Origin of the sequence: Brevundimonas sp. 'scallop' (genome assembly GCF_011045535.1) — a bacterium.
GTDB lineage: Bacteria > Pseudomonadota > Alphaproteobacteria > Caulobacterales > Caulobacteraceae > Brevundimonas > Brevundimonas vesicularis.
Genome location: NZ_CP039382.1, coordinates 2,971,577 through 3,025,716, shown reverse-complemented (window position 1 = coordinate 3,025,716; position 54,140 = coordinate 2,971,577). Strand labels below are relative to the sequence as shown.

Annotated in this window: 61 protein-coding genes, 1 tRNA gene and 1 riboswitch (2 of these 63 running past the window's edge); of the genes, 32 read left to right on the top strand and 30 right to left on the bottom strand. The window is 67.6% G+C overall.

Features of this window, described 5'->3' with window-relative positions; all coding sequences use genetic code 11:
- On the bottom strand, positions 1–724 hold the start of the coding sequence (locus tag E4341_RS15280; RefSeq protein ID WP_165118415.1) for a M1 family metallopeptidase. It extends 1,001 nt beyond the left edge of the window; the window shows 724 of its 1,725 coding nt (coding positions 1–724); the start codon lies at positions 722–724; the stop codon falls past the left edge of the window.
- Positions 725–833: 109 nt separating this feature from the next.
- Positions 834–1,130, bottom strand: coding sequence for a 50S ribosomal protein L28 (gene rpmB / locus E4341_RS15275; protein WP_026108540.1), 297 nt, complete (start codon positions 1,128–1,130; stop codon positions 834–836).
- A gap of 236 nt (positions 1,131–1,366) precedes the next feature.
- Here rpmB and E4341_RS15270 point away from each other — a divergent pair, with 236 nt between their 5' ends.
- Positions 1,367–1,846, top strand: coding sequence for a DUF3617 family protein (locus E4341_RS15270; protein WP_038294089.1), 480 nt, complete (start codon positions 1,367–1,369; stop codon positions 1,844–1,846).
- Positions 1,847–1,919: 73 nt separating this feature from the next.
- Here E4341_RS15270 and E4341_RS15265 read toward each other — a convergent pair whose 3' ends face one another.
- Together E4341_RS15265 and fdxA are read right to left on the bottom strand one after the other, a co-directional pair.
- Positions 1,920–2,450 carry a CarD family transcriptional regulator gene (locus E4341_RS15265; RefSeq protein WP_055753908.1) on the bottom strand — a complete coding sequence of 177 codons (531 nt, stop codon included), beginning with the start codon at positions 2,448–2,450 and terminating at the stop codon, positions 1,920–1,922.
- A 300-nt stretch (positions 2,451–2,750) separates the two neighbouring features.
- On the bottom strand, positions 2,751–3,092 hold the full coding sequence (gene fdxA / locus E4341_RS15260) for a ferredoxin FdxA (RefSeq protein ID WP_017505910.1): 342 nt from the start codon (positions 3,090–3,092) through the stop codon (positions 2,751–2,753).
- A gap of 170 nt (positions 3,093–3,262) precedes the next feature.
- On the opposite strand from fdxA, the gene E4341_RS15255 reads away from it, so the two are divergent.
- On the top strand, positions 3,263–3,889 hold the full coding sequence (locus tag E4341_RS15255; RefSeq protein WP_205751326.1) for a YceI family protein: 627 nt from the start codon (positions 3,263–3,265) through the stop codon (positions 3,887–3,889).
- A 32-nt stretch (positions 3,890–3,921) separates the two neighbouring features.
- Here E4341_RS15255 and E4341_RS15250 read toward each other — a convergent pair whose 3' ends face one another.
- The 4 genes from E4341_RS15250 to E4341_RS15235 are packed head-to-tail and all read right to left on the bottom strand — an operon-like array spanning position 3,922 to position 8,759.
- Positions 3,922–4,197, bottom strand: coding sequence for an RNA-binding S4 domain-containing protein (locus tag E4341_RS15250; protein WP_165118413.1), 276 nt, complete (start codon positions 4,195–4,197; stop codon positions 3,922–3,924).
- Positions 4,194–6,683, bottom strand: coding sequence for a helicase-related protein (locus tag E4341_RS15245; protein WP_165118411.1), 2,490 nt, complete (start codon positions 6,681–6,683; stop codon positions 4,194–4,196). Before E4341_RS15245 ends, E4341_RS15250 begins: the two co-directional genes overlap by 4 nt.
- Positions 6,684–6,717: 34 nt before the next feature.
- Complete coding sequence (locus tag E4341_RS15240; RefSeq protein ID WP_091750122.1) at positions 6,718–7,329, bottom strand: response regulator transcription factor; 612 nt, start codon at positions 7,327–7,329, stop codon at positions 6,718–6,720.
- Positions 7,329–8,759, bottom strand: coding sequence for a nitrogen regulation protein NR(II) (locus E4341_RS15235; RefSeq protein WP_205751325.1), 1,431 nt, complete (start codon positions 8,757–8,759; stop codon positions 7,329–7,331). The genes E4341_RS15240 and E4341_RS15235 overlap by 1 nt, the downstream gene beginning before the upstream one ends.
- A gap of 314 nt (positions 8,760–9,073) precedes the next feature.
- Here E4341_RS15235 and E4341_RS15230 point away from each other — a divergent pair, with 314 nt between their 5' ends.
- From E4341_RS15230 to E4341_RS15165, 14 genes are all read left to right on the top strand, one after another.
- Positions 9,074–9,751 (top strand): TorF family putative porin, encoded by a 678-nt coding sequence (locus E4341_RS15230; protein ID WP_165118409.1) that lies wholly within the window; start codon positions 9,074–9,076, stop codon positions 9,749–9,751.
- A gap of 45 nt (positions 9,752–9,796) precedes the next feature.
- Positions 9,797–11,728: a methyl-accepting chemotaxis protein gene (locus E4341_RS15225; protein ID WP_165118825.1), complete on the top strand. Its 1,932-nt coding sequence runs from the start codon at positions 9,797–9,799 to the stop codon at positions 11,726–11,728.
- Positions 11,728–12,003 carry an STAS domain-containing protein gene (locus E4341_RS15220; RefSeq protein WP_165118407.1) on the top strand — a complete coding sequence of 92 codons (276 nt, stop codon included), beginning with the start codon at positions 11,728–11,730 and terminating at the stop codon, positions 12,001–12,003. The genes E4341_RS15225 and E4341_RS15220 overlap by 1 nt, the downstream gene beginning before the upstream one ends.
- Entirely contained in the window at positions 12,000–12,365 is a 366-nt protein-coding gene (locus E4341_RS15215; protein WP_039246220.1) for a response regulator, read from the top strand. The genes E4341_RS15220 and E4341_RS15215 overlap by 4 nt, the downstream gene beginning before the upstream one ends.
- A 29-nt stretch (positions 12,366–12,394) precedes the next feature.
- The gene (locus E4341_RS15210; RefSeq protein WP_165118405.1) at positions 12,395–14,644 is read left to right on the top strand and encodes a chemotaxis protein CheA; all 2,250 of its coding nucleotides are present in this window, start codon (positions 12,395–12,397) and stop codon (positions 14,642–14,644) included.
- A 3-nt stretch (positions 14,645–14,647) separates the two neighbouring features.
- Positions 14,648–15,103 (top strand): chemotaxis protein CheW, encoded by a 456-nt coding sequence (locus tag E4341_RS15205; protein WP_039246217.1) that lies wholly within the window; start codon positions 14,648–14,650, stop codon positions 15,101–15,103.
- Complete coding sequence (locus E4341_RS15200) at positions 15,100–15,960, top strand: protein-glutamate O-methyltransferase CheR (protein WP_045811562.1); 861 nt, start codon at positions 15,100–15,102, stop codon at positions 15,958–15,960. Before E4341_RS15205 ends, E4341_RS15200 begins: the two co-directional genes overlap by 4 nt.
- On the top strand, positions 15,957–16,994 hold the full coding sequence (locus E4341_RS15195) for a chemotaxis response regulator protein-glutamate methylesterase (RefSeq protein ID WP_153923350.1): 1,038 nt from the start codon (positions 15,957–15,959) through the stop codon (positions 16,992–16,994). Before E4341_RS15200 ends, E4341_RS15195 begins: the two co-directional genes overlap by 4 nt.
- Before the next feature lie 15 nt (positions 16,995–17,009).
- Positions 17,010–17,399, top strand: a complete 390-nt coding sequence (locus E4341_RS15190; RefSeq protein WP_039246211.1) for a response regulator — start codon at positions 17,010–17,012, stop codon at positions 17,397–17,399.
- Positions 17,396–17,938: a chemotaxis protein CheD gene (locus tag E4341_RS15185; protein ID WP_055753918.1), complete on the top strand. Its 543-nt coding sequence runs from the start codon at positions 17,396–17,398 to the stop codon at positions 17,936–17,938. Before E4341_RS15190 ends, E4341_RS15185 begins: the two co-directional genes overlap by 4 nt.
- A gap of 2 nt (positions 17,939–17,940) precedes the next feature.
- The gene (locus tag E4341_RS15180; protein ID WP_045811565.1) at positions 17,941–18,285 is read left to right on the top strand and encodes a hypothetical protein; all 345 of its coding nucleotides are present in this window, start codon (positions 17,941–17,943) and stop codon (positions 18,283–18,285) included.
- A 4-nt stretch (positions 18,286–18,289) separates the two neighbouring features.
- The gene (locus tag E4341_RS15175) at positions 18,290–18,880 is read left to right on the top strand and encodes a response regulator (protein WP_055753919.1); all 591 of its coding nucleotides are present in this window, start codon (positions 18,290–18,292) and stop codon (positions 18,878–18,880) included.
- Positions 18,877–19,356, top strand: coding sequence for a hypothetical protein (locus E4341_RS15170; RefSeq protein WP_066554321.1), 480 nt, complete (start codon positions 18,877–18,879; stop codon positions 19,354–19,356). The genes E4341_RS15175 and E4341_RS15170 overlap by 4 nt, the downstream gene beginning before the upstream one ends.
- A 208-nt stretch (positions 19,357–19,564) precedes the next feature.
- Positions 19,565–19,641 (top strand) — tRNA-Arg (locus tag E4341_RS15165).
- A gap of 16 nt (positions 19,642–19,657) precedes the next feature.
- Here the strand turns inward: E4341_RS15165 and E4341_RS15160 are convergent.
- The 11 genes from E4341_RS15160 to E4341_RS15110 all read right to left on the bottom strand — a co-directional run bounded on the left by E4341_RS15160 (position 19,658) and on the right by E4341_RS15110 (position 30,651).
- The gene (locus E4341_RS15160; RefSeq protein WP_165118823.1) at positions 19,658–20,188 is read right to left on the bottom strand and encodes a 2'-5' RNA ligase family protein; all 531 of its coding nucleotides are present in this window, start codon (positions 20,186–20,188) and stop codon (positions 19,658–19,660) included.
- Between the two features lie 8 nt (positions 20,189–20,196).
- Positions 20,197–21,132, bottom strand: coding sequence for a histone deacetylase (locus tag E4341_RS15155; RefSeq protein WP_165118403.1), 936 nt, complete (start codon positions 21,130–21,132; stop codon positions 20,197–20,199).
- A gap of 74 nt (positions 21,133–21,206) precedes the next feature.
- The gene (locus E4341_RS15150) at positions 21,207–21,896 is read right to left on the bottom strand and encodes a response regulator (protein ID WP_165118401.1); all 690 of its coding nucleotides are present in this window, start codon (positions 21,894–21,896) and stop codon (positions 21,207–21,209) included.
- Positions 21,896–24,580 carry a sensor histidine kinase KdpD gene (locus tag E4341_RS15145; RefSeq protein WP_165118399.1) on the bottom strand — a complete coding sequence of 895 codons (2,685 nt, stop codon included), beginning with the start codon at positions 24,578–24,580 and terminating at the stop codon, positions 21,896–21,898. The genes E4341_RS15150 and E4341_RS15145 overlap by 1 nt, the downstream gene beginning before the upstream one ends.
- Complete coding sequence (gene kdpC / locus E4341_RS15140) at positions 24,581–25,159, bottom strand: K(+)-transporting ATPase subunit C (protein WP_165118397.1); 579 nt, start codon at positions 25,157–25,159, stop codon at positions 24,581–24,583.
- 10 nt (positions 25,160–25,169) lie between these two features.
- Positions 25,170–25,886: a TorF family putative porin gene (locus E4341_RS15135; RefSeq protein WP_165118395.1), complete on the bottom strand. Its 717-nt coding sequence runs from the start codon at positions 25,884–25,886 to the stop codon at positions 25,170–25,172.
- Complete coding sequence (locus tag E4341_RS15130) at positions 25,879–26,034, bottom strand: hypothetical protein (RefSeq protein ID WP_165118393.1); 156 nt, start codon at positions 26,032–26,034, stop codon at positions 25,879–25,881. Before E4341_RS15130 ends, E4341_RS15135 begins: the two co-directional genes overlap by 8 nt.
- Entirely contained in the window at positions 26,034–28,100 is a 2,067-nt protein-coding gene (gene kdpB / locus E4341_RS15125) for a potassium-transporting ATPase subunit KdpB (protein WP_165118391.1), read from the bottom strand. Before kdpB ends, E4341_RS15130 begins: the two co-directional genes overlap by 1 nt.
- A gap of 18 nt (positions 28,101–28,118) precedes the next feature.
- Complete coding sequence (kdpA, locus tag E4341_RS15120; RefSeq protein WP_165118389.1) at positions 28,119–29,828, bottom strand: potassium-transporting ATPase subunit KdpA; 1,710 nt, start codon at positions 29,826–29,828, stop codon at positions 28,119–28,121.
- Between the two features lie 18 nt (positions 29,829–29,846).
- The gene (locus E4341_RS15115; protein WP_082503478.1) at positions 29,847–29,930 is read right to left on the bottom strand and encodes a potassium-transporting ATPase subunit F; all 84 of its coding nucleotides are present in this window, start codon (positions 29,928–29,930) and stop codon (positions 29,847–29,849) included.
- Between the two features lie 355 nt (positions 29,931–30,285).
- Positions 30,286–30,651 carry a hypothetical protein gene (locus tag E4341_RS15110; RefSeq protein WP_165118387.1) on the bottom strand — a complete coding sequence of 122 codons (366 nt, stop codon included), beginning with the start codon at positions 30,649–30,651 and terminating at the stop codon, positions 30,286–30,288.
- Between the two features lie 228 nt (positions 30,652–30,879).
- On the opposite strand from E4341_RS15110, the gene E4341_RS15105 reads away from it, so the two are divergent.
- Genes E4341_RS15105 through E4341_RS15095 form a run of 3 tightly spaced genes read left to right on the top strand, consistent with a single transcriptional unit; the run spans position 30,880 to position 33,349 of the window.
- The gene (locus E4341_RS15105; RefSeq protein ID WP_165118385.1) at positions 30,880–31,215 is read left to right on the top strand and encodes a hypothetical protein; all 336 of its coding nucleotides are present in this window, start codon (positions 30,880–30,882) and stop codon (positions 31,213–31,215) included.
- Entirely contained in the window at positions 31,215–31,895 is a 681-nt protein-coding gene (locus tag E4341_RS15100; protein ID WP_017505887.1) for a response regulator transcription factor, read from the top strand. The genes E4341_RS15105 and E4341_RS15100 overlap by 1 nt, the downstream gene beginning before the upstream one ends.
- Positions 31,892–33,349 (top strand): sensor histidine kinase, encoded by a 1,458-nt coding sequence (locus tag E4341_RS15095; RefSeq protein WP_165118383.1) that lies wholly within the window; start codon positions 31,892–31,894, stop codon positions 33,347–33,349. Before E4341_RS15100 ends, E4341_RS15095 begins: the two co-directional genes overlap by 4 nt.
- On the opposite strand, the gene E4341_RS15090 is transcribed toward E4341_RS15095, so the two are convergent.
- Together E4341_RS15090 and E4341_RS15085 are read right to left on the bottom strand one after the other, a co-directional pair.
- A complete protein-coding gene (locus E4341_RS15090; RefSeq protein WP_165118381.1) occupies positions 33,346–34,032 on the bottom strand; it encodes a Crp/Fnr family transcriptional regulator in 687 nt (228 codons plus the stop codon). The two genes, E4341_RS15095 and E4341_RS15090, sit on opposite strands and share 4 nt — an antisense overlap.
- A gap of 137 nt (positions 34,033–34,169) precedes the next feature.
- Complete coding sequence (locus tag E4341_RS15085; RefSeq protein WP_165118379.1) at positions 34,170–34,352, bottom strand: hypothetical protein; 183 nt, start codon at positions 34,350–34,352, stop codon at positions 34,170–34,172.
- A gap of 128 nt (positions 34,353–34,480) precedes the next feature.
- On the opposite strand from E4341_RS15085, the gene E4341_RS15080 reads away from it, so the two are divergent.
- Together E4341_RS15080 and E4341_RS15075 are read left to right on the top strand one after the other, a co-directional pair.
- Entirely contained in the window at positions 34,481–35,338 is an 858-nt protein-coding gene (locus E4341_RS15080) for a DUF1206 domain-containing protein (RefSeq protein ID WP_066628767.1), read from the top strand.
- A gap of 66 nt (positions 35,339–35,404) precedes the next feature.
- Complete coding sequence (locus E4341_RS15075; RefSeq protein ID WP_161638275.1) at positions 35,405–36,070, top strand: DsbA family oxidoreductase; 666 nt, start codon at positions 35,405–35,407, stop codon at positions 36,068–36,070.
- A gap of 163 nt (positions 36,071–36,233) precedes the next feature.
- Here E4341_RS15075 and E4341_RS15070 read toward each other — a convergent pair whose 3' ends face one another.
- Positions 36,234–37,097: a hypothetical protein gene (locus E4341_RS15070; protein ID WP_165118377.1), complete on the bottom strand. Its 864-nt coding sequence runs from the start codon at positions 37,095–37,097 to the stop codon at positions 36,234–36,236.
- 434 nt (positions 37,098–37,531) lie between these two features.
- On the opposite strand from E4341_RS15070, the gene E4341_RS15065 reads away from it, so the two are divergent.
- Positions 37,532–37,948 (top strand): hypothetical protein, encoded by a 417-nt coding sequence (locus tag E4341_RS15065; protein ID WP_165118375.1) that lies wholly within the window; start codon positions 37,532–37,534, stop codon positions 37,946–37,948.
- Here the strand turns inward: E4341_RS15065 and E4341_RS15060 are convergent.
- Both E4341_RS15060 and E4341_RS15055 read right to left on the bottom strand, forming a co-directional pair.
- Entirely contained in the window at positions 37,931–38,122 is a 192-nt protein-coding gene (locus E4341_RS15060; RefSeq protein ID WP_165118373.1) for a hypothetical protein, read from the bottom strand. The two genes, E4341_RS15065 and E4341_RS15060, sit on opposite strands and share 18 nt — an antisense overlap.
- Entirely contained in the window at positions 38,119–38,628 is a 510-nt protein-coding gene (locus tag E4341_RS15055; protein ID WP_205751323.1) for an AAA family ATPase, read from the bottom strand. Before E4341_RS15055 ends, E4341_RS15060 begins: the two co-directional genes overlap by 4 nt.
- A gap of 83 nt (positions 38,629–38,711) precedes the next feature.
- On the opposite strand from E4341_RS15055, the gene E4341_RS15050 reads away from it, so the two are divergent.
- A complete protein-coding gene (locus E4341_RS15050; protein WP_165118369.1) occupies positions 38,712–39,662 on the top strand; it encodes a hypothetical protein in 951 nt (316 codons plus the stop codon).
- 9 nt (positions 39,663–39,671) lie between these two features.
- Here E4341_RS15050 and thiC read toward each other — a convergent pair whose 3' ends face one another.
- Positions 39,672–41,501, bottom strand: a complete 1,830-nt coding sequence (thiC, locus tag E4341_RS15045) for a phosphomethylpyrimidine synthase ThiC (protein ID WP_370458487.1) — start codon at positions 41,499–41,501, stop codon at positions 39,672–39,674.
- A gap of 141 nt (positions 41,502–41,642) precedes the next feature.
- Positions 41,643–41,752: riboswitch (TPP riboswitch) on the bottom strand.
- 133 nt (positions 41,753–41,885) lie between these two features.
- Between thiC and E4341_RS15695 the strand changes: the two genes are divergently transcribed.
- Positions 41,886–42,293, top strand: coding sequence for a BLUF domain-containing protein (locus tag E4341_RS15695; protein ID WP_066554378.1), 408 nt, complete (start codon positions 41,886–41,888; stop codon positions 42,291–42,293).
- 7 nt (positions 42,294–42,300) lie between these two features.
- Here E4341_RS15695 and E4341_RS15035 read toward each other — a convergent pair whose 3' ends face one another.
- Together E4341_RS15035 and E4341_RS15030 are read right to left on the bottom strand one after the other, a co-directional pair.
- Positions 42,301–42,678, bottom strand: coding sequence for a hypothetical protein (locus tag E4341_RS15035; RefSeq protein ID WP_165118365.1), 378 nt, complete (start codon positions 42,676–42,678; stop codon positions 42,301–42,303).
- Between the two features lie 3 nt (positions 42,679–42,681).
- Complete coding sequence (locus E4341_RS15030; RefSeq protein ID WP_165118363.1) at positions 42,682–43,512, bottom strand: TIGR02587 family membrane protein; 831 nt, start codon at positions 43,510–43,512, stop codon at positions 42,682–42,684.
- A 108-nt stretch (positions 43,513–43,620) separates the two neighbouring features.
- Between E4341_RS15030 and E4341_RS15025 the strand changes: the two genes are divergently transcribed.
- The 7 genes from E4341_RS15025 to E4341_RS14995 all read left to right on the top strand — a co-directional run bounded on the left by E4341_RS15025 (position 43,621) and on the right by E4341_RS14995 (position 49,252).
- A complete protein-coding gene (locus E4341_RS15025) occupies positions 43,621–44,154 on the top strand; it encodes a hypothetical protein (protein WP_240893583.1) in 534 nt (177 codons plus the stop codon).
- 91 nt (positions 44,155–44,245) lie between these two features.
- Entirely contained in the window at positions 44,246–45,244 is a 999-nt protein-coding gene (locus E4341_RS15020) for a D-cysteine desulfhydrase (protein WP_165118359.1), read from the top strand.
- A 14-nt stretch (positions 45,245–45,258) separates the two neighbouring features.
- Positions 45,259–45,519: a DUF3253 domain-containing protein gene (locus tag E4341_RS15015; protein WP_165118357.1), complete on the top strand. Its 261-nt coding sequence runs from the start codon at positions 45,259–45,261 to the stop codon at positions 45,517–45,519.
- A gap of 2 nt (positions 45,520–45,521) precedes the next feature.
- Positions 45,522–46,721, top strand: a complete 1,200-nt coding sequence (gene chrA / locus E4341_RS15010; RefSeq protein WP_165118355.1) for a chromate efflux transporter — start codon at positions 45,522–45,524, stop codon at positions 46,719–46,721.
- Positions 46,718–47,407, top strand: coding sequence for an aspartate/glutamate racemase family protein (locus E4341_RS15005; RefSeq protein ID WP_165118353.1), 690 nt, complete (start codon positions 46,718–46,720; stop codon positions 47,405–47,407). Before chrA ends, E4341_RS15005 begins: the two co-directional genes overlap by 4 nt.
- A gap of 49 nt (positions 47,408–47,456) precedes the next feature.
- Positions 47,457–48,410 carry a nucleoside hydrolase gene (locus E4341_RS15000; RefSeq protein WP_165118351.1) on the top strand — a complete coding sequence of 318 codons (954 nt, stop codon included), beginning with the start codon at positions 47,457–47,459 and terminating at the stop codon, positions 48,408–48,410.
- A complete protein-coding gene (locus E4341_RS14995) occupies positions 48,407–49,252 on the top strand; it encodes a ribokinase (protein ID WP_153923366.1) in 846 nt (281 codons plus the stop codon). Before E4341_RS15000 ends, E4341_RS14995 begins: the two co-directional genes overlap by 4 nt.
- 28 nt (positions 49,253–49,280) lie before the next feature.
- On the opposite strand, the gene E4341_RS14990 is transcribed toward E4341_RS14995, so the two are convergent.
- Positions 49,281–50,051, bottom strand: coding sequence for a hypothetical protein (locus tag E4341_RS14990; RefSeq protein ID WP_205751322.1), 771 nt, complete (start codon positions 50,049–50,051; stop codon positions 49,281–49,283).
- A 202-nt stretch (positions 50,052–50,253) separates the two neighbouring features.
- On the opposite strand from E4341_RS14990, the gene E4341_RS14985 reads away from it, so the two are divergent.
- Positions 50,254–52,719 carry a prolyl oligopeptidase family serine peptidase gene (locus E4341_RS14985; RefSeq protein WP_165118349.1) on the top strand — a complete coding sequence of 822 codons (2,466 nt, stop codon included), beginning with the start codon at positions 50,254–50,256 and terminating at the stop codon, positions 52,717–52,719.
- Between the two features lies 1 nt (position 52,720).
- On the opposite strand, the gene E4341_RS14980 is transcribed toward E4341_RS14985, so the two are convergent.
- Together E4341_RS14980 and E4341_RS14975 are read right to left on the bottom strand one after the other, a co-directional pair.
- The gene (locus E4341_RS14980; protein WP_165118347.1) at positions 52,721–53,353 is read right to left on the bottom strand and encodes a hypothetical protein; all 633 of its coding nucleotides are present in this window, start codon (positions 53,351–53,353) and stop codon (positions 52,721–52,723) included.
- Between the two features lie 79 nt (positions 53,354–53,432).
- Positions 53,433–54,140 carry the 3' portion of a zinc-dependent alcohol dehydrogenase family protein gene (locus tag E4341_RS14975; protein ID WP_165118345.1) on the bottom strand. Its footprint extends 423 nt past the window's final position, so 708 of the gene's 1,131 nt are visible here — the last part of the coding sequence; the start codon falls outside the window, past its right edge — the gene reads right to left on this strand; it ends in the stop codon at positions 53,433–53,435.

Sequence of the window (54,140 nt, the reverse complement as noted above, 5' to 3'; positions counted from 1 at the left end):
CGTACGGCCCGACGTTCAGGGCGATGGCGTATGTGTTGGGCGATTTCGCCGACCAGTTCCAGGTGGTCCAGCCGTCGCCGTGATCGACCTTGCCCAGGAAGCGGCCATTGGACGGCGCCGATAGGGCCGACGGGACGGTGATGTGCAGATCGACCCGGCCCGGTTCGCCGTGCGGGCTGTCGATGCAGGGCCAGAAAATGTCACAGCCCTCGCCCTGAACCGCCGTGGCGATCCATGGCTCGCCCGACGGCGCGGTGGACCAGACGAAGCCGCCGTCCCAAGGCGCACGGGGCGCCACGCGCGGCTGGCCGGCGTAGGCGACGCGCAGGGCTACCGACCGGCCCGTGGCCAACATGTGGGGCAGCTGCACCGTCAGCCGGCCTTCGGGGTTGGACCAGCGATCGACGGCGACCTCGACCCCGTCGATCTGGACCGAGGAGATGGTCAGCAGTGTGTCCAGTTCGACGACCAGAGCGGTCAGGGGCGCCTTGGCGGTGAAGTCCAGCACGGCGACCGCGTCGATGGCCTTGTCTTCGGGCAGGACCTTGATCGACAAATCGGCCTTGTCGAACTGCATCGCCTGCTGTTCCGGCGTCAGCGGCTGATCGGTGGCAAGAGTGAAGGCGGTCGATTCACGTGGCGTCGGCGTCGGCTGGGCCACGGTGGCGCAGGCCGACAGCGTCAGGGCGCTGGCTGCGGCCAAAAGCAAAATCTTGAAGCGCATGAAGCCGTCCCTCTCTGAGGCGACAGGCTAGCGCGAGCGGTCAATGGCGCAAAGAAAAAGGCCGGTGTTTCCACCGGCCTCTTCCAGAACTCTATGTCGCGGTCGCCGATCAGGCGGCGGCTTGTTCGGCCAGCTTGGCGCGAATCTGGCGCTTGATGCGCTGAGCGGCGATCGACAGCTGCTCGTCGCGGGCCTTGACGATGAAGACGTCCAGGCCGCCCTTGTAGTCCAGGGTGCGCAGCGCGGCGTTCGAGATGCGCAGGCTGAACGTCTGGCCCAGGGCTTCCGACGTGACCTTGACCGTCTTCAGCGACGGCAGGAAGCGGCGCTTGGTCTTGATGTTCGAGTGGCTCACATTGTGGCCGACCATGGGGCCGATACCGGTGAGTTCGCAACGACGCGACATCGTCAGATCCTTAAGGTGCGGCGTCCAGCCCGAGCGTGGGAGAGGACGCATGAAACAGTTGCGCGCGGGAACCAGCCCGCGCGAGAGGGGGCCGTATAAGGGAAGAGGCGGTTCGGCGTCAAGCCGAGTCTGGACCCATCGTCCCCGCGTCTCGTTCAGCCGTCATTCAAATGCCGCCCTGTATGGCCCATATGGTGACGACCTCAAAAGAGACCCAAGCAAAACAGAAGGCTTCCATGTCCCGTCCGTCCTTGATCGACCGCCTGCCCAAGCGCGCGCTCGCCGTCCTGGCCCCGGTGATGGCCGGCGGCTTCATGCTCGCCTCGCCCGCCATCGCCCCGGCCCAGACTGCGGCTCAGTCCGAAGTCCTGCCCGGCTATTGGGAATACACCACCAGCGCGGTGGGCCAGCGCGATACCGAGCAGAAGTGCGTGCGGCCCAGCGAGATCAACCGATTCTTCGGCGGCCTGTCGACCAACAAGTGGCGCTGCACCTATCCGACCCGCGTGGTCGGCAACGGCAACGCCCGCTTCGAGGGGACCTGCCAGGATCGCAAGGGCCGTCGCATCGCTGTCCGCCTGAACGGCACCTACACCGAAACCAGCTTCAGCTTCCGCGGCGGCGCCCAGATCGTGCGCGGCACCCCCTATATCCCCGCCAGCATCACGGCGCGCCGCATCAGCGCCCAGTGCCCGGCCAACGCCGAATACTTCTGACCCCGGCTCTGCGACGCATCAAAAAAGGCCCCGGATCGCTCCGGGGCCTTTTCTTTAGTCCGAGACTCGAAGCTTAGGCGGCTTCGGCGGTCGGGATCGGCTTTTTGGCGCTGAGCGACTTGGCGAGCAGCTCGACGGCGGCGTCCTTGTCGATCTTGTTGGCGGCGGCGACTTCGCGCGCCATGCGGTCCAGGGCCGATTCATAGAGCTGGCGCTCCGAATAGGACTGTTCCGGCTGGGTGTCGGCGCGGTGCAGATCGCGAACCACTTCGGCGATGGAGATCAGGTCGCCCGAGTTGATCTTGGCTTCGTATTCCTGGGCGCGACGCGACCACATGGTGCGCTTGATGCGCGCGCGGCCCTTCAGGGTGGTCAGGGCCTTCGTCACGACGTCGTCGGCGGCCAGCGAACGCAGGCCGGCCGTGACGGCCTTCTTGGTCGGGACGCGCAGGGTCATCTTCTCGTGGTCGAAGGTCACGACATAGACCTCCAGCGACATGCCCGCGACTTCCTGGGTCTCGATCGCCGCCACCTTGCCGACGCCGTGCGCCGGATAGACGACCGCGTCGCCAACCTTGAACTCCAGACCAGTCTTGCTCGTCATAATCGTCCTTTCCCGGTCAGGGCCGGGCGAAACGAAGGCGCAGGAAACGCAAACAGGATCTCATCCGCCGGATCGCTCCGTCGGAGGGGATGATGTTGGGCGTCAAAAGCGGAAACGGATCACCAAACCTCTGGCCGATCCCGTCTAGGGCGGGATTCTGTCGCAAACACGGGCGGCGCGAAGATTTCGCGGACCGCCCGATCCAATGAAACAGAACCTATCACAAATCTGCGGAATTTCAAAACGTCCACAGGGCGGACGTACAAATACGGCAAGGCTTGAGCGCCGCCAGTCGTTAAATCAGGAACCCTTGCCCGGCTTGGGGCTGAAGTATTTCTCGTATTTGCCGGTTTCGCGCTCGTACTGCTCGCGGTCGGCGGGGGGCGTGCCCTTGACGGTGATGTTCGGCCAGACCTTGGCGTATTCGGCGTTGACCTGAAGCCATTTGCCGTCGGGCTCGTCCTCGGTGTCCGGCACGATGGCGTCGACCGGGCATTCCGGTTCGCACACGCCGCAGTCGATGCATTCGTCCGGCGCGATCACCAGGAAGTTCTCGCCCTCGTAGAAGCAGTCCACCGGACACACCTCGACGCAGTCCATGAACTTACATTTCACGCAGGCGTCGGTGACGATGTAGGTCATTGGGCGAAAAACGGGTGTCGGTCTGTGGGCGGGAGGCCTGCGACATGGCGGCCACGCAACCAACTGTCAACAGCGCGGCTTAAGGCGAGAGCCATTCGCAGCGCCTTGACAGAACGGCGCCTAATCGCAACTGTATTGATTGCATATTCGCCCATCGACAGGAACTCCCCATGCGCACCCCCTTGATGAAATACGCCGTCGCCGGCGCGGCCGCCCTCAGCCTGGTCGCTGGCGGCGCGGTCGTGGCTCAGGCCGCTCTGACCAAGAACCCCGCCGAAGTCACCGCCGGGAACTACGATCTCGATTCCGGCCACGGCAAGATCACCTGGTCGGTCAATCACTTCGGCCTGTCGACCTATACCGGCCAGTTTGTGAACGTGAAGGCGGTGCTGAAGCTGGACCCGGCCAACCCCTCGGCCTCGACCCTGACCGCGACGGTTCCGCTGACCGACGTGGCGCCGAACGACGACCGTCTGAAGGCCCACCTGCAGACCGCCGACTTCTTCGACACCGCCCAATATCCGACCGCGACCTTCGTCTCGCGCTCGGTCACGGTCGACGCCGATGACGCCAACGAGGCGACCGTGGTCGGCGATCTGACCCTGAAGGGCGTGACCAAGCCCGTCACCATCGAGGTCGAGTTCAACGGCGCCGGAACCGTCATGGGCGCCTACAAGGCCGGCTTCGACGGCGAAGCGACCATCAAACGCTCGGGCTTCGGCATCAACTACGCCCTGCCGGCCGTCTCCGACGAGGTGAAGCTGCACATCGAAGGCGAGTTCGTCATTCAGAAGTAGGGCCTACCGCGCTGCGCGCGACTTGAGCCCGTTTAGACCGTAAGCGAATACAGGGCGCGGGCCTCCTCGGCCGGTCCGCGCCTTTCGCCCAGCGCCTCGACTTTCAGACTGGTGACGCGTCCGTTCTGGGCGAAGGTCAGCAGGTCGCCGACGTGAACGCATCGGCTGGGCTTGTCGAGCCGCGTCTCGCGCCCCTGATGCGTCAGCCGCACCGCCCCCCGCTCCACCAGATCGGCCGCCAGGCCGCGCGTCTTCACGAACCGCGCGCGCCACAGCCAGATGTCGATGCGACAGGCGTTCTCGTTCAAGCCTTCGCCTTTCGACGCGGACGACGACGCTTGGGCCGCGCCGGGGGCGCCTCCGTCAGGGCGGCGAGCGCAGCGAAGGGCGAGTCCTTGACGATCTTCGGCGCTGCGCCCGGCTTGTCGGGCAGGCGGGCGCGTTCGACCTTCAGGGCGGCGATGATCTGTTTGGCCTGATCGGCGCGCCAGCCCAGATCGGTCACGGCCTCGTCGGACAGCCGGCCGTGATTGGCGGCCCGCAGCTCGGCCATCTTCTCCAGCGTTTCGACCGGCGCCAGCCACCGTCCCGCCAATTGCAATCCGTGCGCGGACAACAGCCGCGCCGAGGGCGGCTCCACGGGCGCGGGGATCAGATCGGGCGTCGCCGGGATCAGCGGCGCGGCGACGAAGGCCTGGGCGAAATGGCGCGCGCGCGGCTTCTGAAGACCGGGCAGCCACACCGAATGCGCCCCGATGCGGATGGCGAAACTGCGCAGCGTACGGCGCTCCACCTGGCTCAGCGCAGCCAGATCGCGCTCGACCTCGCGCCGGTCGATCACGCCGCCGGCCTCGATCAGGCGAAAGGCGATGCCGCGCGGAAGGCCCTTCAATGTCCCCGACTCGACCGCCTGACGCAGCCGTCGCAGATCGCGCAGCGCACGGCCCGCTTCCGCCGCCAGCCACGCCTCGATCCGGCGCTGGGCGCGCTCGCGAGCGGGCGTCGGCCCCAGATCGCCCAGCAGGCGCACGGAAGGCGTAAACGGATCGACCCCTTGCGGCGTCGCATTGATCTGCGCCGTCAGCACGCCGCGCCACAGCACCGCCCCGTCCGGCGTGACCGAAAACCCGTCGTCGGTCTCGGCCGCCAGACGCCCCAGCCGTCGATTGATCTCGGGCGTCACCGCACGCACGGCCGCCTGACGCAGGGTGCGGTCTTCCAGGGCCGAAGAGCCCTTCTCCATGTGGAAGCGCACGCCCTCCAGCTGGCCGACGACCTGGCCTTCGACCGTGACCTCGCCGTCTTCGGCAACGCCTGCAAACGTGTCCTCGCGCACGTTCAGCGCCCGCATCAGGGCGGTGGTTCGTCGATCCACGAACCGGGCGGTCAGCCGCTCGTGCAGCACGTCGGACAGCCGGTCTTCCAGCGCGCGGGTCTTGTCGCGCCAGCCTTGCGCGTCGTGGACCCAGTCAGGCCGGTTGGCGATGTAGGACAGGGTGCGCACCGCCGACAGCCGCGCCGACAGCTGGTCGATCTGACCGTCGTCACGATCCACGAAGGCGAAGCGCGGCGCCATCCAGTCGTCGGTCAGCCGGCCGCGCTTGCCGGTCAGGGCGTGAAAGACGTCCTTGGCCAGCCGGGCGTGTTCATCCAGCGTCGTCTTCTGGAAGTCCGGCAACTGGCACGCCTCCCACAGACGCATGACCGCCCCGCGCGAGCGCCCGACGCGCGCGATCTCCTCGTCCTTGATCAGGCGACGCAGCAGTGTCTCATCCAGCGCCTCCGCCGTCAGGCTCAGCCCCGATCGCTGGGGCGTCACGGTCAGCGAGCGCAGCAGATCGGGCAGGGTGTCGAAATCCAGCCGGGCGTTCCGCCACTCCGCCGCCTCGATCGGATCGAATCGATGCTCGACCACCTGTTCGACCAAGTCGGGGTCCAGATCCTCAGCCTCGGCCGTGACGCCGAAGGTGCCGTCGCGCAGATGCCGGCCCGCCCGCCCGGCGATCTGGCCGATCTCATGGGCGTAAAGCCAGCGCGTGCGCCGCCCGTCGAACTTTCTAAGGCCCGCGAAGGCGACATGGTCCACATCCATGTTCAGCCCCATGCCGATGGCATCGGTGGCGACCAAGAAATCGACCTCGCCCGACTGATACAGCGCCACCTGGGCGTTGCGGGTGCGGGGGGACAGGCTGCCCATCACCACCGCCGCGCCGCCGCGCTGACGCCGGATCAACTCGCCGATGGCGTAGACGCGGTCGGTCGAGAAGGCGACGATGGCGCTGCGGCGCGGCAGGCGGGTCAGCTTCTTGGAGCCCGCATAGGACAGGGTGGACAACCGGTCGCGCGTCACGATCTCCACGTCCGGGACCAGGCGGCGGATCAATGGCTCCATGGTTCCTGCGCCCAGGAACATCGTCTCGAACCGGCCGCGCGCGTGCAGCAGCCGCTGGGTGAAGACGTGGCCGCGTTCGGGGTCGGCGACTAGCTGGATTTCGTCGATGGCCAGAAACTCGACCGATCGCTCCAGCGGCATGGCCTCGACGGTGCAGACGAAATAGTGCGGGCGCGGCGGGACGATCTTTTCCTCGCCTGTGATCAGCGCGACGGCCGCCGCGCCGCGCTGTTTGGCGATCCGCTCATAGATCTCGCGCGCCAGCAGGCGCAGCGGCAGGCCGATCATGCCCGAGGCGTGACCCAGCATCCGCTCGACCGCCAGATGGGTCTTGCCGGTGTTGGTGGGCCCCAGGACCGCAGTCACGCGGGACGGGGCGAGGCCTGCGGACCGGTCGCTCATGTCGCGACTAAGGTGGCGACGAATCTCTTCGGGCTCAAGCGTCGCCGGCGCGCATTCCGATCCGGACCAGGGTGGACAGGTTCGCGGCCTGCATTTTCGTCATCACCTTGGCGCGAAAGATTTCCACCGTACGCGGGCTGATCTCCAGCCGTTGGGCGATCTCCTTGTTGGAACAGCCGTCGATCAGGGCGTCGAACACCTGACGCTCGCGCGGGGTCAGGGTGTCCAGTCGGGCCTTGGCGTCCTCGCGCGCGATCCGCTCGGCCTCTAGACTGGTCAAGGAGGCCAGGCAACTGGAAACCGCGTCCAGCATTCGCTGCGGATCAAATGGCTTTTCGACGAAATCCACGACGCCCGCCTTCATCAACTGAACCGCCAGCGTCACCTCCCCATGACCCGTGATGACGATCACCGGCCAGGTGTCGCCACGCAGGGTTTTTAGACGCCCGACCAGCTCAGAACCCTGAAGCCCCGGCATCCGCACATCGGTGATGACGCAGGCGCTGCGGTCTTCGGGCAGATTGGTCAGGAAGTCGTCGGCGCTGAGGAAACTGCGCGCCCGATACCCCGCCCCGCGCAGCATCAGCACCAGGGCGTCGCGCATGGCAGGGTCGTCGTCGATGATGAAAACGGAGTGCGGGCTCATCAGATTTCGGACTCCGTGGGACGCGGCAAACGAAACGAAAAGGTCGCTCCACCCTGAGAACTTCGGCTGACGACCAGGGTCGCGCCATGGCTCTCGACGATTGAACGCGTGACCGACAGCCCCAGACCCATGCCGCCGGCCTTGGTCGTCGCCATCGGATGAAAAATGCTGTCGATTCGGTCTTCGGGGATGCCGTCGCCATTGTCGCACACCGCGATCTCATAGCCGTCCGCGCCCAGCGTCCGGCCGGTCACCGTCACGCGCGCGCCTTCGCGTCCGATGACGGCGTCCACGGCGTTGCGCACCAGATTGGCCAGCGCCTGCTGAATTTGAATGCGGTCGGCCAGAACCTGATCGTCGTTCTCTTCCACATCCAGAGCGATCGTCGTGTCGGTGTCCTGTCCCGTCAGGGCGAAGACCGGCGCCAGGTCCAGGACGATCAGCGAGGCGCGCTCTTCGGTGAAGGACCGCGAACCTGTCGCGACCTGTTCGCGCATGCGCCGGATGATGTCGCCTGCGCGCAGCAACTGGGTCTTGGCCAGGTCGATGGTCTTGGCCGGCTCTTCCGCGACCGTTCCCAGCCGGGTCAGTTCGGCCTGGCCGGCATGCAGATAAACGGTGGCGGCGGTCAGCGGTTGGTTCAGTTCGTGGGCCAGAGTCGCGGCCATTTCGCCCATCGAGTTCAAACGCCAGACGCTGCTGAGCTTGTCGTTCAGGTCACGCTCGCCCTTGCGGATCGTCTCGGCCTGACTTTGATCGCCCAGCGTCAGGACGATGTGTTCGGGGGCGATGTCGTCGGGCAGGACATTGGCGTGAAGCGTCAGCGGCGGCCCAGGCTTGTCTATATTCCCGCTCGTCCAGGGGCCGGAGGACGGGCCCAGCACCTCGCCGCCCTGACGGGCCTTTTCCAGAGCGGCGTCGTCGAAGCCGGGCAGCAGCGATGCGAAAGGCTGCGCCATCGCCGTCTCTCGATCCACACGCAGAAGATCGGCGGCGGCCGGGGTCACGCGGCGCGTGCGTCCTTCACGGTCCAGGGTCACGATCGGCGTCGTGGCCACGATGGTGTCGAGCAGCATCTCGCGCAGCGCCAGATCGCGCGTCAGGGCGCGGGCCTGTTCCAACGAGTCGATCAGCCGACGACAGACCTCGGCGATGACCCAGGCGATGACCGCGAAAAGCGCGGCGTTGGTCGCCGCATCCAGCACGCTTTCGCGATGCACCAGCCACAGGTTGGCCCCGATGGCCAACAGGATCGACAGCACGACCGCGCCCCTTTGCGCGAGCAGAGCCGTAACAATCACCGCCGGAACCAGCGGCAGATAATAGAAGTTTCCAAACGGTTCGAGCGCGCTGCGAACCAGCGTCGCCACAAGAACAGCCAGACACGCGATCAAGACCCCGCTCCACCATGTCCTGGACCTGAAGATCATGTCTTCGTACTGTTCCTGGGCTGCTGGATATATTTCACCGGAGTATGAATGGGGATGCGAAAACTCGCCAGACCTCAAGCTGGCGGGCCTCGCCGCTTTTCTGACAACTTTCGTATAGGCTCATTTCGACTACGTGAACATACGTATTCGCTCAAATTCGGTTTGGAGTGACCCGCATCCCTACCGATGCCGCGGCTTGGACGCTGGGCGAGCCACCTATGGGTTACGCAATCCTACATACGGTCCGGTTCAGATTTAATATTAATCATCGCCTCATCCTTGGGCTTCAGAATGCAGAAGCTTCAGGGATCATCATGTTTCGTTCGTCAGCCTTCTTTGTTGTCGCGGCAGTAGGCCTCGCAGCACCGATCACCTCCCAGGCCCAATCGTTCGGCCTCGATGTCGGTGTCGCCAGCCAGTATGTCGGCAAAGGGCTGGGCAAGAGCAATCAGGACGTTGCGCCTTTCGCCAAGGCGGAAGCCAGCTTCGGCGAAGGCTACGTCAGCGTCTTCGTCTCTGACGCCGCCGGATCTCAAGGCTACGACATGGAAATCGTCAGCATGGTCGGTTGGCGACCCAAGGCGGGCGGTTTCACCTTCGATCTGGGGGTCATGAGTCGCGACCTGCCAGGGTCGCGCGCCGGCGTAGACAAAAACTACTGGGAATATCAGGCGGACGCTTCACGCAAGCTGGGCCCCGTGGCGACGCGCCTGCGCGTCAACTATTCGCCCGACGGCTTTGCGGCGACGAAAGAGGCCTGGTGGCTGGAGCTTCAAGGCACGGTCTCCGTCGCCGCCAAGACAAAGATTTCGGCCGCCGTCGCCAACCGCATGGCCGACGGCGGTGTCGATTACAACGCCTGGAATGTCGGCGCCAAACAGAAGCTGACCGACGCCTTTGCCGTCGATCTGCGCTGGTACGACACCGACCGCCACAGCGCAGGCGAGCCCTATGAGGGTCGCCTCGTCGCCGCCGCCACCTATTCGTTCTGAGTTACCGATCCACCGGGGGATGCTGAGTTGAAGTTGATTGAAAATATGCCCGTCGGCCGCAAGCTGTTCGCGGCCTTTGGTCTCGTTTTGGCGGCGATCGCCGTCATGGGCGTCGTCGTTGTAACCAGCCTGCTCCAGTTGGAGAAGGCCGGCGAAGTCCGCACGGTGGAAAACCAGGCCAACCGCACCACCGCTACGGCCGAGTTTTACATGGCCCGCCAGGAGAACGCCTTCCGCGGCTACCTCCTGTCTCAGGATCCCTATTATATAGAACGCGTCGATGCGCACCGCGCCAAGTTCCTGGCGGCCATGGATGAGCTACGCGGCGAACTGCCGGCCGATCGCGCCGCCTTGGTCGACAAGGCGGTCGAGGCCAATGCGACCTGGTACAAGAATGTCGTCGAAACCGGTTCGGCGATGGTGCGCGATGGTCGCGCAGCCCAGGCCGTTCAGATGGTCGGGCGTAACGGAACCGCCGACAACTACGTCGCCCCCGTCGAAGAGGCGGTGGATCAGATCAAGGCCGCCAATGAAGTCGCCCGCGAGGCCTCGACCGAGGCCCAGGACGCCGCCAGCCGCACCGCGCTGATCGCTACGATCGTGGGCCTTATCTCGGCCCTAGTGATCGCCGTGATTGCGGGCTTCGTCGCCACGCGGTCCATCGTGCGCCCGATATTCACGATGATCGGCTATATGCAAAAACTGATGTCCGGCGATACCGACATCAAGGTCGCCAGCGCCGAGCGCAAGGATGAGTTCGGCAAGATGGGTCAGGCCATCGTGGCCTTCCGCGACGCCGCGATCGAAAAGGTCCGCGTCGAACGGGAGGCGATCGCCAACCGGTCCATGAGCGAGCAGGAACGCGCTGAACGCGAGGCTGAGAAGGCGCGTGAGGCCGCCGAGGACGCCCAGGCCATCGGCGCCCTGGGCCAGGGTCTTTCCGCCATGTCGAACGGCGACCTGACCTACCGGATCGAGATCGACTTCAACCCCAAGACCGCGCAGCTGAAGGCCGACTTCAACGCCGCCATCTCCCAGCTGCAGCAGGCCGTCTCGGTCGTGGTCAACAACGTCTCGGGCATCCGCTCGGGCGCCGGCGAAATCTCGCAGGCCGCCGACGACCTGTCGCGCCGCACTGAACAGCAGGCCGCCTCGCTGGAGGAAACGGCTGCGGCCCTGGATGAAATCACCGCCACGGTGAACAAGACCGCCTCGGGCGCCCGCCAAGCCTCGGACGTGGTTCAGGCCGCGCGCGGCGACGCCGAGAAGAGCGGCGTGATCGTTCGCGACGCCGTCCAGGCCATGACCGCCATCGAAAGCTCGTCCACCCAGATCAATCAGATCATCGGCGTCATCGACGAGATCGCCTTCCAGACCAACCTTTTGGCCCTGAATGCGGGCGTCGAGGCCGCGCGTGCGGGCGAAGCCGGTCGCGGCTTTGCGGTGGTCGCCTCCGAAGTTCGCGCCCTGGCCCAGCGTTCGGCCGAAGCCGCCAAGGAGATCAAGACCCTGATCTCGGCCTCGACGGGTCAGGTCGGCTCGGGCGTCAAATTGGTCGGCGAGACCGGCGAGGCGCTGCAACGGATCGTGGACCGCGTCGCCGAGATCGACAGCCTGGTCACCGAAATCGCCGCCTCGGCCCAGGAACAGGCCGTCGGTCTGGCCCAGGTCAACACCGCCGTGAACCAGATGGACCAGGTCACCCAGCAGAACGCGGCCATGGTCGAGCAATCGACCGCCGCCAGCCATTCGCTGGCCCAGGAGGCGGAAAGCCTGCAAGCCTCGGTCGCCCAGTTCCGCGTCGGGGCCTCGTCGCCGCGCGCCGCTGCGCCCACGCCGGTTCGCACGCCTGTGCCCGTCGCCAAGCCCGCTCCTCGCTCCAGTCACATGGTCGCTGCGCTGAAAACCATCGGCCGGGGCGGCGCTGCGCCCAGGCCTCAAGTCACCGCCGCCGAAGACGGTTGGGAGGAATTCTGATGACCGAAACCGTGATCCTGTCCGACGTGCTGGACCTGAATGCGGCCGAGCCTCTGAAGGCCGAACTGCTGGCCCTGCGCGGTCATCCGGTGGTCCTGGACGCCTCTGCGGTTCAGCGCCTGGGCGGCCTGTGCCTTCAGATCCTGCTGTCGGCGCGAAAGACGTGGGCGGCCGACGGCGTCAACCTAAGTTTAGGGTCTGTGTCCCAATATTGGACGGAACAATGGGCGGCCTATGGCGCGCCGGACTTCAACACCGAGGGGGCGTTGGCATGACCAAGACCGTTCTGACGATCGACGATTCACGCACCATGCGCGACATGCTGCTGATGGCGCTGGAAGACGCGGGCTATACCGTGATCCAGGCCGTGGACGGCGTGGACGGTCTGGAGACCCTGGCGTCCAAGGGCGCCGATGTCATCATCACCGACATCAACATGCCGCGCATGGACGGCTTCGGCGTCATCGAGGGCGTCCGCGCCGATCCGAACCACCGCACGACCCCGGTGCTGGTGCTGACGACCGAGAGCGACGTCGAGAAGAAGGCGCGCGCCCGCGCCGCCGGCGCCACCGGCTGGATCGTCAAGCCGTTCGACCCCGCAAAGCTGGTGGACGCCGTCCGCCGCGTCGCCGCCTGACCGCCTGAAGCCCGCCGGACCCCGACCTAATGGACGCCTTCGAAGCCATCAAAGCCACCTTCTTCCAGGAATGCGACGAACTGCTCGCGGACCTGGAAGCCAAGCTGATGCTGCTTGAACAGGGTCAGACCGACCTGGAGACGATCAACGCCGTCTTCCGCGCCGTCCATTCGGTCAAGGGCGGGGCAGGGGCCTTCGGTCTGGAGGCCCTGGTCCGGTTCGCCCACGTCTTCGAGACCCTGATGGACGAACTGCGCGCGGGCCGTAAGCCGTGCGACGCCATCACCATCAAGACCCTGTTGCGCGCCTCCGACGTATTGGCCGATCACATTCAGGCCGCGCAAGGGTTGATCCCGCCGGTGGACGAGGCGCGGTCCGCCGCCCTGGTCGCCGAAATGCAGGTCCTGACCCACGGCGGCGAGGCGCCGGTCGAGGTCGAGGAAGACGAAGATGACTTCGGCTTCACACCCATGGCCTTCGACATGGCGCTGGACGAGCCTGCGCCCCTGCCCATCGCCGACCTGGGCGCCGACGCCCCGTCGGTCGGCTGGCGCATCGTGTTCAAGCCGATGGGCCGGATGTACGTCAACGCCAACGAGACCAGCCTGCTGCTGCGCGAACTGGGCCGCCTCGGCCCGGTCACGGTCGTCGTGGACGACAGCGAGACGCCGACGCTGGACGCGCTGTCGATCGAGGACGGCTGCCTGACCTGGACGGTCGATCTGGCCGCCGCCGTCGACGAGGCGGCCGTGCGCGAGGTCTTCGACTTTGTCGAAAGCGACTGCGATCTGACCATCACGCCCCTGGGCGCCGGCGGCGCAACCGACATCGTCGCGTTCGACGACGAACCGGCCGCCGTCCTGCCCGCCAGCGACGATCTGGACATCGCCGCCCTGCTTGCCAAGGCCGCTGGCGCCGCCGCCGAGCCGGCGGCCGAGGTCGTGCCCTTCGCTCCCCTGGAGTTGGAGCCCGCGCCGGCCCCGATCGCGGCTGCACCTGCCGTGGAGCCGGCGGCTGCCCCTGTCGCCGCACCCGTGGCGGCGACGCCCGCGCCGGCTTCCGCCCCTGTCGCGCCCGCGCCGGTGACGATCCGTGTCGATCTGGACCGCGTGGATCGCCTGATCAACGTCGTCGGCGAACTCGTCATCCAGCAGGCCATGCTGTCGCAGCGCGTCCTGGAAAGCGGCCTTGCCCGGTCGTCCGGCATCGCGCTGGGCCTCGAAGATCTGGAGCTGCTGACCCGCGAGATCCAGGACAGCGTCATGGCCATCCGCGCCCAGCCGGTGAAGTCGGTGTTCCAGCGTATGCCCCGTCTGGTCCGCGAAGTCGCCGACATGGTCTCCAAACAGGTTCGCCTGGTCACGGCCGGCGAGGACACCGAGGTCGACAAGACCGTGGTCGAACGCTTGGCCGAGCCCATAACCCATATGCTGCGCAACGCCATCGACCACGGGCTGGAAACGCCCGAGGAGCGCGTCGCCGTCGGCAAGCCGGCCGAGGGCACCGTGCGTCTCGCGGCCCTGCACCGCTCGGGTCGGATCGTCATCGAAATCTCCGACGACGGCCGCGGCATCAACCGCGAACGGGTCAAGAAGATCGCCGTCGATAAGGGTCTGATCGCCGCCGACGCGCCCCTGACCGACGAACAGATCGACAATCTGATCTTCGCGCCGGGCTTCTCCACCGCCGCCGTCGTGTCCGACATCTCGGGCCGGGGCGTGGGCATGGACGTGGTCAAACGCTCGATCCAGGCTCTGGGCGGCCGCATCTCCATCAGCTCGGTGCCGGGCAAGGGCTCGACCTTCACCCTCAGCCTGCCGCTGACGCTGGCGGTGCTGGACGGCATGGTCGTCACCGCCGCTGAACAGACGCTAATCGCGCCGCTGCCGGCCATCGTCGAGAGCCTGACCCCGCAGGCCGTCGACCTGCACTTCGTCGGCGGCGTGGATCCCGTCATCCGCTTCCGCGATCGTTTCCTGCCGCTGATCGACGTGGCCCTGATCATGGGCTTCCGCGAACGGCCGATGAACCCTACCGAAGGCGTCGCCGTGGTCGTCGAAACCGAAGGCGGTCAGCAGGCGGCCCTTCTGTTCGACGCCATTCAGGGCCAGCGCCAGGTGGTCATCAAGAGCCTGGAAACCAACTACCAGCAGGTCGAGGGCGTCGCCGCCGCCACCATCCTGGGCGACGGGCGCGTGGCCCTGATCCTGGATGTCGACGTGCTGGTCACCGACATGCGCCGCAAATCCGTCCGTCCCGACTTCAAGCTCGCGAGCTGAACCATGACCGAAGCCAAAGATCTCCAGCGTGAACTGATCGCCTTCCGCATCGGCAGTCAGGAATTCTGCGTCGATATCATGTCGGTGCGCGAAATCCGCGGCTGGACGCCGGCGACGCCTCTGCCCCGCTCGCCGGGCTATATGAAGGGCGTCATCAACCTGCGCGGCACGGTCCTGCCGATCATCGACCTGGGCGCGCGCTTCGGCCTGACGACCTCGGAACCGACGGCGCGCCACGTCATCATGGTGGCCCACATTGGCGGCCGCATGGTCGGCCTGCTGGTCGACGCCGTGTCCGACATCCTGCAGATGAGCGAGGCCTCGGTCCAGCCTACGCCCGACGTCGCCAGCGATCAGGTCAAGACCTTCGTCAAGGGCATCTTCTCGATCGACGGCCGCATGATCAGCCTGATCGAACTGGATTACATCCTGCCGCAAGTCGAGGCCGAAGCCGCATGACCGCCGCCGCCGGCCGGGGATCGATCGTCGAAGGCGAGTTCGTCTTCACCGCCGAGGATTTCCGCCATATAGCCCAGATGCTGCACGCCCACGCGGGCATCGCCCTGAACGAGGGCAAGGCCGCGTTGGTCTATTCGCGCCTGGCCAAGCGCCTGCGCACCCTGGGTCTGACCAGCTTCCGCGACTACTGCGCCCTGGTCGAGGGCGTGGATGGCGTCGACGAGCGTCAGAAGATGACGGCGGCCCTGACCACCAACGTCACGCGCTTCTATCGCGAACCGCACCATTTCGACGACCTGCGCGACCGGGTCATGCCCGAACTGGCGGCGCGCGCCCGCGCCGGCGGCCGGGTCCGTCTGTGGTCGGCGGCCTGCTCGAACGGGCAGGAGCCCTATTCGATGGCCCTGACCGTGCTTCAGGCCCTGCCCGAAGCGGCCGAGCTGGATGTGCGTATCCTGGCCACCGACATCGATCCCAACATGGTCGCCCAGGGCCATGACGGCGTCTATTCCGAAGAGGCGCTGGAGCCCGCGCCCGTCACCCTGTGGCGCAAATATTTCGACCGCGCCGATCGCGGCCAGTGGGTCGCGGGCGCGCAGCTGAAGCGTCTGGTCAGCTTCAAGGAGCTGAACCTGATCGGCGACTGGCCGATGAAGGGCAAGTTCGACGTCATCTTCTGCCGCAACGTCGTCATCTACTTCGACGACGCGACCCAGGAGCGGGTGTGGAAGCGGTTCACTCCGCTGATGAACCCCGGCGCGACCCTCTACATCGGTCATTCCGAACGCGTCTCCGGCCCGGCGACAAGCCAGCTTCAGACCGCCGGCCTGACGACCTATCGCCTGGGTGGCGCATGAGCCCCGTCCGCGTCCTCGTCGTCGACGACAGCCTGACCATGCGCGGGCTGATCTCGGCCGCCCTGAAGTCGGATCCTGAGATCGAGGTCGTCGGCACCGCCGCCGATCCCATCGAGGCGCGCGCCGCGATCAAGGCCCTGAACCCCGACGTTCTCACCCTGGATGTCGAGATGCCCAATATGAACGGGCTGGAGTTCTTGGAAAAAATCATGCGGCTGCGGCCCATGCCGGTGGTCATGGTCTCGACCCTGACGGCGGCGGGCACGGACGTGACCCTGGCCGCGCTGGAAATCGGCGCCGTGGACGCGGTGGCCAAGCCGGCGGTCGCCAGCGTCGATGCCTTCCACGACCTGATCGGCAAGGTGAAGACCGCCGCCCGGTCGCGCGTCCGCGCCCGCGGCGACACGCCCGCCGCCGCCGAGGCGCCGCGCGCCTATCACGCCGACCCCAATCAGATTCTCGCCATCGGTTCGTCCACTGGGGGGGTCGAGGCTCTGCTGACGGTGCTCAGCGGCTTCCCGCTGGATTGCCCGGCGACCGTCATCACCCAGCATATGCCGGCGACCTTCACCGCCAGCTTCGCCGCCCGCCTGGACCGCGTCTGCGCCCCGACCGTGACTGAGGCGGTGGACGGCGCCCCGCTGAAGCCGGGCCACATCTATCTGGCCCCCGGCGGCGCAACCCATCTTGAGGTGTCCGGCGGCCTGACACCCCGGTGCCGCCTGATCGCCAGTGATCCCGTCAACGGCCACCGTCCGTCGGTCGATGTGATGTTCGAATCCGTCGCCCGGCTGAAGCGTCCGATGACCGGCGTCATCCTGACCGGCATGGGCCGTGACGGCGCCAAGGGCCTGCTGACCATGCGCCAGGCCGGCGGCCGCACCCTGGGCCAGGACGAGGCGACCTGCGTCGTCTACGGCATGCCCAAGGCCGCCTATGAAATCGGCGCCGTGGAGCGGCAGTTGCCGTTGCACCGCCTGTCCCCCGCCATTCTCGAACTGTGCGCCGATCCGGCCGCGCGGTCTGTCGCCTAATCGGGAGCGTAACCTATGCCCGCCGCCGCCTCACTTCACTGCCTGGTCGTCGACGATCAGATGACGATGCGTTCGCTGGTCCGCACCAGCCTGCAACAGCTCGGCGTGCGCGAGATCCGCGAGGCCGCCGACGGCGAGATTGCCCTGCGCGAGATCGTGTCCAAGCCCGCGCACCTGATCATCTCCGACTACAATATGCCGAACCTGGACGGTCTGGGCCTTCTGCGCGCCGTGCGCGCCCACCCGCCGACCTCCAAGACCGCCTTCATCATGCTGACGGGCCGCGCCGACCGCGAGCTGGTCCAGCGCGCGGTGCAGTTCGGCGTAAACAACTACCTGGTCAAGCCTTTCACCGTCGCTCAGCTGAAGGGCAAGCTGGAAGCCGTTTTCGGTCCCCTGACATGAGTTTCGCCGCCCTGAAGGACACGGTCGAAAAGCGCGTTCACGTCGGTCAGGGCGAGCATTTCATCACGTCCGATCCCAATGTCGTGCTCAGCACCATCCTGGGGTCCTGCGTCGCCATGTGCGTGCGCGATCCGCTGGCGGGCGTCGGCGGCATGAACCACTTCCTGCTGCCCGAAGGCTCGGGCGCAGGCACCGATGCGGGGCGTCGCTACGGCGCCTATGCGATGGAGCTTCTGATCAACGACATGCTCAAGGCCGGCGCCCGTCGCGATCGGCTGGAGGCCAAGCTGTTCGGCGGCGGCCGCATGTTCGACAGCCTGCGCGACGTGGGACGCAGCAACGCCGACTTCGCCGAGAAATTCCTGCGCGACGAAGGCATTCCCGTCGTCGGCGGCAGCCTGCGCGGCGACGGCGGACGGCGCCTGCACTACTGGCCCGTCACAGGCCGCGCCCTGCAGCGCGCCGTCACCGACGTCGTCGCCCCCAAACCCGTGCCCGTCATGGCTCCGGTCGATACCGGCGCCTTGGAACTGTTCTGAGCATGAGCGCCCCTCCCGAACACGCCGATCTGCTGGCCGCCGTCGCCGACGAGCTGATGCTGGTGCGCGAAGGCATCGACGGGATCGAGGCCCTGGTCAGCGATCTGGTCCGCCGCGCCCCGCCCGAGGAACGTCCCAACGCCCTGACCCAGGCCCAGGCCCTGGACGCCCTGACCCAGCGTCTCGAGGCTCTGTCCGGCGTCCTGCGCATGCTGGGCGGCGGCGCCAGCCCGTCCGAGGCCGTCAGCCGCCTGTCGCTGGCCGACATGGCCGGCCGCCTTCGTCCCGCCGCCGGCGAGCATCGCCCGCAATCGAACGCCGACGCCGGCGACCTCATGCTGTTCTGACGCCATGGCCAAGAGCGATCGGGTCAATCTGGCGCACACGACGGTCCTTCTGATCGACGACCAGCCCACGTCGCTGGATATGCTGGGTTCCATCGTCCAGGGCTTCGGCTGCAAGGAGCAGATCAAGTGCGCCTCGGCCCAGGCGGCCGTCGAACTGCTGGCGCGCCGCTCGGTCGATCTGATTTTGATCGACTGCATCATGCCGGACATGGACGGCTATGACTTCGTGCGCTGGCTGCGGCGCGACGCCCCCACGCCGACCCGCTATGTGCCCGTCATCATGATCCTCGGCCACGCTTCCCAGGCCAAGGTCCAGCAGGGCCGCGACTGCGGCGCCAGCTTCATCGTCGCCAAACCCCTGTCGCCGTCCCTGCTGCTGAAACGGATCATCTGGCTGGGCGGCGAGGACCGGGATTTCGTCGAGGCCGAACACTACATCGGGCCCGACCGCAGGGTGCGCAACTATGGGCCGCCCCCCGGCACCGACGGCCGCCGCTCAAGCGACCTGTCCGGCGATCTGGGCGAGGCGGTCGAGGAAAACATGGATCAGGACGACATCGACATGCTGATGAAGCCGATGAAGGTCAGCCTGTGACCGAGCCAGCCGCCGCGCCCAAGACGCCCACCGTCCGCCGCGTCCACACCTCGCTCCAGCGTCAGATGGCGCGGCCCGGCGGTCGTCTGATCGTCGAGGCCGAGTCGCGCGCCAACCAGGCGCTGGATGAACAGCGCGACCACGTCTTCACCCTGTTGACGGCCAATGTCGACGCCATCGAGGCCCTGTGCGCGACCCGCCCGCAGGATGCTCCGGCCCAAATCTACGCCTTCGCCTCCGCCATGGTCGACATGGCCGGCTATCTGGACGTCCCGACCTTCTTCGAGGCCGCCTTCAGCCTGTGCGAGATCGCCGACCGGATGAAGAGCGCCGGCAGCTGGTCTTGGCCCTCGGTCGAGGTTCACGTCCGCGCGCTCCGCCTGACCCTGGCCGCCCAGGGCCAGACCAGCGCCGATTCCGACCGCCTCCTGGAGGGCCTGCGCGCCCTGACCGCTCACGTTCCGCCCGTCGGTTAACGGCCGTTCCGTTCTCGCGGAACAAGGGCGAAACGAATCAGGACCGAATCGATGACATCGCCCGTTTCGTCCTTTGTTCACCGCGATATCTTGTAGGTTAAGACCCCTTAACCACAAACGCTCACCACCGCAGTCGACCGACCGCCGCCCGACTTTTTCGTCGCCCCGACTTCCCCCCGCCGCCCCGACCCGCTACGGCGTCAGGCGTGGCCCCGTAGCTCAGCTGCATAGAGCAAGGCTTTCCTAAAGCCGAGGTCGCAGGTTGGAGTCCTGCCGGGGTCGCCATCGCACTGTCGGGTGCCTAATCGTCGAGGGGCAGCTCGCTCTCGAATGGAATCCGGTCAATCGCCTCCCACGGGCCGTCCAGGTAGCGCCAGACGAGCAGGCCTTCAGCGAGAATGTCGAACGGCTCGAACTCCAGCTGAAGCTGCTCAAGCAGCTGTTTGGCGTCTGCGGGCTCGACCTTGTTCTGGATCGTGATGTGCGGTCGGAACGGGGCCTGGTCCTGGCGGGTTAGCCAGGGCGAAAAGGCCTCCGCGAGTTGTCTACGCAGTCGGTCCAGATCGGCGGACGCCAGGCGGTAGGCCACGCCACGCCCCAGGGGCCACGGGCCGCGCACATCGAGGCGGATGGGCGCCTGGCGTCGGCACGCCGACTTCAGCGTCTCCAACACGAAGTCTTCCTGCGCGCCAGGGAGGGCGTGGAACAGGGTCAGATGGGCCGGGACGACGTTGCGGTGGCGGGGAAAGTGCGCCTGACGCAAGCCGTCGAACCAGTCGAAGGCGCAGTCGTCCAGGGCTGCGGTGATGATGAGCGGCGCCGGGTCTGCCACGCTCAAGCCTACCGCCGGGCCAAGCCGCGCCGCCAGGCTTGGGCGGCCGCGCGATGGAGCGTCGCGTGGCGGCGCGCGAGACGATCAATGTCGTGATCGTATCCACCGCCGATGACGCCGACGAGCGGCGCAACCGCCAGACAGGCTTCAAGCACATAGGCGTCGCGCTCAGCCAATCCCTCGTCGCTCAGCGACAGCCGCCCCAGCCGGTCGCTTTCGTGCGGATCGACGCCTGCGATGTAGAAGACGAGATCCGGCGCAACGCGTTGAAGCAGGTCGGGCAGAACGGCTTTGAGCCTGGCGACATAGGCTGCGTCGCCTGTTTCGTCGGGCAGGTCGATATCCAGATCGCTGGGCCCCCTGCGCACCGGAAAGTTCTTTTCGCCATGCATTGAGAAGGTGAAGACGCGGGGCTCGTGCTCGAAGATGAAGGCGGTTCCATCGCCCTGATGGACGTCCAGATCGACCACAAGGACCTGTCCGACTTCGCCATTATCGATCAGGGCTCGAGCCGCGACGCCGATGTCGTTGAAGACGCAGAAGCCTGCGCCGCCCATGGGGCCCGCATGATGGCTGCCGCCAGCCGTGTTGCAGGCGAGGCCATGGCGAAGGGCGAGACGGGCCGCCGTCAGCGTGCCGCCGACGGCGGCCTGCGTGCGTTCGACGACGCTTTGGGTGATGGGTAGGCCGATGACCCGTTCGACCTTCGGCGGAACGCGGGTGTTCAGTACCTGGCGCACATAATCAGGATCATGCACGGCGGCGAGCAGGGAATAATCCGCAGGTTCGGGCTCCCACAGCCCCTCCGGTCCGATCAGCCCTTCCTCTCTCAGCACCTCCACCAAGCGCGCATACTTCTGCATCGGAAAGCGATGACCCGATGGCAGTTCGGCGCTGTAGGCCGGGTGATAGACGATCGGAGGGAGGGGGCCTGGTTCAGACATGGGTTCCGCAGACAACGCGCCGGCCTTTATGAGGCTGCATCGGAAAAGACAGTCGAACCCTCTCGTCGAAGGGCTCAGTCCGCCAGCCGATAGCCCACGCCCGGTTCGGTCACGAGAACAACGGGCTGGGCCGGATCGGCCTCGAGCTTGTGCCGGAGCTGGCCGACGACGACGCGCAGATACTGGACGTCGTCGGCGTGGCCGGCGCCCCAGATGGTCTTGAGCAGGTCGGCGTGGCCGAGGACCTTGCCGGCGTTGCGGGCGAGGTAGGCCAGGACGTCGTATTCCTTGGGGCGAAGCTTCACCCGCTCGCCAGCGCGGGTGACGACGCGGCGGTCCAGATCGATGACGACATCGCTGGCCGTGACCACCCCGCCCGCGACCGGCGTCAGCGCGCCCTGACGCAGGCCCGCCCGGATGCGCGCCAGCAGTTCGCCGACGCCGAACGGCTTTTCGACATAGTCGTTGGCGCCCAGGTCCAGGGCCGTGATCTTCTCGGCCTCGCGGTCGCGGGCGGACAGGACGATGATCGGCCCCTGATAGAAGTCGCGCGCCCGCGTCAGAACGTCCTTGCCGTCCATGTCGGGCAGGCCGAGGTCCAGAACCACGGCATCGGGGCTCCACAGGGCGATGGCGCGCAGCCCTTCCTGACCGCTATCGGCGCGGCGGGGTTCATAGCCGGCGGCGTCCAGGGCGGGGGCCAGGAAGCGGTGGATCTGGGGTTCGTCATCGATGACCAGAACCTGGGGGCGAACGGCGGACATCAGAGCAGATCCGGGTGGGTGGCGATAGACTTGGGCAAACTGATCAGGATGCGGGTGCCGCGTTTGCCGTCGGCGTCGTCCTGGATCGGGCTGGCGGCGGCGATGCGGCCGCGCATGGCCTCGACGAAACCCTTGGAGATGGCGAGGCCGAGGCCTGCGCCTTTCGCGCGATCCGTAGACTCCTCCATGCGGCGGAACTTGTCGAACACCCGTTCCAGCTCGGCGGTGGGGATGCCGCGTCCCTCGTCCTCGATGGAGATGACGACCGCGCCGCGATCCTCATAGGCCGCCAGTTCGATGGTCGTGCCATCGGGGCTGTAGGCGATGGCGTTTTCCAGGATGTTGACCACGGCCTGTTCCAGCAGGCCCGGATCGGCCTCGACCATGCTGAGCTGGGCCGGAAAGTCGCGCGTGACCTTGCGCTGGCCCAGGCGGCGCGACACCCGGTCGGCGGCGGCGTTCAGGATGTCGCGCACATCGGTCCAGTCTGTGCGCACGTTCAGCCCGCCGCCCTCCAGCCGGGTCATGTCCAAGAGGTCGCCGACATAGCGCGACAGGCGTTCGGCCTCCTCGCGGATGCTGAGCAGCAGGTCATCGCGGACCTCGGGCTTCAGGGTCGCGCCATAGTCGATCAGGGTCGTCGCCGAGCCCAGGACGGTGGACAGGGGCGTGCGCAGGTCGTGGCTGACCGAGTTCATCAAGGCCGCGCGGAAACGGTCGGCGCGACGCAGGGTTTCGGTCTCCAGCGCCTGACCGGCCAGGTCGGCACGCTCAAGCGCCACGGCGCCCTGGTCCAGCAGGGCCATGGCCAGGCGTTCCTCGTCCGAGCCCGCCGCCACGGCCGAGGCGTCGACGCCCGCCACGCCGGCCCGGCCGCGCACGCCCTGCAAGGGCTGAAACCGCCAGTGGGTCTGCGGCAGGGTGCCCGTGCCGTGGCCCGTCACCTCGCCGTGGGTCCAGGCCCAGCGGGCGGCGGCCATGGCGTCGGGGGCCAGGGTCACGCCCTCGGGACTGGCCGCCGTCAGAACGATGTCCTCGCCGTCGGGCAGCAGGACGACGGCGCCCGCGCCGGCGGCGGCCGAGGCCTGTTCAGCCAGACTGCGGGCCGTGGTCGCGCGATCCTGGCCCGCCGACAGGGTCTGACTGGCGGCCAGCAGGGCCGAGACGGCGGCGGCGCGCCGCTGGGCGGCCCTGGCCTGTTCGCGCACCCGCCCCGCCAGGGCGCCTGTGCCCAGGGCCACGCCCCAGAAAAGGACCAAGGTCAGGAAATCGGTCGGCGAACCGATCAGGAAGCTGTAGCGCGGCTGAAGGAACAGAAAGTTGTAGGTCAAAAAGGCCAGGGTCGCCGCCGCCAGCGCAGGCCGCAGACCATTCAGCACCCCCGCCGCCACCACCGCCGCCAGATAAATGACGCCCAGATCGACCCGCTCGAACCGGGTATCGAGCAAAAGAGCCGCCCCCGTCGCCGCCAGGACGAACCCCGCGCCGGCCGGATAGCCGCGCCAGTCCAGCGCGGCCCTGACGCCCGACTTGGACGCCGGTTCGGGCGCGGTCAGGTCGCCCTCGGTCACGACATGGACGGCGACGCCCTGGGCCTTGCGCAGAAGCTCAGTCGCCAGCGCCCGGCCGGTCCATTCGGCGAAACGCCCGCCGCGCGTCTTGCCGATGACGATCTGGGTGACGTTGTTGCGGTGGGCGTGGTCCAGAACGGCGCGCACCACGTCGTCGCCGCTGATCGTCACCGGGCGTCCGCCCAGCTGTTCGGCCAGTTTGAAAGCCTCGGACAATCGTCCCGCCGAGCGGGCGTCGGCGCGCGATCCGCTGGGCCGTTCGACGTGGGCCACAGACCAGGGGGCGTCCATCATCATGTCCGACATCCGCCGACCGGTCCGCACCAGCGAGGCGGTCATGGCGTCGCCGCCGACCAAGACCAGGATCCGCTCGTTCGCCGCCCACGGCCCTGATACGCCCCGCTCGCGCAGGTGGGTCAGCAACTGGTCGTCGACCGTCTGGGCCGCGCGTCGCAGGGCCAGTTCGCGCAGCGCCGTCAGGTTTTCGATTTTGAAGAAGTTCTCGGACGCCACCCGCGCCGTCTCGGGCACATAGACCTTGCCTTCAGCTAGACGCACCCGCAGGTCTTCGGGCGTGATGTCGATGACCTCGATGTCGTCGGCGCCGGTCAGGGCGCTGTCGGGCACCGCCTCGCGCTGGCGCACGCCGGTGATGCGCAGAATGACGTCGGACAGGCTTTCCAGATGCTGGATGTTCAGCGTGGTCCAGACGTCGATGCCCGCGTCGCGCAGCTCCTCCACATCCTGCCAGCGCTTGGGATGGCGCGAACCCGGCGCGTTGGAGTGGGCGTATTCGTCGACCAGCAACAGTTCGGGCCGTCGCGCCAGGGCGCCGTCGAGGTCGAACTCCATCAAGGCGCGGTCGCGGTGTTCAATGGGCGCGCGCGGCATGACGTCGAGCCCGCGCAGCAGGCTCATCGTTTCCTTGCGGCCGTGGGTCTCGACCACGCCGACGACGACGTCCAGCCCCTCGGCCTTTCGACGGCGTGCGGCGCGCAGCATCTCATAGGTCTTGCCCACGCCGGGCGACATGCCCAGAAACACCTTCAGCCGCCCGCGCTTACGGCGCGGAGCGGCTGAAGTCGCGGGCGTTGCGGGCGCCGTTTCGGGCAATCAGCCCTCCGCCCCGAAGCGGGCGTCCAGCGCGCGGTTGGTCAGCAGGACATTGACGTGCGGCTGGCCGATGAAGCCCAGGAAGGCCCCCTCGATATGCGCCTCGATGATGCTCTGGACCTGTTGCACGGGAACGCCTCTGGCGCGGGCGATCCGCGCGGCCTGAAGCCGAGCGTAGGCCGGGGACACGTCCGGGTCGAGGCCCGAACCCGAGGTCGTCACCGCATCGGCGGGGATGACGCCGGGGCCGTCCTCGGCGCGGATCGCCTGGGCGCTTTCGGCGACGCGGGCGATCAGGTCCGGGTTCAGCGGCCCCATGTTGGAGCCGGACGAGGCGGCGGCGTCATAGCCGTCGCCTGCCGCCGCCGGGCGCGGATGCAGATAGGTCGCGCTGACGAAAGGCTGGCCGATCAGGGACGAACCGACGACCTTGCCGCCGGCGTCGCGCACCAGGCTGCCGTTAGCCTGATCCGGGAAGGCGACCTGGGCGATGCCGGTGACGGCCAGCGGATAGGCCAGGCCCAGCAGCAGGGTGAACAGGGCCGTCATGACGAGGGCCGGGCGAAGTTGGTTGACCATGGCCGTCGCCTCAGAAGGTCGCCTTCAGCGTGGCTACGGCGCGTGCGCCGTAGATGTCGCCGAAGTCGTGTTGATCGGTGTCGTGATAGCGCAGGTCCAGCGCCAGATTGTCGGTCAGCTGATAGGCCGCGCCGAGGTTCCAGGTGGTGTAGTCCAGGTCCGAAGACACCCACTGACGCCCGACGGCGCCCGAGACGGTCCATTTGTCGGCCGGGCTGACCGCGCCGTTGACCTCGGCATAGGTCGCCTCGTCCTCGGCCGCGCCGAAGAAGTCGGGCGAATAATAGACGGCGGCGCCCAGGGTCGCGGGGCCAAAAGCGCGCGAGGCGGCGGCTTTGAACTCGACATAGTCATAGTCGGCGCCGTCGGGCTGACCGGCGTAGAGATAGCCGATCACGCCAAAGTCCAGCGCATAGCCGGCGACCTCGGGCCGATAGCCGGCATAAAGATCGACCTCGGCGTCCGTGTCGTCGCCGAAATCGACGTTGGAGGCCCAGCCGCCGGCGTAGAAGCCGCTTCTGGTCAGATCGACGCCGGCCGAGATCGCGGGGTTTTCCTGGGTCTGGCTGACGCCGCGGAAGACGTAGTCGGAGGTGACGGCGACGTTCGCCGACACGTCCTGGGCCTTGGCTTCGCTGCATAGGCCGAGACCGGCGAGACCGACGATACAGGCGGCGGCGAACCAGGCGTCGTTGCGGCCCGAGGCCTTGGAGAGGGATTTACGCATTGGATTTCTCTATTCGAACAGGATGAATGGCCATGGGGTTGGTGCGCGTGCGCGGATCGGTCTGCTGCAGCGTCGCCACGCCCCACATCACGGCGATGACCAGCACCGCCACGACGAGTTGCAGGATGCGAGAGACCTCCCGACGCATCAGGCCAGACCCAGGCCGGAGATGAGCAGGTCGATCAGCTTGATGCCGACGAACGGGGCGATCAGGCCGCCCAGGCCGTAGATCAGCAGGTTGCGACCCAGAAGCGCGCCAGCGCCGATGGCCCGGTATTTGACGCCCTTCAGCGCCAGCGGGATCAGGGCGACGATGACCAGGGCGTTGAAGATCACCGCCGACAGGATGGCGCTCTCGGGGCTGTGCAGGCGCATGACGTTCAGCGCGCCGAGCGACGGCAGGGCCACCACGAACATCGCCGGGATGATGGCGAAATACTTGGCCACGTCGTTGGCGACCGAGAAGGTCGTCAGGGCGCCGCGCGTAATCAGCAGTTGCTTGCCGACCTCGACGATCTCGATGACCTTGGTCGGGTCGCTGTCCAGATCGACCATGTTGCCGGCCTCGCGCGCAGCCTGGGCGCCGGTCTGCATGGCGACGCCGACATCGGCCTGTGCCAGGGCCGGGGCGTCGTTGGCCCCGTCGCCGCACATGGCGACCAGACGGCCCTTGGCCTGTTCGGCCTTGATCAGGCGCATCTTGTCCTCGGGCGTGGCCTCGGCGAGGTAGTCGTCCACTCCCGCTTCCGAAGCGATGGCTGCGGCCGTCACCGGATTGTCGCCGGTGATCATGACGGTGCGCAGGCCCATGCGGCGCAGGTCGGCGAAGCGCGCCTTTACGCCCGGCTTGACCACGTCTTTCAGGTGGATGACGCCGACCAGGACGCCGTTCTGGGTCACGGCCAGGGGCGTGCCGCCCGAACGGGCGATCCGGTCCACGGCCTGGCGGAACTCGGCCGGGGCCGAACCGTCCGCCAGGTTTAGATCCTTCAGCACCGCATCGACCGCGCCCTTCCTCCAACTGTCCTTGCCGACGTCCAGGCCCGACTGGCGGGTGACGGCGGTGAAGGGAATGGCGACGGCGCCGGCGGGCTGATCGACCGAAACCCCGGCGTTGCGACCCAGCACGACGATGGAGCGGCCCTCCGGCGTCTCGTCGGCGAGCGACGCCATGACGGCGGCGGCCAAGGCGGCCTCGGGGCGCACGCCCGGGACCGGAATGACCTCGGTCGCCATGCGGTTGCCGAAGGTGATGGTGCCGGTCTTGTCGAGCAGCAGGGTGTCGACGTCGCCTGCCGCCTCCACCGCACGGCCCGAGGTGGCCAGCACATTCACCTTCAGCAACCGGTCCATGCCGGCGATGCCGACAGCGGACAGCAGGCCCCCGATCGTGGTCGGGATCAGGGTGATGAACAGGGCGCCCAGCACCATCGGGTCCAGATCGACGCCGGAATAGGCGCCTAGGCCCACCAGGGTCACGACCGCGATCAGGAAGATAAGCGTCAGGCCGGCCAGCAGCACGGCCAGGGCCAGCTCGTTGGGCGTCTTTCTGCGATCCGCGCCCTCGACCATGGCGATCATGCGATCGAGGAAGGTCGAGCCGGGCTTGGCGGTGATGCGCACCTTGATCCAGTCCGAGACGACGGTCGTGCCGCCGGTCACCGCCGAACGGTCGCCGCCGCTTTCGCGGATCACCGGGGCGCTCTCGCCGGTGATGGCGGCCTCGTTGACCGAGGCGACGCCCTCGATGATTTCGCCGTCAGAGGCGATCACGTCGCCGGCCTCGACCAGGATGATCGACCCGACTTCAAGCTCGGAGGCGTTGGTCGGGACCACGCTGCCGGTCTTCGGATCGACGATCAGCTTGGCCTTGGTCGTGACGCGGGTGGCGCGCAGGGAATCGGCCGCCGCCTTGCCCCGCCCTTCGGCGATGCTTTCGGCGACATTGGCGAACAGGACCGTGGCCCACAGCCACAGCGCCAGTTGCACCGCAAAGCCCGCCGACTGACCGCTCGCGATGGCCGCCGCCGCCGACAGCGTGGACAGAAGCGCCACGATCCAGGTGGTGAAGATGACCGGATTGTTGATCAGCTTGACGGGGTTCAGCTTGACGAAGGCATCGCCCACGGCGCGTCCGATCATCTGTCCCGAGAGGCCGCCCGCGAGAGGCGACGCACGGCCGCCCTCGCGCGGATCCAGAGTTATTTGTGTCATGTCAGGATGTCCGAAGGATCAGGCGCCGGCGACCGCCGCGAGCACCTGGAAGTGCTCGACGATCGGTCCCAGGGCGAGGGCGGGCAGGAACTGCAGGCCGCCAAGGATGAGGATCACGCCGATCAGCAGGCCGATGAACAGGCCGTTGTCGGTCGGCAGGGTGCCGGGGCTTGGCGCCAGCTTGGGCTTGACAACCAGACTGCCGGCGATGGCCAGGACGGCGACGGCCGGAATGAACCGCCCGAACAGCATCCCAAGACCCAGGGTCGTGTTCCACCACGGAGCGTTGGCGGTCAGGCCCGCAAAGGCCGAGCCGTTGTTCGCTCCCGCCGAGGTGTAGGCGTACAGGATCTCCGACAAACCGTGCGGCCCCTTGTTCAGCAGGCCCGCCAGCGCCGTCGGGAAGACGGCCGACACGGCGGTGAAGCCCAGGATGGCCAGCGGCAGGATCAGCACCGCGATCATGGCGAACTGGATCTCGCGCGCCTCGATCTTCTTGCCCAGATATTCCGGGGTGCGCCCGACCATCAGGCCGGCGACGAAGACCGACAGCAGGGCCATGACGACCATGATGGCGATGCCCGAACCGACGCCGCCGGGCAGGATCTCGCCCAACTGCATCAGGAACATCTGCAACCCGCCGCCCAAGGGCATGAAGCTGGCGTGCATCGAGTTGACCGACCCGTTCGAGGCGCCGGTCGTGACCACGGACCAGACGGTCGAGGCGGGCGCGCCGAAGCGGACCTCCTTGCCCTCCATATTGACCGAGGCGTCCACCTGGGCCGCGACCAGGGCCGGGGCCGGCTGGGTCTCGATCACATACATGGCCGCGCTGGCGGCGCTCAGCAGGATAAGGGCCGCCGCCGCCAGGGCGCGGATGTCGCGTCCCGCCATGGCGGTGCGGCCGAAGGCGAAGAAGGCCGCCCAGCCCATGACGTTGATCGCCACGGCGGTCAGCAGATTGGTGATGGCGTTCGGGTTCTCGAACGGATGGGCGCCGTTGACGTTGAAGACGCCGCCGCCGTTGATGCCCAGCTGTTTGATCGCCACCTGGCTGGCCGCCGGGAACAGCGGCAAGGTCTGGGATCCGCCCTCGACGCCGGTCGCCGTCACATGGGCCGCCAGGCTCTGAACGATGCCGAGACCCGACAGGGCCACGGCCAAGATCAGGGCGGCAGGCAGCAGGACATAAAGGGTCGTGCGCGTCAGATCGGCCCAGAAGTTGCCGACCCCCTCGCCGCGATTGGCCACGAAGGCCCGCGCCAGGGCCGCCGCGATCGTCGCGCCCGTCGCCGCCGAGACGAAGTTCTGCACCGTCAGGCCGACCATCTGGGTGAAGGTCGACAGAGTCGCCTCCCCGCCATAGCTCTGCCAGTTGGTGTTGGTCACGAAGCTGACGGCGGTGTTGAAGGCCAGATGCGGCGACACGCCTGCGAACCCTTGCGGGTTCAGCGGCAGCACGCCCTGCAGACGCAGGATCGCATACAGCAGCACAAAGCCCGCCAGGTTGAAGGCCAAAAGGGCGCCGGCGTATCCCAGCCAGCCTTGGCTGCGTTTAGGATCGACGCCGGCGGCGCCGTAGAAGACGGCCTCGACCGGCTTCAGCACCGGGTCCAGCCAGGTCCGCTCGCCATTCCAGACGCGCGACATATAAACGCCGATGGGCCAGCCGAGCATTACGGCCAGCCCAAGGGTCAGGGCGATCTCGCCCCATCCTTGCATGTTCATGAAATCCGTCCCGGTTCCTCAGAACCGCTCGGGCCGCAGCAGCGCCGCGACCATGTAAACGGCGACGACCAGCGCCCCCGCCCCCCAGAGCATGGCGATCATCGTCACACCCGTTTCAATGCTGTGGCCAGCAAGGCGAAGACGGCGAACGTCCCCGCACCCACCGCCAGAAAAATCACATCGGCCAATCCGGCCTCCTCGCTCAAGTTCGAGCGGGAACAGACCACCGGGCGGCATAATGGCGCGATGCGAGTCCGGGCCGCCGACCTAAAGGATTCATAAAACCAAGGAAATCTGGATCGGTCGCAGCGCGGGCGACGTGTGAAGGGCCGGCGGCGGACTTTTTAATGCAAGGATGCTTGAGGATGTGCCGCGCAGCCCACGGCTGTGCGGCTTCAGATCAAATAAGAAAAGCGCGGCCTTGCGGCCGCGCTTCCAACTGTCTTCGTCGAGATGATCAGCCCCGACGGTTGTCGTAATCGCGGCGTTCGTAGCGGATTTGGGCCGAGAGGCGGTCGAAGCGACGGTCCAGGTCCTGGCGTTCCCACGCGGTCAGGCCGCCGCGGCGATAGTTGGCTTCCAGGCGCAGGATGCTGTTGAACTCTCCGCGCAGACGGGTGGCTTCGCGGCGGCTCAGTTGGCCGTTGCGGACGCCCTGATCGATGCGGCGGTCCAGGTTGGCCTGGCGGGCGTTGATCGACTGCCACGAGCCATAGCTGGCGTGATGGGGCGGGGCCGGGCGGTGGTGATAGGATTGGGCGAAGGACGGCGCGGCGACCGAGGCGGCGGCCAGGGCGATGGCGGGGACGATGAGCTTGCGCATGGCGATCTCCTCAAATGTTCTGCCGGTCGGGGTGACCAGCGATGAGGCGATTTCAGCACCCGGCGACTGAGCCGGTTCTGAACAAGATCGATCAGGTTCGGTTCATCTGGATGAAAAAGACGTCACGCCGCCGTCTTATGATCTGGTCTCCGGTTTGGAGCAGCGTTCGCTTTAAACTATACGACGTATTCAGCGCCCGTTCAGATGATCGGGACTAGATCGGTCGCCATGTTTCGTAAACCCGTCCCTCTCCTGATCGCCCCTCCGGCCCTGGCCCTGGCTCTCGGTCTGGCTTTTGCGCCCGTCATGACGACGTCGGCGCAGGCTCAGTCGCGCGACCAGGATCAGCGGTCGCAGGACCGTGGTCCGCGCGTCAGTCCCGACGAGGCCCGTCGTCGGGGCGGCGAGGCCGGCGGCGGTCGTCCCATCGACACCCAACCGCGCCGCGACGGCAACTATTCCGTCCTAGTCGAACGCGACGGACGCGTGCGGGAGGTCGTGGTCGACGGCCAGACCGGACAGGCGCGTCCCGACAACAACAATCAACGTCGCAGGCCGAACTGATGCGCGTGCTTCTGGTCGAGGACGACGCGGATCTGTCGCGTCAGCTTAAGGCGGCGCTGGGCGACGCGGGCTATGCCGTGGACCATGCGCCGGACGGCGAAGAAGCCCATTATCTGGGCGAGAACGAACCCTATGACGTCATCGTCCTGGACCTGGGCCTGCCCAAGATCGACGGCGTGTCGGTGCTGGAGCGTTGGCGGCGAGAGGGCAAGACGACGCCGGTTTTGATCCTGACGGCGCGCGGCGCCTGGTCGGACAAGGTGGCGGGCTTCGACGCCGGCGCCGACGACTATCTGACCAAGCCCTTCCATACCGAAGAGCTGCTGGCGCGTCTGCGGGCGCTGCTGCGCCGCTCGGCAGGCATCGCCTCGGCGACCTTGTCGTGCGGCGGCTTGCGGCTGGATCCCCGCGCGGCGCGGGCCAGCGTCAATGGCGAGCCCCTGCGCCTGACCTCGCTGGAATACCGGCTGCTGCACTACATGATGATGCATCAGGGGCGCGTCATCAGCCGCACCGAACTGGTCGAACACCTTTACGATCAGGACTTCGACCGTGATTCCAACACCATCGAGGTCTTCATCGGCCGGGTGCGCAAGAAGGTGGGATCGGACCGGATCGAGACTGTGCGGGGCCTCGGCTATCGGCTGACGCCGCTGGCGGGCGAATCCGACCCGGCGTGACCGAGGCGACGGCTTCGAAACCCAACGCCGGTGGGCTCCACGATTGGGGCCGCTGGTTCGGTCGCCCCGGTCGCTCCCTCACGCGCCGGCTGATCTGGCTGGCCTCGGCCTGGATCGTGGTCGCTCTGGTCATTTCAGCGCTGGTGCTGACCCAGGCCTTTCAGGAATCCGCTCTGCGGCGTCTGGGCGCCATGCTCAACGAAACGATCGACGAGATCGTGGTCGGCGCCAGTCGCACGCCGCAAGGCGAGGCCATTCCGCAGATCCAAGACGCCAGAACTCTGCGGCTGCTGTCGGGCAAATACTGGCAGATCATGGAGGTTCGCCCCAATGGTCAGTTGGTCAGCCTGGCGCGTTCGACCTCGCTGTGGCGCTATGACCTGGCACTGCCCGCCGACCTGCCCGCGCGCCTGGATGCGGCCTTCGGCGACGTCATCACCTTCAACACCACCGGCCCCAAGGACGACGCCGAGACGCGCGAGCCGCTGCGCGTCGCCGCCAGCATGAAGTCCATTCCCCGGCACGAACATCCGGTCATCTTCATCGCGGCACTGGATCGCTCCGACGTCGATGCGGACACGCGCCAGTTCGCGCGCGTAACCTGGATCGCTTTCCTGATCTTGGGGCTCGGCCTCGTATCGGCGGTCTTCATCCAGGTGCGGATCGGCCTGCGCCCCCTGTTCGACCTGCGCGATGAGATCGCGGATGTGCGCAAGGGCAGGTCGGCGCGGATCGGCCGCTCGTACCCTCAGGAAATCCAGCCCCTGGCCGAGCAGGTGAACCGCCTGCTGGATCACAATCAGGAGGTCGTGGATCGACAGCGCACCCACGTCGGCAATCTGGCCCATGCGCTGAAGACGCCGATCTCCGTGATGCTGGCCGAGGCGGGGACGAGCGAGGGCGATCTGCCCGAGTTGGTGCGGCGCCAGACCAAGATCATGCAGGGCCAGGTCGATCACCACCTGCGCCGCGCCCGCGCCGCCGCGCGCGCCGCCCACGGTCTGGGCGAGACGACGCCCGTCGCTGAGGTGCTGGACGAGCTGGCGGTGATGATCGAACAGGTCTTCCGCGACAAGAACGTCGAGATCGACTGGCGCGCACCCGACAGCCTGTCTTTCTTGGGCGAGCGTCAGGATTTGCAGGAAATCCTGGGCAATCTGATCGAAAACGCCGCCAAGTTCTCCAGGCGTCGGGTGCGCGTCTCCGCGGGCGGCAGCGGCCTGGGCCAGATGATCCTGGTGGTCGAAGACGACGGAACGGGCCTGCCAGCGGATCAGCGCGATACGGTCATGCAGCGCGGCGCGCGGCTGGACGAAAGCGCGCCGGGGTCGGGCCTGGGCCTGTCGATCGTGGACGACCTGACGCGCGCCTACGGCGGGCGGCTGATGCTGTCGGACAGCGACATGGGCGGGTTGAAGGCGGTGCTCGAACTGCCGGCCGCCCAGGTCGACTAGGCCTGCCGGTCTCCCCCCCGGCGGTAGCATTCGCAGGCCGCCCGTTCCAAGGCGGCGCGATCAAGCACCGTGATCCGGCCGCGCGAATAGGCGATGGCTCCCGCCTTTTGAAGCCCCTGCGCCGCCTCGTTCACCGTGGTCCGCTGCGAGCCCAGCATGGAGGCCAGATACTCCTGCGTCAGGTTCAGCGTGTCGCCCTCCACCCTGTCGTGGCAGCGCAGCAACCATTTGGCGAACCGCTGCCCGGCGTGGTGCAGGGCGTTGCAGGCGGCCGACTGCTCCAACTCGCCCTGAAGTCGGGCCATGTATTCGGCGACGGCGTCGCGAACGCCCGGCCGTTGAGCCGACAGGGCGCGGAACTTGGCGGCGTCCGCCCGGCGCGCCGTTCCGGCGACCTGAGCCACGCTGCGGGTGTGGGCATGGTGCGGCACGACCGAGGCGACGACGCCCAGCACGCCTTCGCGCCCGATCATGACAGTCTCCACGGTGCGGCCGTCTTCCAGCACCGCGACCGAGGAGCAGAAGCCGCTGTCGATGAAATGCAGGTGTTCGATGGCGTCGTCAGGTTCGCTGAACACATGGCCGGGCGCGAATTCCACCGGAGTGGCGATGGCGAGAAGAGCGTCGCGATCATCGGGGTTCAGCCCCTGGATCAATCGGTTGCCAGGCGAAAGGCGGTTCATGAGTTCGCGCATAAGGCGATCTGAGCGCGGCGTCTGTCGAAACTCGACACAGCGTTGCTATATATCACACGGCTTGCTGGGGAAAAGTCGTGTCTTTACCGCGCTGTGTACGCCAGCGAGCAGAGCGCCAACGACGCTCAGCGGGTGACGCGCCCGACCAGACGCCCGGCTTCCAGCACCTCGACGCCCGAGCAGGAGGCGTGGCGCGCCAGCTGCGACCGCGCAGCTTCCAGCGCCGTGGCGTCATCGGCGCCGTCGAAGAAGTCGAGCAGCGGACGGCGATCCGCCTCGTCGAAGAAGTGAAACTCGTAGATGTTCAAGCGAACGGCTCCCAGCGATGCGAACCGTAGCGGCACACGCCCACCGGCGTCTGTCGGATGTCGACACAGCGACAAGCGGAGCCTTTGCCTCGGCAGGAGCGTTAGGGCGGCCTGACGTGGGAGACATCATGAACGCCGCCAAGACCCTTCGCCTGCCGCCGCTGGCGACCCTAATCGAATGGGCGGCGCGGGTCGGCTATGGGGCGCGAGGCTTCGTTTACCTGTCGGCCGGCGCGCTGACCCTGCTGGCTGCGACGGACCGGATCGGCGATGCGGTGGGGACCAGCGGGGCGGCGGGCTGGCTGGCCGAGCAGCCGTTCGGCAAGGTCTGGCTGGTGTTGCTGGGACTGGGCCTGTGGGCCTTCGTCGGCTGGCGGGTGTTGCAGGCGGTGTTCGACGCGGACCATGAAGGGACGGACCTGAAGGGCTGGACGACGCGGGCGGGCCAGGCGGTCAGCGGCCTGTTCTACGGCGTGCTGGCGTCGGGGGTGTTCGAATATCTGGACGAGTTCGGCGAGGCGACAAACGCCTCGGCGGCCCAGGCCGAGAGCGTGGCCGAGAACCAGGAGAAGGCGGCCATGCTGCTGGGGATGCCGTTTGGCGAGGTGCTGCTGATCGGGGCGGGGCTGGTGGTGCTGGGCGTCGGCGTCGGCAATATCGTCAGGGCCGTCCGCGACGACTTCGACGACGCCCTGGCCTGCCCCAAGGCCTTCTGCGGCACGGCGACGGCGTTGGCGCGGGCGGGCTATGCGGCGCGGGGGTTCGCCTATCTGCCCTTGGGTGTGTTCGTGGTTCTGGCGGGGCTGCATGCGCGCTCGGGCGAGGTGACGACGACGGCGGCGGCGCTGGACGCGCTGGAGGCCCAGCCGGGCGGGTCGTGGATCCTGGGGCTGACGGCGGCGGGGCTGATGGCCTTCGGCGCCTTCGCCTTCGTGGAGGCGCGCTGGCGCCGGATTCGCCCGCCCAGGGATTTGAGCCTGGGCTGAGACTTGTCGCGCGGCGCGGCGTCGCCATATCCTTATGCAACACACGCTGTTCCAGAAGGCCGCGCCATGAACGCTCCGCTCAAGACCCTGAAGATCGACTTCGTCTCGGACGTCGTCTGCCCTTGGTGCGTGGTGGGGCTGGGCGGGCTGGACACGGCCCTGGACGCGCTGAAGGACGAGGGGATCGCCGCCGACATCGCCTTTCAGCCGTTCGAGCTGAACCCCCAGATCGCGCCTGAGGGCGAGAACATCGTCGAACACATCGGCCGCAAATACGGCGCGTCGCCTGAGCAGTCCGCCGCCAACCGCGCCATGATCCGCGAGCGGGCGGGCGAGGTGGGCTTCGACATGCGCATGACCGACGACAGCCGCATCTGGAACACCTTCGACGCCCACCGGCTGCTGCACTGGGCGCATGAGACGGCGCCGGAGAAGCAGAAGGCCCTGAAACAAGCGCTGTTCACCGCTCACTTCACCGAGAACCGCAACCTGACCGACGCCGGGGTCCTGACCACCGCCGCCGAAAAGGCCGGACTGGACCGGGCCGAGGCGGGCGAGGTGCTGGCCTCGGGCCGCTACGCCCAGGCCGTGCGCCAGGCCGAAGACCTGTGGCGCGCGCGCGGCATCACCTCGGTCCCGGCCGTGGTGGTCGAGGGCAAATATCTGATCTCGGGCGGCCAGCCGGCCTCGGTGTTCGAAGAGGCCCTGCGCAAGATCGCGTCGGAGGTCTAGGCCGTCTCCTCCCTGCGCAGCGGGGAGGTGGCGCGGCGCCGCTTGGCGCCGTGACGGAGGAGTTCCTTCTGTAAAATCGACGTCTGTGAGGCCTCAACAGCCCCTCCACCCCGCCCAGAGGGCGCGGTCCCCCTCACCATCGCAGGCGATGAGGAGGAGACGGTCAGTCCGGCGGTCGGGGGACAAAAACACCGTCTATTTCGTCTAATTCGTCTGATCTCGGGGCCGGTGTCAGGTCGTCGAGCGCCTCGAGGCGGGCCATCAGGGCGTCGCGGCCGGCGTAGTCGCCGCGTTTGAGGGCGCAGGCCTCGCGGGCGATCTGGCCGACCTGTTCGGCGACGGCGGCGGCGCGTTCGCCCAGGTCGGGTTCCTTGGGCGGCGCCGGCGGCTTCGGCGGGGGCGGAGACGAAGGTGCGGGCGGGGCGGCCGCCATGCGGGTCAGGTCGGCGTGCAGCCGCACCCAGCGCGCGGCCTCCAGCGCGCGCCCGGCCTGAAGCGCCCGGTTCAGCCGCACCAGGGCGTGGGCCGCCATGGCCCCATAGTCAGGCAAGCCCTCGGCCGTCTCGGCCTCCAGGTCGACGGGCTCGCGAAGGGGATGGGGCTGATCCTCGCGCCGCCAGCCTTCGTCCCTGGCGCGGGCGCGAAAGGTGCTGACCGCCATGCCATAGACGGCGCTGACCTCCTCGGCCGTGGAGCCCGCCAGATAGGCTATCCCCGCCGCCTCCCACGCCTCTTTCGACAGGCGGCGATAGCCCCGGTTCTGCACCCGGTCGGCCGCGCGCGCGGCGGGGTCCGAGGTGACCAGATCGGGCAGCCGCAGCAGATGCATCGGCAGGCCGTGCGCGCGCCAGAAGGCGGCCTCGGCCTCGGGCGAGGAATCGTGATGCAGGGCGTCGCGATACGTCTGCTCCAGACCCGCCTCGCGCAGGATGCGGATCTGATCCAGCGCCTGCTGGGTCATCGCATCGTAAAACGGATCGCGCGGCCCCTCGAACCCGCCGTCGTCATAGCTGTGGTCGTCGTCCATCCCATCCCCGGCCTGTCGCCCGCGCCCGACACAGGACGCGCCGCCAGTCTAAGGCCGCCCCGAAGCGTGTTCGGGTAGAGGGCGCCGATTTCGCGAAAGACGAGGGATTTCAACGGCCGGGGCAGGGACGTCGTGCATAGGTAGGGGCGCTAGCTGCGCATCCCCTTCCTTTCGTCATTCCGGGCGAAGCGTAGCGAAAGCGGGGGGAGACCCGGAACCCAGCGGCGCGCGAGAGCGCGACCCTGTCGCGGACGAGATGTCTGAGATCGTGCGGGGTTGAGAGTTCGCCTGACGGCGCCGCTGGGTCCCCCGGTCTGCGCCGCGAAGACGCGGCTTGCCGGAGGATGACGAAAGGGGGGGATTCGGTCGGCAGATTGTCGTTGCACCGCGCAACGGCAACGTGTGAACCTTCGGCCCTGAAGGGGAGGGAGACGATGATTGCAGCCTTGGCGGTCGTGCTGGCGATGATGATGTCGGGCGGCGCGGATACGGCGACCGACCGTTATGCGGCCGGTCAGGTCTGGGAATATCGGACACGGCCGCAGGAGCCGAAATCGCTGCTGATGATCCGCGAGGTCGAAGACGTCGCGCCCATCGGGCGCGTCTATCATGTGTCGATACTCGGCATACGGCCGGCCGCGAAAGGGGCGCCGACCCAGATCGATCATTCGCCGGTCAGTCGCCAGACCCTCGACGCCAACGTCATCCGCCTGTCGTCCGAAACACCGGCGGCGCCGGACTATCAGCCGGGCATCGCAGACTGGCGCGCCGCGCGCGGCGGCGTCTTCACCATTAGCGTCGCCGAAATCGTCGATCTGATCGACCGGCAGCTTTCAGGATCGGGTTACTGAGGCGACTCGCTTCTTCGGTGCAGGCGCGGCGTCGGCGGCGGTGACCAGATGGCCCTTCCAGCCGGGCGGCGGCAGGAACTTGCCGGACTTCTCCTCGCGCGTGCCTTCGCGCGCGATCCGGGCGGCGTCGCGTCCGGCTTTCAGAACGGTTTCTCGGTCGAAGAGCATCTTCATTTCGGCCCCCAATCTAACATTTCGAGGCCGTCGTCGCTACTCGCATAGACCTCCCACGCGTCCACCAGCGGTTTGTAGGTCGTCTCCAGATAGTCGAGGCTGAGCGCGAAACGGCGACGCAGCGTGTCTTCCGGTATGCCGTGACCGCCCTGGGCGACACGGCGCGCCACGCGGGCGACGGAGAAGTCCGCCGAGGGCGGGCGCAGATAGATCAGTTCGACCCGGTATCCGGCGGCCTTGAACCGGCGGATGCGCGGGGCGTGGGAGCGGGTGGCCAAGGTCGTCTCCAGCACCCCGTCGGCCCGTTCGACGAACAGGGCGTCCAGCCGCTCCAGCACCAACCGCCCGGCCGCCAGATCGCGCGCCGCGCCTTCGCCCGCCAGACCCCGCGCCACCTCGTCCGGGTTCACGAACCGGAACGCCTCCGCCCGCTGACGCAGAAACCGGTTGATGAAGGTGGTCTTGCCGGCGCCGTTGGGTCCGGCGAGGAGGACGAGCGTGGGCACTTTGGATGTCGATAGCTTTGAGGAAGGGTGGTTGACCACAACCTCTAGCATACTACGGTATTCGGAATTCGGGGGAGTTATCTATGACCGCAACAACAATACCGGCCCAAGCGCGGCAGGCGCTGGGCCTGAGAAAAAATATTGGGAAAGAAGCAGCCCTCAAAGAGATGAAGGCGATCAGAAAGGAAAATCATCCCGACACGTCAGGCGGTGAATTTATTTCGGACTCCCAAAAGACCAGGTATTTACTCTCTGATAGCTTCATAAATGCGTTGGAAAGAGAGGAAGCTTCGGGAAATCTGCCTGCAGTCAACGACGGTAGAGATGCCGCAATAGATCTGATAAAGGCCATTTCTACTCAAAATGATGAAGATAGAAAAATTGCTGCCGCAGATCGAGCCAAGCAGGAAATCCTTAGTGTCCGCCATGAACTAGAAAAAGCAACGTCCCAGCCATTTCATGCGCCAAAATTCTCGCTGTGGGGATTCGGTTCAGTTGGACTCATTCTAGTCGCGGCTCAAGCTCCGCTTGAAACCGTGAGTTCTAGGGTCGGGGCGGACTCAGGAATGGTTACGGTGGTTCTGGGTGCTGCGTCAGCTATTTCTCTGTTAGCTGGATTGGTAGCGCAATCTGCCGAAAATATATCTAAGCAACATGTCCGTCATTTGCTGACGGAGAGAGGTGTTGCGCTCGTCGTGGCTGTCTTAAACGATGAGCATAGATTGTATGGGGAATCTATAGCTCTTGATGACTTTACCGAAGCTGTATCGATGGTGGTCGGTACAGCCGATCATGCATCTTGCGAAGAAGCTGCTCGTGTAATCACTTCTCAGCTTACTGATCGTGGATTGCTAAAAAAGCGAGATGATATTTCTTTCTCACAACAGTACGATCCGACAGACGAAATTAGATCTTTATCTTTTAGGTTTCGGGATCAGGCCAGGATGATTATTAAACGTCACAAAATTAAAAGAGAGATGGGGCCCTTTGCACTACTAGCGAGCCCCATATTTTCATTATTGGGGAGGAGATAGGTTACGCCCTCACACCTTCACCTCCACCACCCCGCCGCCAGCGCGGAACTTCGCGCTCATCTCCGCCATGCCCGCCTCGGCCTCCGCCAGCGAGCCGCCCGCATCGTTCTGCGCCTGGGCATCGCGGCGGATGTCCTGGCTGATCTTCATGCTGCAGAATTTCGGGCCGCACATGGAGCAGAAGTGGGCGGTCTTGTGGGCCTCCTTGGGCAGGGTGGCGTCGTGGTATTTGCGGGCGGTTTCGGGGTCGAGGCCCAGGTTGAACTGATCCTCCCAGCGGAACTCGAACCGGGCGCGTGACAGGGCGTCGTCGTGCAGGCGGGCGGCGGGGTGGCCCTTGGCCAGGTCGGCGGCGTGGGCGGCGATCTTGTAGGTGATGACGCCGTCCTTGACGTCCTGACGATCCGGCAGGCCCAGGTGCTCCTTGGGCGTGACGTAGCAGAGCATGGCCGTGCCGAACCAGCCGATCATGGCCGCCCCGATCGCGGATGTGATGTGGTCATAGCCCGGCGCGATGTCGGTGGTCAGGGGGCCAAGCGTATAGAACGGCGCCTCGTGGCAGTGCTTCAGCTGCTCGTCCATATTCTGTTTGATCTTGTGCATCGGCACGTGGCCGGGCCCCTCGATCATGACCTGGCAGCCCTTGGCCCAGGCGATCCTGGTCAGTTCGCCCAGGGTGCGTAGTTCGGCGAATTGGGCCTCGTCATTGGCGTCGGCGATGGAACCGGGGCGCAGGCCGTCGCCCAGGCTGAATGACACGTCATAGGCGCGCATGATGTCGCAGATGTCCTCGAAATGCTCGTAGAGGAAGCTCTCCTTGTGGTGGGCCAGGCACCACTTGGCCATGATGGAGCCGCCGCGCGAGACGATGCCCGTCACCCGCTTGGCCGTCATCGGCACGAAGGGCAGGCGCACGCCCGCGTGGATGGTGAAATAGTCCACGCCCTGTTCGGCCTGTTCGATCAGGGTGTCGCGGAACACCTCCCACGTCAGGTCCTCGGCGACGCCGCCCACCTTCTCCAGCGCCTGATAGATGGGCACGGTGCCGATGGGGACGGACGAGTTCCTGATGATCCAGTCGCGGATGTTGTGGATGTTGCGGCCCGTCGATAGGTCCATGACGTTGTCGGCGCCCCAGCGGGTGGCCCAGACCAGCTTGTCGACCTCGTCGTCCACGGAGGACAGGACGGCCGAATTGCCGATGTTGGCGTTGATCTTCACCAGGAAGTTCCGGCCGATGACCATCGGCTCGACCTCGGGGTGGTTGATGTTGTGCGGGATGATGGCCCGGCCGCGCGCGATCTCCTGCCGGACGAACTCGGGCGTCACGAAGTCGGGGATGGCGGCGCCGAAGGATTCTCCATCGCGGATGCAGGGGCTGTTCTGCTCGCGGCGCAGGTTCTCTCGGATGGCGACATATTCCATCTCGGGCGTGATGATCCCGGCTTGGGCGTATTCGTACTGGGTGACCGGGCGGCCCTCGACGCCCTTGAAGACGCGGTGGTTGGAGGTGTCGAAGCGCGGGGCCAAGTGGCGGCCGGACGCATGGCCGTTGTCCTCGGGCTTGACCTCGCGCGGATTGGCGACGGGGGCGATGTCGCCGCGATCCAGCTGCCAGCTGGATTTGACGTGGGGCAGGCCGCGCTTGATGTCGATGGTCACGGTCGGGTCGGTGTAGGGGCCCGAGGAATCGTAGATCGTGACCGGCGGCTCGTTGGCCGAGGGGTGGACGGCGACCTCGCGGAAGGGAACGCGGATATCGGGGTAGAGCTCGCCGGCGACATAGACCTTGCGCGAGCCGGCCCGTTCGCCGGTCGGGATGGTTCCAGTCTCCTTCATCACCTGTTCGCGCGCGTCCTTGAGGGCGAGGTCGACGTTCGGCTCTTCGGGCAGGGCGGGCGGGGTGACTTGGATGTTCATGGCGGCCTCAAACGGTTTGAGGTCCGCCGACGTCGGGCGCGAGGGGTCCTGTGACGTCAGGACCGATAGCGTTACTCATCCCTTCGCCGGCATGACCCGGATCAGGTTCGACGGGTCAGAGGAGAAACCTCTATCTCAGCCGCTCGATTGCGACCCCCCGGAGAACGCCTGCAGGCTAACCCGCGTCGCGCCGGATGTCGAGTTGTCCGAAACCGCACATAAGTCGTTGTAGGCGCGGCGGATTTATTGGGCTATGCGCAAAGCTTGGGCCGGATGCCGGCGTCGGCGGAGTGAAACGAGGATATGAGCCTGAACCTGGAACGCGTCCTCTACACCAGCCGCGCGCGGGGCAATGCCGACAGCCTGATGATGCAGGTGGACATCCTGGCCACGTCGCAGCGGAACAATGCGCGCGACGACCTGACCGGCGCGCTGCTGATCCACGACGGACGGTTCTTGCAGGTGCTGGAGGGCGCAGCGCAGGATCTGGACCGGCTGATGACGCGGCTGGCGGGCGATCCGCGTCACGACGAGGTGGTGGTGATCGAGCGCAAGCCGATCCCGGCGCGCGGCTTCTCCGGCTGGGCCATGGCCAGCGTGCGCGTGACCCCGGCGCTGGAGGAGACGCTGCGGGCCACGGTGGACGGCGCCGGCGCGCCCCAGCAGACGGTCGAGCGGATGCAGGACGCGGTGCTGGCCCAGGCGGCCTAAGCGCCCGCTAGGGCGCCGACCAGCCCTTGACCGAGACGGCCGCCGCGCGCGGATCGGCGTCGAAGCGGAGGTAGGCCTTGGCGTGGCCGTGGCCGGGGACGTAGTCCAGGCTGGCGGTCGCGGTCTGGTCGCCCAGAACCCCTTCGATATCCACTGCGGCGGCGGTGTCGTCGCCGTCGTTCTGGACCCGGACGGTCGCGACTTGGCCTGCGGCGGTGACGTCCACGGCGACGATGCGGGCGCTGAGCGCGGGCGGGGCTGTGGGCTGCAGCGCCTCCCACACCACAATGCCGATAGCGGTCAGGGTGATGACGGCGCCGAGCATGGCCATGCCCCATTGCAGGAGAGGGCGGGTCGACGCGGCGGGCTTCTTCTTGGTGGGCATGGGTCAGACCAACAGACGGGCGGCGGCGGCGCCGATGGCGGCGGGGAAGCCCAGGACGACCATGGTCTGGACCACGCCAGCGATGGCATGGCCGTCGGTGCGCCCGAACAGGAATAGGGTGAACAGGCTGACGGCCAGGGCGATGGCATAGCCGGGCAGGGTGAAATGCAGGAAGGCCTTGATCGGATGATCGGCCTCTTCCTGACCGGCGAAGCCCGCCTTGAAGACGATCAGGTGGAGCAGAAGGATGGAGACGGCGATCAGGGCCAGGATGTGGGCGGGCGTCGCCTTGTAGGCGATCAGGATCATCTCTTCGGTCGGGGCCACGTTCAGGGCGAAGAAAAGGGCGCCGGCCGCCATCAGGAACAGTTCGCCGAAATAGGAGGCCTGATCTTCGTCGGTGTCGCCCCCGCCGTCGCCGCTGAGCTGACGCCGGGCCAGAAGCGCGCCCATGGCGCCGGGAATGGCCTGAAGCGCGACCATGCCCAGGCCCTCGCGCGGCGGCGCGTCCCATTCGACGACGCCAAATAGGATCAGCAGCACCGAGGCGGTGATGAAGCCGACCGCCAAGGCCACGGCGGTGTCCAGCGCATCGTTGACCGGCCCGCGCCGCTTGGAGAAGCCGGCGTAATAGGCCAGGCCGTACAGCAGCGGCAGGCCGGCGACGATGAAGGTCAGCAACCGCCAGCGGTCCATGATCACGCCCTGCGCCCACATCTCCATCGTCATCAACAGCGGAATGTTGAACACCAGGGCGCCGGCGAAGGCGCGGCCCAGATCGCGGACATAGGCGCGCTCGCGTTGCAGATCCAAAAAGGGCGCGGCGGCGATCATGCGGCGGCAACGCTTGGACGCCGGCTTTGGCTCCGGACCGCTTGTCGAACGGCGTTCAGGCGGCGTTCATTCGAAGCCAAGCTTGGTGTTAAGCTCTAGGGAGAGGGAATGATGAAACAGATCAAGACGACCGCCGTGATCGCGGTTCTGGCGTGCGCGGGCTTGACGGCCTGCGCCTCGGTGGAGGTCGGCGGCGCGCCGATGGCCCTGTCGCCCGCCATGGCCGAGCAGGCGCGGATCGGCAGCGTCACGACGACGACGGGCTGGCTGGACGCCGAGGACGACTTCGCCGACACCTTCAACGACGAGGTGCTGAACGAAATGGGGCTGTGCGCCGGCGGCCGGCATCGGCTGAACCTGAGCATCCACGTCGAGGCGCTGAGCCGGGCGCCGCGCCTGGCCATTCTGGCCGGCGATCGCGCCGAACACCGGATGCGGGCGACGGCGGAACTGCGCGATCCGGCGCAGGGTGGTCAGGTGGTCGGGCGTTATCCGCTGGTCGTGACGGTGGATGCGGGGGCAGGGGTGCTGGACGCCCTGATGGACCGGCAGGCGGTCACGTCCCACGCCTTCGCCCAGGCCCTGTGCGCCGCCGCCTTCGTCGCCCCGACGCGTGTGGCCGAGGCCGGCGCGCCGGGCTGAGGTCGAGGCGGGCGAAGGGGCGGGCGGCTAGGCTGGCGCTTTTGAATGTCACGGGCGCGGGCTATCAAGACGGCGAACAGGAAACCGTCCCATGCATCTCGCCCGTTTCGCCCGCATCCGCCTGGCCCATCTGCCGACGCCGCTGGAGCCGCTGCCCCGTCTGTCGGAAGAGTTGGGCCTGGATCTGTGGATCAAGCGCGACGACTGCACCGGCCTGGCCGGCGGCGGCAACAAGACCCGCAAGCTGGAGTTCCTGCTGGGCGCGGCGTTCGAACAGGACGCCGACACCCTGGTGACGCAAGGGGCGGTGCAGTCGAACCATGTGCGCCAGACGGCGGCGGCGGCGGCGGCCCACGGTCTGGCGTGCGAGATCATTCTGGAAGAGCGGACGGGGTCCAAGGCGACGGACTATGTCGGCAACGGCAATGTGCTGCTGGATCGGCTGTTCGGGGCGACCCTGCGCACCGTGCCGGGCGGGACGGACATGGTCGCCGAGCTGGAGAAGACGGCGGCCGAGGTGCGGGCGCGGGGCGGAAAGCCCTATGTCATTCCCGGCGGCGGATCGAACCCGGTCGGGGCTTTGGGCTATGTCGATTGCGCGCGCGAGATCGTGGTCCAGGCCGACGAGATGGATCTGGAGGTCCACCGGATCGTGACGGCGACGGGCAGCGCCGGCACCCACGCGGGCCTGGTCGCCGGGCTGGCGGTCATGGGGGCGGACATTCCCGTGCTGGGCATCGGGGTGCGGGCGCCCAAGGACAGGCAGGAGGCGAACGTCTTCAAACTGGCCGAGGAGACGGCCGCCCTGCTGGGGCAGCCGGGACGGGTGACGCGCGAGCAGGTGGTCGCCGACTGCGACTATGTGGGCGAGGGCTATGGCCTGATCGACCAGGGGGTGATCGACGCCTTGACCCTGGCCGCGCGTCTGGACGGGATCGTGCTGGACCCGGTCTATTCCGGCAAGGCGATGAAGGGGCTGGTCGCCCTGGCGCGGGCCGGCCGGTTCAAGGGCGAGACGGTGGTGTTCCTGCACACCGGCGGGGCGCAGGGGCTGTTCGGCTATCAGACCGAGATCGAAGGGGCGCTGTAGAGGCGGCGCGCGTCATGGACCCGCGCGAGGCGACGCTGGCGCTGCTGGCCGCCCGGGCCGAGGACGCCACCGTCTGCCCCAGCGAGGTCGCGCGGGTGGTCGCGGGCGAAGACGGCGCGTGGCGCGAGGCGATGCCTGACGTTCACGCCGCAGTGGACGCCCTGGTGCACAAGGGCGCGGTGCGACTGAGCTGGAAGGGACGGCCGCTGGCGATGCGCGCGGGGCCCTATCGGATCGCGCGGGCTCGAGGCGGTGAAGACGGGGGCGGCGGGTGACGGTGCGCGAGATCGAACCTGTCCCGCCCGCGCTGTCTTTGACGGCGGTGTTTCTGCGGTTCTTGCGGTTCGGGCTGCTGGCGTTTGGCGGACCGGTGGCGCAGATCGCGATGATCCGGCGCGAGCTGGTCGATCAGGACGGGTGGATGTCCAGCGCGCGGTTCAACCGGCTGCTGGCGGTGTTGCAGGTCCTGCCGGGGCCGGAGGCGCACGAGCTGTGCGTGCATATGGGCATGCGGGCGCGGGGGCGGATCGGCGGCCTGCTGGCGGGCCTGGGGTTCATGCTGCCCGGGCTGATGCTGATGCTGGGGATCGGCTGGGCCTATGTGGCGCTGTCGCCGGTGGTGGGCCTGCTGGCCGGGGCGTTCCTGGGGGTTCAGGCGGCGGTGGTCGCCGTGATCGTGCGCGCCGTCTGCAAGATCGGATCGCATATTCTGGAGGATCGCTGGCTGTGGGCCGTCGCCGTCGTCGGCTTTGCGGCGACCCTGGCCGGGGCGGCGTTCTGGATCGTGCTGGCGGCGGGCGGGGCGGCCTATGTGCTGGCTCGGGCCGGGCGGGTCGGCCTGGCCGTCGGGGTCGTGGCGCTGGCGGTTCTCGCAGCCTTAACGATGCACGGGCTGGGGGACGGCGGGCCGGTCTTGGGACAGGCGTCGGGGCAGGGGGGCGACGTGGGCGCAGCCGCGATGTTCTGGACGGGGCTGAAGGCGGGGCTGCTGACGTTTGGCGGCGCCTATACCGCCATTCCCTATGTGCGCGCCGATACGGTGGGGCGCGGGCTGATCGACGACGGGGCGTTTCTGGACGGGATCGCCTTTGCGGGGGTGATCCCGGCGCCGCTGGTGATCTTTTGCACCTTCGTCGGCTTTGTGGTCGCAGGATGGGGCGGGGCGCTGGCGATGACGGCCGGGGTGTTCGCCCCCGCCTTCGCCTTTTCGATGATCTTCTATGAGCGGCTGGAGGCGGTGGTCGAGGACCGGCGGCTGCACGATCTTCTGGCCGGGGTCGCCGCCGCCGTCGTAGGGATCATCGCCGCGACCAGCGTGGAGCTGGGCTGGGCGACCTTGCAGCGGGCGCCGTCGATGGCGGCGGCTGCGGCGATCTTTGCGGGCGCCCTGGCGGTGGCGTGGGCCTGGAAGAGCCGCTACGCCGTGCCGGCAGTTCTGGCCGCCGCGGCGGTCGTGGGATGGGGCGTGATGCGATGAGCAAGATCCTGGGCGTGATCGGCGGCATGGGACCGGCGGCGACGGTGGCGTTTCTGGCGCGGGTGCAGGCGCTGACGCCGGCGGACGGGGACGCTGATCACATCCGGGTGGTGATGGACCTGAACCCCCAGGTGCCCGATCGCAACACGCGGCCGGGCGAGGCCGAGGTGGTGCTGGGACAGATGGCCGAGGGGCTGGCGGCGGCGGGGGCCGAGGTGATCGCCATGCCCTGCAACACCGCCCACGCCCAGGCGGGCGGCATCCGCGCGGCGTGCGAGGCGAAGGGCCTGCGCTTCATCGACATGATCGCAGCGACGGCGGATGCGGCGGCGGCCTCTGGCTCCAAGAGGATCGGCGTGCTGGCGACGCCGGGGGGCGAGCGGCTTTACACGCAGGCGCTGGCGGCGCGCGGGCTCGAGACGGTGCTGCTGGAGGGCGCGGACCGCGAGGCCTTCATGGCGCTGGTCTATGGGGTCAAGCGCGGCGATGTCGGCGAGGCGGCGCGGGCAGGGATGTTGCGGCTGGCCCAGGCCCTGGCGGACGCGGGCGCGTACTGGCTGATCGCGGGCTGCACCGAGGTGCCGCTGCTGCTGCGCGCCGAAGACGCCGCCATACCCCTGACAGATTCGGCCGAGGTGCTGGCCCAGGCGTGCGTGAAGGCGTGCGCGGAGGCCTGTCAGGTCTGAGGCGCGGTTGCGGCTTGCTCCGCGCGGCCGGCCTGCCTAGTCATGAGCGGTGTCTATTCAGTCCCTGATCATCGATTGCGACCCCGGCGTGGACGACGCCGTGGCGCTGTTTCTGGCCTTCGCCGCGCCCGAGCTGGAGCTGCTGGCCGTCACCACGGTCGGGGGCAATGTTCCCGGCGCCAAGACCCAGCGCAATGCGCGCATCATCCGCCAGATCGCCGGGCGCGAGGAGGTGCCGGTGTTCGGCGGGGCCGAGCGGCCGCTGAAACGTCCGCCGGCGGGCGCGGGCGAGTTTCACGGGGTCGAGGGTCTGGGCGATCTGGAGCCGTTCGAACCGACGGGGATCGTCGGCGACGGGCCGGCCGCCAACGCCATCGTCGATCTGGTGATGAGCCGGCCTGAAGGCTCGGTCGCCATCGCCGTCCTGGGGCCGATGACCAATCTGGCGCTGGCGATGCGGCGTGATCGGCGGCTGGCCGAACGGCTGGGGCCGGTGGTCGTCATGGGCGGGGCGCGGTCGGAAGGCGGCAATGTCACCGCATCCGCCGAGTTCAACATCTGGGCCGATCCGGATGCGGCGGCGGTGGTGTTCGGATCGGGGTGTCAGGTCGTCGCCTTCGGCCTGGACGCGACCCATCAGGTGCGCGCGACCGAGGGCCGGATCGTGGCGATAGAGGCCATAGACAGCGAGGCCGCGCGGGCCGCGGCGTCGACGCTGCGGTTCTCGCAGCGGGTGGAGCGCGAGATCGTGGGGTGGGATGCGGCCCCGTTGCATGACCCGTGTCCCATCGCCTGGCTGATCAAGCCCGACCTGTTCGAGACGAAGCCCTGCCGGATCGAGGTGGAGACGGGTTCGGACCTGACGCGCGGCCATACGGCGGTGGAGTTCCGGATCGATCCGGCGACGGCGCGGCATCGCTGGGCGGTCGCGGCGGACGCGCAAGGGGTGTTCGACCTGATCGTCGGCAAGCTGAAAGCTCAGGCGCTGGAGGCCGCCGCATGAGGATCACTGTCGTCGGCTCGATCAACCTGGATCTGGTGGCCACTGCGCCCCAACTGCCGGCGCCGGGCGAGACGGTGACCGGGGCGACCCTGGCGCGGCATCCCGGCGGCAAGGGCGCCAACCAGGCGCTGGCGGCCGAGAAACTGGGGGCCGAGGCCAGCCTGATCGGGCGAGTCGGCAATGACGCCATGGCCGGCGAGGCCCTGGCCCTGATGGAGGATCTGGGCGTCGATCTGGCGGGGGTGGAGGTGGATGTGGCGGCCCCGACGGGCGTCGCCCTGATCGCCGTCGATCCGACCGGCGAGAACCAGATCGTGGTCGCGGCCGGCGCCAACCACATGGTCACGCCTGAACAGCTGCCCCAGCGGATCGAGGGCGCGCTGATCGTGCAGCTGGAGCTGCCGATCGAGACGGTCGAGGCGGCGGTGGGCCGGGCGACGGGCTTCGTCTGCGCCAATCTGGCGCCCGCCGCGCCAGTGTCGGAACTGTTGCTGCGCCGCGCCGACCTGATCGTCGTCAACGAGACCGAGGCGGCCTTCTATGGCGATGGCCTGCACCGGGGCGGGGGACGGGTCGTCGTCACCAAGGGCGCGCGGGGCGCGGCCATGTATCAGCGCGGCGTCGAAATGGCCTGGGCGACCCCACCGGCCGTCGAGGCGGTCGATGCGACGGGCGCGGGCGACGCCTTCGTCGCCGCCATCACGGTGGCTTTGCTGGAAGGCATGGACCCGGCCGAGGCGCTGCGCTTCGCCTGCGCCGCCGGAGCCTTCGCCGCGACCCGCCCGGGCGCGCAGCCCTCAGCGCCGGAGCGCGATCAGGTCGAGGCGCTGCTGGCGGGGTAGGGACGCGGTCTGCGCCTCTTCATCGTGGTCAGACCCCTGGCGGCGGACCGGGGGGCGTGGGGAAGGCGAGCGGCGCGACGGCGGCGCCGAGAGAACCGGCCGTGACAGTCTGGTAAAGCTGAAGGCCGAGCGGCGACCAGGTGAGGGCTTCGATCGCCGCGATCATGGCGATCTGAACCCCCAGACCCCAGAACCAGGCCGGGTGGATCCGGCGGGTCTTCGCCAGATCGATGATCATGCCGATGACTGGAAACGCCAGGGTGACGAGCGTGGTCGCCTCCCAGGCCCAGGGGATCAGCAAGGGCATGGGCAAAAGCCGACCGACCGCCGGCCCCAGCAGGATCGCCATGGCGGAATAGTGCAGGCGGCGATGCCAGTCCGTCGACCGACGAAGCCACACCGCCGCGATGGTGAGGCCGACGAAGGTCGCGAGCGACACGGGGTCGAAGACCAGAAACTGCAAGGGCCGGAAGAAGAAGGGCACATCGCCGCGACGCACCATGGCCTCGGTAACCAGCCAGCCCAGGATCAGCATGGGCGCCAGCCATGCGGTCGCCAGCCAGCCCAGCGGCCGGTGCCAACGCAGCTGGCCCGTGGCGATCAACAGGTTCTGAACCAGGAAGATGACGACCCAGCCCATGAAGACCACGGCGTGGGCGTGCACCAGCAGCGGAGCCTCGAAGCTGGAGCGGCCCATGGCCAGCTGAAGCGAAAAGCCCGCCACGACGACAAGCGCCATGACGACGGCCAGCCCCGGAAAGACGCGGTCGGTCCCGCCCGTCGTGTTTGCAGCCGTCATGACACACCCCCCGATGTTTCCGGCGAAACTTAACGCCGAAGCCCGAAAGCGGCAGTCTGGAATATCAGCGATATGTCTAGGATCGACTGGGCCAGGCGCAGGCGTCGCCGCGCCAATGTGACACTGTAACGCCGAATCGGGTTGTCGGCGGTGGAAAGGCGAGGGTAGGTCTGCGGTTCGGGATTTGTGGGGACTTCAGACGATGATGATGCGTGGACGTGGGGTTGGGCTGGTTCTGGCGGCGGTGCTGCTGAGCGGCGTGGCGGGTGGGGCGTTAGCCCAGAACGCGGCGCCGGCTGCGGGGCCGATGGTCTATCAGCAGCCGCCGGCGCCGATCGCGGACATCCTGGACGCCAAGCCGACGCCGTCGTCGATGCTGAGCCCGGATCGGCGGACGCTGGTGTTGATGGACCGGTCTAATCTACCCAGCATCAAGGCCCTGGCCGAGCCGATGCTGCGGTTGGCGGGGACGCGGATCAATCCGAGGAACAATGGCGCGGCCGAAAGCCGGGTGGCGTGGCTGACGGGTCTGAGCCTGCAGGCGGTGGATGGCGGGCAACCTCGCGTCGTGGCCCTGCCCGACGGCGCGCGGTTCACGGCGCCGCGGTTCTCGCCGGACGCCAAGTCGCTGGCCTTCGTGCTGGACCGGCCGACGGGGCTGGAGCTGTGGGTCGTGGATGTGGCCTCGGCGCGGGCGCGCAAGCTGACCGATCCGGTGGTCAATATGACGGGCGGAACGGGCTATGAATGGCTGCCCGACAGTTCGGGTCTGCTGGTCGAGGCGGTCCCGGCGGGACGCGGTCCGGCGCCGGACGTGACGGCGGCGCCCACGGGGCCCAATATCGAGGAGACCGCCGGGCGGGTCGCGCCGGTGCGGACCTATCAGGACCTGTTGTCGAACCCCGGCGACGAGGCCCTGTTCGACCATTATTTCACCAGCCAGCTGACGCTGGTTCCGCTGAACGGCCGTGCACGGACGATCGGGGCGCCGGCGGTCTATCTGGACGCGTCGGTGTCTCCGGACGGCAAATACATCCTGCATGAGATCGCCAAGCGGCCCTATTCCTATGCGGTGCCGGACGACCTGTTCCCAACCGAGATTGTGGTGACGGATCTGAACGGTCGCGTGGTGCGCACGGTCGCCGACCTGCCGCTGAGGGACGATGTGCCGACCGCCTTCGACGCCGTGGCGCCAGGGCCGCGCTCGGTCGAGTGGCGGGCCGATGCGCCGGCGACCCTGACCTGGGTCGAGGCGCTGGACGGCGGCGACATCCGCAAGCAAGCCGAGTTCCGGGACCGGGTCTTCATGCAGGCCGCGCCGTTCACGAGCGAGCCCGTCAAACTGATCGACCTGAAGGAACGGTATGGCGGCGTCGTCTGGGGCCGGGACGACCTGGCCATCGTCAACAGCCGCTGGTTCAACACCCGGCATGAGACGCGCTTCGTGGTGGATCCGTCCAACCCCGGCGAGGGCCGGGTGTTGCTGGAGCGGAACTATCAGGCGCGCTACGACAATCCGGGCCAGCCGGTGACCCAGCCGAATGCGCAGGGCCGTTCGGTGATCCGCTTCGATCCGCAGGGGCGCATCCTGATGTCAGGCGCCGGGGCGACGCCGCAGGGCGAGTTCCCCTTCCTGGCCGCCATGGACCCGGCGACGGGACGCAGCGAACGGCTGTGGACCTCGGCCAATACGGATTACGAGACCGTGGTCGGCTTCCTGGATACGGACGGCAAGCGGGTGGTGACCCAGCGCGAGACGCGGCTGGATCCGCCCAATCTGCAGATCCGCGACCTGACGACGGGCCAGACGACGCGGCTGACCAACTTCCCCGATCCGGCGCCGCAGCTGGCCGAGGCGACGCGGCAACTGGTGACCTATGAGCGGGCCGACGGGGTCAAGCTGTCGGGGACGCTGTATCTGCCGGCCGGTTACGACAAGGACCGCGACGGGCCGCTGCCGATGCTGATGTGGGCCTATCCCGCCGAGTTCACCGATGCGGCGGTGGCGGGCCAGACGGTGGACGTGCAGAACCGGTTCGTACGGCCCGGCGGGTCCAGCCATCTGTTCCTGCTGACCCAGGGCTATGCGATCTTCGACAACCCCTCCATGCCCATCATCGGCAAGGATGGGGCCGAGCCGAACGACACCTATGTCGAGCAGCTGGTCGCCGATGCGAAGGCCGCGGTCGACGCCGTGGTCGGCATGGGCGTGGCGGACCGCGACCGGATCGCGGTCGGGGGGCACAGCTACGGCGCCTTCATGACGGCGAACCTGCTGGCGCACAGCGATCTGTTCCGCACCGGGATCGCGCGGTCGGGGGCCTATAACCGCACCCTGACGCCGTTCGGCTTCCAGTCCGAGCAGCGCAACTATTGGGAGGCGACCGAGGTCTATACCGAGATGTCGCCCTTCACCTATGCCAACAAGCTGAACGAGCCGATCCTGCTGATCCACGGCGAGGCGGACGACAACTCGGGCACCTTCCCGGTGCAGTCCGAGCGCTTCTATGCGGCGCTGAAGGGGCTGGGGGCGACGGCGCGTTACGTCACCCTGCCGCTGGAGGCGCATGGATATCGCGCGCGGGAATCGGTGGGCCACACCCTGTGGGAGATGACCCGCTGGCTGGACCAGTATGTGAAGAACGCCCCGCCGAAGCCGGCGGAGTGATCTAGGGCTTGGGCGTCGCCGGACCTGCCGCGACAGATGCTGCGATAGCGGCAGCGGCGGCGTTCACCTGTTCCAGACGAGCGTCCTGCTCCGACTGGGGCGGGACGCCGAAGACGGCGCGCAGGCTGTCGGGGATCAGGGCGCGGTCGTAGGGATCGAGGGTGGCCGGGGCGTCGCGGGTCTTGCGGGTCTGGGTGCCGTAGATCTGCGGTTTTTCGGTCATCTGCAGATAGCGATCCAGCGTCGCGGCGGCGATCCAGGCGCCTTCGGGCGAGCCCTTGGCCACGGCGGCGACGGCCAGGCTATGGGCCAGCAGATAATCCTCGGGCGTGGAGCCGTGCTGGAAGACGAAGGCGGCGGCGCGGTAGTCCTCGCCAGTCTGGAGCGCGCCGGCGTCCAGCAGGGCGCGGGTCTGGACACGGCGCGCGGCGTCTTCGGCGAGCATTGCTGTGACGCGGGCACGGTCCTTGAAGAAGTCCGGCGTCAGGTTCTGCCTTACGGCCTGGTCGGCGGCGAAGATGGCGGCCATCTCGGCGTTGTTTTGAGGCGAGGTCTCCTGCGCCAGCGCCGGAACGGCGAAGGCGAGGACGACGGCCGACATCGCGGCGGCGCAGGACAGGCGAGACGGACGCATGGGAGATCTCCGCTGAAGCTTGAGCGGACATTGGTCTGCGGATTTGCGGCCGAAACCGGGCGACGGGATTATAGTGTCGTCAGGGTCTGACGATCAGTCGCACGACCTCGCCGGCGTGGAGGCGGTCGAAGCCGGTGTTGATGTCATCCAGGGGAATGACGCCGCTCATCAGGCGATCCACCGGCAGGCGGCCCTGGCGATACAGGGCGACGTAGCGGGGGATGTCGCGGCTGGGGACGCAGGTGCCGATGTAGGAGCCCTTCAGCGTGCGCTCCTCGCCGACGAGGGAGACGACGTTGACGGCAAGGGCCGCATCGGGCGGCGGCAGGCCGGCGGTGACGGTGGTTCCGCCGCGCCGGGTCATCTTCCACGCCGCCTCCAGCGCCCGGACCGAACCGGCCATTTCGAAGGCGAAGTCGGCGCCGCCGTTCGTCAGGGCGCGGACCTGATCGACCGCATCGGGGTCGGCGGCGTTGACGGTTTCGACCGCGCCGAGGGTGCGAGCCAGGGCGAGCTTGTCCTCGGACAGGTCGACGGCGACGACGGGGCTGGCGCCCGAGGCCAGGGCGCCCAGCACGCTGGCCAGGCCCACGCCGCCCAGGCCTATGACGACGACGCTCTGGCCCGCCTTGACCCCGGCGGTGTTCACCACGGCGCCGACGCCGGTCAGGACGGCGCAGCCGAACAGGGCCGCCTCTTCGAACGGCAGGTCGGGATCGATCTTGACCAGGGAGCGTCGCGAGACGACGGCCCGCTCGGCGAAGGCGGAGCAGCCGAGGTGGTGGTT

Bases quoted from the DNA above. Each gene is read 5' to 3' on its own strand.
- E4341_RS15220 (WP_165118407.1), top strand. From the start codon at position 11,728: ATGACCGAAACCGTGATCCTGTCCGACGTGCTGGACCTGAATGCGGCC.
- E4341_RS14980 (WP_165118347.1), bottom strand. From the start codon at position 53,353: ATGCGTCCGTCTCGCCTGTCCTGCGCCGCCGCGATGTCGGCCGTCGTC.
- E4341_RS15240 (WP_091750122.1), bottom strand. From the start codon at position 7,329: ATGAGCCCGCACTCCGTTTTCATCATCGACGACGACCCTGCCATGCGC.
- E4341_RS15060 (WP_165118373.1), bottom strand. From the start codon at position 38,122: ATGAAGATGCTCTTCGACCGAGAAACCGTTCTGAAAGCCGGACGCGAC.
- rpmB (WP_026108540.1), bottom strand. From the start codon at position 1,130: ATGTCGCGTCGTTGCGAACTCACCGGTATCGGCCCCATGGTCGGCCAC.
- E4341_RS15205 (WP_039246217.1), top strand. From the start codon at position 14,648: ATGACCGAAGCCAAAGATCTCCAGCGTGAACTGATCGCCTTCCGCATC.
- E4341_RS15185 (WP_055753918.1), top strand. From the start codon at position 17,396: ATGAGTTTCGCCGCCCTGAAGGACACGGTCGAAAAGCGCGTTCACGTC.
- E4341_RS15070 (WP_165118377.1), bottom strand. From the start codon at position 37,097: ATGGACGACGACCACAGCTATGACGACGGCGGGTTCGAGGGGCCGCGC.
- E4341_RS15265 (WP_055753908.1), bottom strand. From the start codon at position 2,450: ATGACGAGCAAGACTGGTCTGGAGTTCAAGGTTGGCGACGCGGTCGTC.
- E4341_RS15015 (WP_165118357.1), top strand. From the start codon at position 45,259: ATGGACCCGCGCGAGGCGACGCTGGCGCTGCTGGCCGCCCGGGCCGAG.
- E4341_RS15255 (WP_205751326.1), top strand. From the start codon at position 3,263: ATGCGCACCCCCTTGATGAAATACGCCGTCGCCGGCGCGGCCGCCCTC.
- E4341_RS15080 (WP_066628767.1), top strand. From the start codon at position 34,481: ATGAACGCCGCCAAGACCCTTCGCCTGCCGCCGCTGGCGACCCTAATC.
- E4341_RS15020 (WP_165118359.1), top strand. From the start codon at position 44,246: ATGCATCTCGCCCGTTTCGCCCGCATCCGCCTGGCCCATCTGCCGACG.
- E4341_RS15150 (WP_165118401.1), bottom strand. From the start codon at position 21,896: ATGTCCGCCGTTCGCCCCCAGGTTCTGGTCATCGATGACGAACCCCAG.
- E4341_RS15090 (WP_165118381.1), bottom strand. From the start codon at position 34,032: ATGAACCGCCTTTCGCCTGGCAACCGATTGATCCAGGGGCTGAACCCC.
- E4341_RS15100 (WP_017505887.1), top strand. From the start codon at position 31,215: ATGCGCGTGCTTCTGGTCGAGGACGACGCGGATCTGTCGCGTCAGCTT.
- E4341_RS15105 (WP_165118385.1), top strand. From the start codon at position 30,880: ATGTTTCGTAAACCCGTCCCTCTCCTGATCGCCCCTCCGGCCCTGGCC.
- E4341_RS15025 (WP_240893583.1), top strand. From the start codon at position 43,621: ATGATGAAACAGATCAAGACGACCGCCGTGATCGCGGTTCTGGCGTGC.
- E4341_RS15030 (WP_165118363.1), bottom strand. From the start codon at position 43,512: ATGATCGCCGCCGCGCCCTTTTTGGATCTGCAACGCGAGCGCGCCTAT.
- E4341_RS15115 (WP_082503478.1), bottom strand. From the start codon at position 29,930: ATGATCGCCATGCTCTGGGGGGCGGGGGCGCTGGTCGTCGCCGTTTAC.
- E4341_RS15065 (WP_165118375.1), top strand. From the start codon at position 37,532: ATGATTGCAGCCTTGGCGGTCGTGCTGGCGATGATGATGTCGGGCGGC.
- E4341_RS15110 (WP_165118387.1), bottom strand. From the start codon at position 30,651: ATGCGCAAGCTCATCGTCCCCGCCATCGCCCTGGCCGCCGCCTCGGTC.
- E4341_RS14995 (WP_153923366.1), top strand. From the start codon at position 48,407: ATGAGGATCACTGTCGTCGGCTCGATCAACCTGGATCTGGTGGCCACT.
- E4341_RS15180 (WP_045811565.1), top strand. From the start codon at position 17,941: ATGAGCGCCCCTCCCGAACACGCCGATCTGCTGGCCGCCGTCGCCGAC.
- E4341_RS15225 (WP_165118825.1), top strand. From the start codon at position 9,797: ATGCCCGTCGGCCGCAAGCTGTTCGCGGCCTTTGGTCTCGTTTTGGCG.
- E4341_RS15075 (WP_161638275.1), top strand. From the start codon at position 35,405: ATGAACGCTCCGCTCAAGACCCTGAAGATCGACTTCGTCTCGGACGTC.
- E4341_RS15135 (WP_165118395.1), bottom strand. From the start codon at position 25,886: ATGCGTAAATCCCTCTCCAAGGCCTCGGGCCGCAACGACGCCTGGTTC.
- fdxA (WP_017505910.1), bottom strand. From the start codon at position 3,092: ATGACCTACATCGTCACCGACGCCTGCGTGAAATGTAAGTTCATGGAC.
- E4341_RS15155 (WP_165118403.1), bottom strand. From the start codon at position 21,132: ATGTCTGAACCAGGCCCCCTCCCTCCGATCGTCTATCACCCGGCCTAC.
- kdpB (WP_165118391.1), bottom strand. From the start codon at position 28,100: ATGACACAAATAACTCTGGATCCGCGCGAGGGCGGCCGTGCGTCGCCT.
- E4341_RS15190 (WP_039246211.1), top strand. From the start codon at position 17,010: ATGCCCGCCGCCGCCTCACTTCACTGCCTGGTCGTCGACGATCAGATG.
- E4341_RS15235 (WP_205751325.1), bottom strand. From the start codon at position 8,759: ATGATCTTCAGGTCCAGGACATGGTGGAGCGGGGTCTTGATCGCGTGT.
- E4341_RS15215 (WP_039246220.1), top strand. From the start codon at position 12,000: ATGACCAAGACCGTTCTGACGATCGACGATTCACGCACCATGCGCGAC.
- E4341_RS15230 (WP_165118409.1), top strand. From the start codon at position 9,074: ATGTTTCGTTCGTCAGCCTTCTTTGTTGTCGCGGCAGTAGGCCTCGCA.
- E4341_RS15245 (WP_165118411.1), bottom strand. From the start codon at position 6,683: ATGAGCGACCGGTCCGCAGGCCTCGCCCCGTCCCGCGTGACTGCGGTC.
- E4341_RS15200 (WP_045811562.1), top strand. From the start codon at position 15,100: ATGACCGCCGCCGCCGGCCGGGGATCGATCGTCGAAGGCGAGTTCGTC.
- thiC (WP_370458487.1), bottom strand. From the start codon at position 41,501: ATGAAGGAGACTGGAACCATCCCGACCGGCGAACGGGCCGGCTCGCGC.
- E4341_RS15035 (WP_165118365.1), bottom strand. From the start codon at position 42,678: ATGCCCACCAAGAAGAAGCCCGCCGCGTCGACCCGCCCTCTCCTGCAA.
- E4341_RS14985 (WP_165118349.1), top strand. From the start codon at position 50,254: ATGATGATGCGTGGACGTGGGGTTGGGCTGGTTCTGGCGGCGGTGCTG.
- E4341_RS14990 (WP_205751322.1), bottom strand. From the start codon at position 50,051: ATGACGGCTGCAAACACGACGGGCGGGACCGACCGCGTCTTTCCGGGG.
- E4341_RS15005 (WP_165118353.1), top strand. From the start codon at position 46,718: ATGAGCAAGATCCTGGGCGTGATCGGCGGCATGGGACCGGCGGCGACG.
- E4341_RS15195 (WP_153923350.1), top strand. From the start codon at position 15,957: ATGAGCCCCGTCCGCGTCCTCGTCGTCGACGACAGCCTGACCATGCGC.
- E4341_RS15210 (WP_165118405.1), top strand. From the start codon at position 12,395: ATGGACGCCTTCGAAGCCATCAAAGCCACCTTCTTCCAGGAATGCGAC.
- E4341_RS15130 (WP_165118393.1), bottom strand. From the start codon at position 26,034: ATGCGTCGGGAGGTCTCTCGCATCCTGCAACTCGTCGTGGCGGTGCTG.
- E4341_RS15050 (WP_165118369.1), top strand. From the start codon at position 38,712: ATGACCGCAACAACAATACCGGCCCAAGCGCGGCAGGCGCTGGGCCTG.
- E4341_RS15175 (WP_055753919.1), top strand. From the start codon at position 18,290: ATGGCCAAGAGCGATCGGGTCAATCTGGCGCACACGACGGTCCTTCTG.
- kdpA (WP_165118389.1), bottom strand. From the start codon at position 29,828: ATGAACATGCAAGGATGGGGCGAGATCGCCCTGACCCTTGGGCTGGCC.
- E4341_RS15695 (WP_066554378.1), top strand. From the start codon at position 41,886: ATGAGCCTGAACCTGGAACGCGTCCTCTACACCAGCCGCGCGCGGGGC.
- E4341_RS15270 (WP_038294089.1), top strand. From the start codon at position 1,367: ATGTCCCGTCCGTCCTTGATCGACCGCCTGCCCAAGCGCGCGCTCGCC.
- kdpC (WP_165118397.1), bottom strand. From the start codon at position 25,159: ATGGTCAACCAACTTCGCCCGGCCCTCGTCATGACGGCCCTGTTCACC.